This is a genomic window from Embleya sp. AB8, from assembly GCF_049739465.1.
Lineage (GTDB): Bacteria > Actinomycetota > Actinomycetes > Streptomycetales > Streptomycetaceae > Embleya.
Genome location: NZ_JBMHHY010000007.1, coordinates 1 through 57,671, shown reverse-complemented (window position 1 = coordinate 57,671; position 57,671 = coordinate 1). Strand labels below are relative to the sequence as shown.

At 72.2% G+C, this 57,671-nt stretch carries 43 protein-coding genes (1 of these 43 running past the window's edge); 19 read left to right on the top strand and 24 right to left on the bottom strand.

Annotated features, from left to right (window positions below):
• The 4 genes from ABIA38_RS11765 to ABIA38_RS11750 form a co-directional block, all read left to right on the top strand.
• Positions 1-3,540, top strand: partial view of an SDR family NAD(P)-dependent oxidoreductase gene (locus ABIA38_RS11765; RefSeq protein WP_424638483.1) — the 3' portion only. Its footprint begins 219 nt before the window's first position; the window shows 3,540 of its 3,759 coding nt (coding positions 220-3,759); its start codon lies beyond the left edge, outside the window; the stop codon is at positions 3,538-3,540.
• Positions 3,541-3,612: 72 nt separating this feature from the next.
• Complete coding sequence (locus ABIA38_RS11760) at positions 3,613-5,055, top strand: MATE family efflux transporter (RefSeq protein ID WP_424638482.1); 1,443 nt, start codon at positions 3,613-3,615, stop codon at positions 5,053-5,055.
• Positions 5,043-6,518 carry a hypothetical protein gene (locus ABIA38_RS11755; protein ID WP_424638481.1) on the top strand — a complete coding sequence of 492 codons (1,476 nt, stop codon included), beginning with the start codon at positions 5,043-5,045 and terminating at the stop codon, positions 6,516-6,518. The genes ABIA38_RS11760 and ABIA38_RS11755 overlap by 13 nt, the downstream gene beginning before the upstream one ends.
• 187 nt (positions 6,519-6,705) lie before the next feature.
• Complete coding sequence (locus tag ABIA38_RS11750) at positions 6,706-7,131, top strand: hypothetical protein (RefSeq protein WP_424638480.1); 426 nt, start codon at positions 6,706-6,708, stop codon at positions 7,129-7,131.
• Positions 7,132-7,340: 209 nt separating this feature from the next.
• On the opposite strand, the gene ABIA38_RS11745 is transcribed toward ABIA38_RS11750, so the two are convergent.
• On the bottom strand, positions 7,341-8,900 hold the full coding sequence (locus ABIA38_RS11745; protein ID WP_424638479.1) for an MFS transporter: 1,560 nt from the start codon (positions 8,898-8,900) through the stop codon (positions 7,341-7,343).
• Positions 8,901-9,011: 111 nt separating this feature from the next.
• On the opposite strand from ABIA38_RS11745, the gene ABIA38_RS11740 reads away from it, so the two are divergent.
• The 4 genes from ABIA38_RS11740 (at position 9,012) to ABIA38_RS11725 (ending at position 13,034) form a co-directional block, all read left to right on the top strand.
• Positions 9,012-9,653, top strand: a complete 642-nt coding sequence (locus ABIA38_RS11740; protein ID WP_424638478.1) for a TetR/AcrR family transcriptional regulator — start codon at positions 9,012-9,014, stop codon at positions 9,651-9,653.
• A gap of 204 nt (positions 9,654-9,857) precedes the next feature.
• Entirely contained in the window at positions 9,858-10,847 is a 990-nt protein-coding gene (locus ABIA38_RS11735) for a phospholipase (RefSeq protein WP_424638477.1), read from the top strand.
• Between the two features lie 949 nt (positions 10,848-11,796).
• Positions 11,797-12,414 carry a TetR/AcrR family transcriptional regulator gene (locus ABIA38_RS11730; protein WP_424638476.1) on the top strand — a complete coding sequence of 206 codons (618 nt, stop codon included), beginning with the start codon at positions 11,797-11,799 and terminating at the stop codon, positions 12,412-12,414.
• A complete protein-coding gene (locus ABIA38_RS11725) occupies positions 12,411-13,034 on the top strand; it encodes a DUF1707 SHOCT-like domain-containing protein (RefSeq protein WP_424638475.1) in 624 nt (207 codons plus the stop codon). Before ABIA38_RS11730 ends, ABIA38_RS11725 begins: the two co-directional genes overlap by 4 nt.
• A gap of 51 nt (positions 13,035-13,085) precedes the next feature.
• On the opposite strand, the gene ABIA38_RS11720 is transcribed toward ABIA38_RS11725, so the two are convergent.
• From ABIA38_RS11720 to ABIA38_RS11700, 5 genes are all read right to left on the bottom strand, one after another.
• A complete protein-coding gene (locus ABIA38_RS11720) occupies positions 13,086-13,643 on the bottom strand; it encodes a hypothetical protein (protein ID WP_424638474.1) in 558 nt (185 codons plus the stop codon).
• 370 nt (positions 13,644-14,013) lie between these two features.
• Positions 14,014-14,685, bottom strand: coding sequence for a hypothetical protein (locus ABIA38_RS11715; protein ID WP_424638473.1), 672 nt, complete (start codon positions 14,683-14,685; stop codon positions 14,014-14,016).
• Positions 14,686-14,735: 50 nt separating this feature from the next.
• On the bottom strand, positions 14,736-15,278 hold the full coding sequence (locus ABIA38_RS11710; RefSeq protein ID WP_424638472.1) for a SigE family RNA polymerase sigma factor: 543 nt from the start codon (positions 15,276-15,278) through the stop codon (positions 14,736-14,738).
• Between the two features lie 44 nt (positions 15,279-15,322).
• Positions 15,323-15,883, bottom strand: coding sequence for an N-acetyltransferase family protein (locus tag ABIA38_RS11705; RefSeq protein ID WP_424638471.1), 561 nt, complete (start codon positions 15,881-15,883; stop codon positions 15,323-15,325).
• 5 nt (positions 15,884-15,888) lie between these two features.
• On the bottom strand, positions 15,889-17,292 hold the full coding sequence (locus tag ABIA38_RS11700) for a DHA2 family efflux MFS transporter permease subunit (RefSeq protein WP_424638470.1): 1,404 nt from the start codon (positions 17,290-17,292) through the stop codon (positions 15,889-15,891).
• A 155-nt stretch (positions 17,293-17,447) separates the two neighbouring features.
• Here ABIA38_RS11700 and ABIA38_RS11695 point away from each other — a divergent pair, with 155 nt between their 5' ends.
• The gene (locus ABIA38_RS11695) at positions 17,448-17,963 is read left to right on the top strand and encodes a winged helix-turn-helix transcriptional regulator (protein WP_424638469.1); all 516 of its coding nucleotides are present in this window, start codon (positions 17,448-17,450) and stop codon (positions 17,961-17,963) included.
• 280 nt (positions 17,964-18,243) lie between these two features.
• On the top strand, positions 18,244-20,061 hold the full coding sequence (locus ABIA38_RS11690; protein ID WP_424638468.1) for an SMP-30/gluconolactonase/LRE family protein: 1,818 nt from the start codon (positions 18,244-18,246) through the stop codon (positions 20,059-20,061).
• Between the two features lie 127 nt (positions 20,062-20,188).
• Here the strand turns inward: ABIA38_RS11690 and ABIA38_RS11685 are convergent, their stop codons facing one another.
• Both ABIA38_RS11685 and ABIA38_RS11680 read right to left on the bottom strand, forming a co-directional pair.
• Positions 20,189-20,950: an SDR family NAD(P)-dependent oxidoreductase gene (locus ABIA38_RS11685; protein ID WP_424638467.1), complete on the bottom strand. Its 762-nt coding sequence runs from the start codon at positions 20,948-20,950 to the stop codon at positions 20,189-20,191.
• A 90-nt stretch (positions 20,951-21,040) separates the two neighbouring features.
• Positions 21,041-21,472 (bottom strand): Rrf2 family transcriptional regulator, encoded by a 432-nt coding sequence (locus ABIA38_RS11680; protein ID WP_424638466.1) that lies wholly within the window; start codon positions 21,470-21,472, stop codon positions 21,041-21,043.
• A 256-nt stretch (positions 21,473-21,728) separates the two neighbouring features.
• Between ABIA38_RS11680 and ABIA38_RS11675 the strand changes: the two genes are divergently transcribed.
• A complete protein-coding gene (locus ABIA38_RS11675) occupies positions 21,729-30,260 on the top strand; it encodes a type I polyketide synthase (RefSeq protein ID WP_424638465.1) in 8,532 nt (2,843 codons plus the stop codon).
• Positions 30,261-30,488: 228 nt separating this feature from the next.
• Here ABIA38_RS11675 and pth read toward each other — a convergent pair whose 3' ends face one another.
• From pth to ABIA38_RS11660, 3 genes are all read right to left on the bottom strand, one after another.
• Complete coding sequence (gene pth, locus ABIA38_RS11670; protein ID WP_424638464.1) at positions 30,489-31,079, bottom strand: aminoacyl-tRNA hydrolase; 591 nt, start codon at positions 31,077-31,079, stop codon at positions 30,489-30,491.
• 140 nt (positions 31,080-31,219) lie between these two features.
• Entirely contained in the window at positions 31,220-31,402 is a 183-nt protein-coding gene (locus ABIA38_RS11665; protein ID WP_424638463.1) for a hypothetical protein, read from the bottom strand.
• Between the two features lie 242 nt (positions 31,403-31,644).
• Entirely contained in the window at positions 31,645-32,577 is a 933-nt protein-coding gene (locus tag ABIA38_RS11660; RefSeq protein ID WP_424638462.1) for a hypothetical protein, read from the bottom strand.
• Positions 32,578-32,632: 55 nt separating this feature from the next.
• Between ABIA38_RS11660 and ABIA38_RS11655 the strand changes: the two genes are divergently transcribed.
• From ABIA38_RS11655 to ABIA38_RS11645, 3 genes are all read left to right on the top strand, one after another.
• Positions 32,633-34,096 carry a pyridoxal-dependent decarboxylase gene (locus ABIA38_RS11655; RefSeq protein ID WP_424638461.1) on the top strand — a complete coding sequence of 488 codons (1,464 nt, stop codon included), beginning with the start codon at positions 32,633-32,635 and terminating at the stop codon, positions 34,094-34,096.
• Positions 34,097-34,187: 91 nt separating this feature from the next.
• Positions 34,188-34,895 (top strand): sulfotransferase family protein, encoded by a 708-nt coding sequence (locus ABIA38_RS11650; RefSeq protein WP_424638460.1) that lies wholly within the window; start codon positions 34,188-34,190, stop codon positions 34,893-34,895.
• Entirely contained in the window at positions 34,882-36,168 is a 1,287-nt protein-coding gene (locus tag ABIA38_RS11645) for a WS/DGAT domain-containing protein (RefSeq protein WP_424638459.1), read from the top strand. The genes ABIA38_RS11650 and ABIA38_RS11645 overlap by 14 nt, the downstream gene beginning before the upstream one ends.
• Before the next feature lie 145 nt (positions 36,169-36,313).
• On the opposite strand, the gene ABIA38_RS11640 is transcribed toward ABIA38_RS11645, so the two are convergent.
• The 4 genes from ABIA38_RS11640 to ABIA38_RS11625 form a co-directional block, all read right to left on the bottom strand.
• Positions 36,314-37,915, bottom strand: a complete 1,602-nt coding sequence (locus ABIA38_RS11640) for a sensor histidine kinase (RefSeq protein WP_424638458.1) — start codon at positions 37,913-37,915, stop codon at positions 36,314-36,316.
• Between the two features lie 676 nt (positions 37,916-38,591).
• The gene (locus tag ABIA38_RS11635; protein ID WP_424638457.1) at positions 38,592-39,419 is read right to left on the bottom strand and encodes a hypothetical protein; all 828 of its coding nucleotides are present in this window, start codon (positions 39,417-39,419) and stop codon (positions 38,592-38,594) included.
• 102 nt (positions 39,420-39,521) lie between these two features.
• The gene (locus tag ABIA38_RS11630) at positions 39,522-39,782 is read right to left on the bottom strand and encodes a hypothetical protein (protein WP_424638456.1); all 261 of its coding nucleotides are present in this window, start codon (positions 39,780-39,782) and stop codon (positions 39,522-39,524) included.
• The gene (locus ABIA38_RS11625; RefSeq protein WP_424638455.1) at positions 39,779-40,621 is read right to left on the bottom strand and encodes an alpha/beta fold hydrolase; all 843 of its coding nucleotides are present in this window, start codon (positions 40,619-40,621) and stop codon (positions 39,779-39,781) included. Before ABIA38_RS11625 ends, ABIA38_RS11630 begins: the two co-directional genes overlap by 4 nt.
• A gap of 150 nt (positions 40,622-40,771) precedes the next feature.
• On the opposite strand from ABIA38_RS11625, the gene ABIA38_RS11620 reads away from it, so the two are divergent.
• Complete coding sequence (locus ABIA38_RS11620; RefSeq protein ID WP_424638454.1) at positions 40,772-41,575, top strand: 2-keto-4-pentenoate hydratase; 804 nt, start codon at positions 40,772-40,774, stop codon at positions 41,573-41,575.
• Positions 41,576-42,083: 508 nt separating this feature from the next.
• On the opposite strand, the gene dmpG is transcribed toward ABIA38_RS11620, so the two are convergent.
• From dmpG to ABIA38_RS11580, 8 genes are read right to left on the bottom strand one after another with little or no spacing between them, the layout of a single operon-like run.
• Positions 42,084-43,136: a 4-hydroxy-2-oxovalerate aldolase gene (gene dmpG, locus ABIA38_RS11615; RefSeq protein ID WP_424638453.1), complete on the bottom strand. Its 1,053-nt coding sequence runs from the start codon at positions 43,134-43,136 to the stop codon at positions 42,084-42,086.
• Positions 43,133-44,119 (bottom strand): acetaldehyde dehydrogenase (acetylating), encoded by a 987-nt coding sequence (locus ABIA38_RS11610; RefSeq protein ID WP_424638452.1) that lies wholly within the window; start codon positions 44,117-44,119, stop codon positions 43,133-43,135. Before ABIA38_RS11610 ends, dmpG begins: the two co-directional genes overlap by 4 nt.
• Before the next feature lie 51 nt (positions 44,120-44,170).
• Positions 44,171-45,409 (bottom strand): NAD(P)/FAD-dependent oxidoreductase, encoded by a 1,239-nt coding sequence (locus tag ABIA38_RS11605; RefSeq protein ID WP_424638451.1) that lies wholly within the window; start codon positions 45,407-45,409, stop codon positions 44,171-44,173.
• Complete coding sequence (locus ABIA38_RS11600; RefSeq protein ID WP_424638450.1) at positions 45,406-46,515, bottom strand: LLM class F420-dependent oxidoreductase; 1,110 nt, start codon at positions 46,513-46,515, stop codon at positions 45,406-45,408. Before ABIA38_RS11600 ends, ABIA38_RS11605 begins: the two co-directional genes overlap by 4 nt.
• A complete protein-coding gene (gene hcaB, locus ABIA38_RS11595; protein ID WP_424638449.1) occupies positions 46,484-47,434 on the bottom strand; it encodes a 3-(cis-5,6-dihydroxycyclohexa-1,3-dien-1-yl)propanoate dehydrogenase in 951 nt (316 codons plus the stop codon). The genes ABIA38_RS11600 and hcaB overlap by 32 nt, the downstream gene beginning before the upstream one ends.
• 10 nt (positions 47,435-47,444) lie before the next feature.
• A complete protein-coding gene (locus tag ABIA38_RS11590; RefSeq protein WP_424638448.1) occupies positions 47,445-47,951 on the bottom strand; it encodes a 3-phenylpropionate/cinnamic acid dioxygenase subunit beta in 507 nt (168 codons plus the stop codon).
• A complete protein-coding gene (locus ABIA38_RS11585) occupies positions 47,948-49,303 on the bottom strand; it encodes an aromatic ring-hydroxylating oxygenase subunit alpha (RefSeq protein WP_424638447.1) in 1,356 nt (451 codons plus the stop codon). Before ABIA38_RS11585 ends, ABIA38_RS11590 begins: the two co-directional genes overlap by 4 nt.
• On the bottom strand, positions 49,300-49,704 hold the full coding sequence (locus ABIA38_RS11580) for a non-heme iron oxygenase ferredoxin subunit (RefSeq protein WP_424638446.1): 405 nt from the start codon (positions 49,702-49,704) through the stop codon (positions 49,300-49,302). The genes ABIA38_RS11585 and ABIA38_RS11580 overlap by 4 nt, the downstream gene beginning before the upstream one ends.
• Positions 49,705-50,074: 370 nt before the next feature.
• Here ABIA38_RS11580 and ABIA38_RS11575 point away from each other — a divergent pair, with 370 nt between their 5' ends.
• Positions 50,075-51,694 carry a class I adenylate-forming enzyme family protein gene (locus ABIA38_RS11575; protein ID WP_424638445.1) on the top strand — a complete coding sequence of 540 codons (1,620 nt, stop codon included), beginning with the start codon at positions 50,075-50,077 and terminating at the stop codon, positions 51,692-51,694.
• Positions 51,695-51,741: 47 nt separating this feature from the next.
• Complete coding sequence (locus tag ABIA38_RS11570) at positions 51,742-52,419, top strand: TetR/AcrR family transcriptional regulator (RefSeq protein WP_424638444.1); 678 nt, start codon at positions 51,742-51,744, stop codon at positions 52,417-52,419.
• Between the two features lie 46 nt (positions 52,420-52,465).
• Here the strand turns inward: ABIA38_RS11570 and ABIA38_RS11565 are convergent, their stop codons facing one another.
• Positions 52,466-53,455 (bottom strand): AraC family transcriptional regulator, encoded by a 990-nt coding sequence (locus ABIA38_RS11565; protein WP_424638443.1) that lies wholly within the window; start codon positions 53,453-53,455, stop codon positions 52,466-52,468.
• A 164-nt stretch (positions 53,456-53,619) separates the two neighbouring features.
• Between ABIA38_RS11565 and ABIA38_RS11560 the strand changes: the two genes are divergently transcribed.
• Positions 53,620-54,495, top strand: a complete 876-nt coding sequence (locus ABIA38_RS11560) for an NAD(P)H-binding protein (RefSeq protein WP_424638442.1) — start codon at positions 53,620-53,622, stop codon at positions 54,493-54,495.
• Between the two features lie 222 nt (positions 54,496-54,717).
• A partial coding sequence (locus ABIA38_RS11555; protein ID WP_424638441.1) for an RICIN domain-containing protein occupies positions 54,718-57,671 on the top strand: 2,954 nt, incomplete at its 3' end.

Here is a 57,671-nt window from a genome sequence, read left to right as displayed (position 1 = left end):
GTCCTGGACCCGGACATCGACTACCACGCCGGCTGCTACCTCGACCGGGTCGACGCGTTCGACCACGCCGTCTTCGGCATGACCCCCAAGCAGGCCGCCACCACCGACCCGCATCAGCGGCTCGCGCTGCGCATCATGTACCTCGCGTTGGAGGACGCCGGGTACTCCGGCGAACGGGTGCGCGGCAGCCGGACCGGGGTGTTCGTCGGCTTCGCCACCAACCCGGGCTCCACCTACCTCGACTACGTCTGCCGGATCGACCCCGAACTCGCCCAGCTCGCGCTCACCGGCAACATCCCGACCATGATGGCCAACCGACTCTCGCACGTGCTGGACCTGCGCGGGCCCAGCGTCGTCGTGGACACCGCGTGCTCGGCCTCGCTGGTCGCCGTGCACCAGGCCAAGAACGCCCTGCTCGCGCGGGACTGCGACCTCGCCGTGGTCGGCGGCGCCCGGATCGTCTTCGCGCCGGTCAAACACCCGCACACCAGGATCGGCATCGAGTCCGGGGACGGGGTCACCCGCACCTTCGACGAGTCCGCCGACGGCACCGGATTCGGCGAGGGCGCCGGGTCGGTCGTGCTCAAACGCCTCGCCGACGCCATCGCGGACGGCGACCGCATCCACGCCGTCCTCAAGGGCAGCGCGGTCAACCACGACGGCCGGACCGAGGGCATCACCAACCCGGATTCCGACTCCCAGGCGGAACTGCTGAGCGCCGCGTGGCGCGACGCGGGCGTCGATCCACGCACCATCGGCTACGTCGAGGCACACGGCACGGCCACCAGCGTGGGCGACCCGATCGAATACGAGGGACTGCGCCGCGCGTTCGCCCGACACACCGCGGACCGCGGCTTTTGCGCGGTGGGCACGGTCAAGGCCAACATCGGGCACCTCTTCGAGAGTTCCGGCGTGGTCGGGCTGATCAAGGCCGCGCTCACCCTCAAGTACCGCACCATTCCGCCACTGGCCAACTTCAAGGTCGCCAACCCGAGGATCGACTTCGCCTCGGGGCCGCTGTACGTGCCCACCGACGCCCGGCCCTGGGCCGCCCCGGACGGCCCCCGGCGCGCCGGCGTCAGCGCGTTCGGTCTCGGCGGCACCAACGCCCACGTGGTCCTGGAGGAGTACGCCGCCCCGACCCCACCCCCGGACACCGGGACCGGACCGGACCTGTTCACGCTCAGCGCGGCCACCCCGGCGTCGCTGACCCGCCTCGTGGCCGCCCACCTCGCCCACATCGAGCAAGGCGGCCTCGACGGCGTCGAGTTCGCCGACGTGTGCCACACCACCCGGGTCTCGCGGTCCGCGCACCGGCACCGGCTCGCGGTGATCGCCGACGGTATCGCCGACCTGCGGATCGCCCTCGCGGACAGCCTGGCCGGCGACGCGGCGGCCGGCGGCGTGTACCCGCGCCCCGTCGACGGGCAGGGCGAGCCGGCGCGATCGCCCGCCGCGGCCGAGCTCGCCGCGCAGGCGACCGCGTGGGTGGCCGGCGGAGTGCTCCCGCACCGGACCGCGTACCGGGTACGCACGCCGCGGATCGTGGACCTGCCGGGCTACGTGTACGACGACGAGACCCGCTGGATCGACTTCCCCGACCAGACCTGGCGGGCCCGACGCGACGTCGCGCCCCCCGAACGCAACCCGCTCACCCACGACGTGGAGTTCCAGCCCGCACCCGCGCCCACCGCACCGGAGGCGCCGGTCAGGATGCTCGCCCTCGTCGGCCCCGACGGCGCCGCGGAATCCGCGCTCGCCGCCGCCGGCCCGCCCGACCTGCGGGTGTTGCGGCTCGCCGACCCCGGCCCGCCCGGTGCTCTCGACGACGACCGATTCACCGTCGACACCGCCTCGTTCGACCGGATCGCCGACCTCGTCCTGGACCACGACTACACCCACATCGTGCACGCGCTGTCCTTCGAACGTGGCCCAGCCGAGGATGTGGCCGAGGTCGACCGGCGGGTGCGCAAAAACCTGCACAGTCTGTTCCTGCTGGCCAAGTCGCTGATGACGCACGGGACCAAGACGACGCTGGTGGTCCTCACCCGCGAGGCCCTGCCGATCGAGCAGGGCGCGCACTGCGCCACCGAGAACTCCTCGCTCGTCGGCCTCGCCAAGGTGGTCACCCGTGAGTACCCCTACCTCAAGACCATGGTCGTCGACATCGACGACGCGGTGCCCGCGAAGGCACTGGGCGCGCAACTGGTCTCCCCCGACACCGGCGTGTTCGCGCTGCGCGGCCGGGAGCGGCTGCGCGAGGTCTTCGTCGAGCTGGCGGACATCAAGGAGGACGGACCCGCCGAGTACCTCAGGCCCGGCGGGGTCTATCTGATCACCGGCGGCACCGGCGCCCTCGGCCTCGCCGTCGCCCGCTCGTTCGCGCGGATGCGACCCGGCATCACCCTCGTCCTGCTCAGCCGTTCCGGGACGGCGGCGCGCGCGGAACGCCCCGGTGTCCTTGCCGCCACGCAGCCGGACGACGGTCCGGCCGCCCGGGTCGCCGCGGTTCGGGACCTGTCGGCCCTGGGCGTCGCGGTGGACGTGCGACGCGCCGACGCCGGAGACCCGGAAGCCCTCACCGCCGTGGTCGCCGAACTGCTGGACCGATACGGGCGCATCGACGGCATCGTGCACGCCGCCGGGCTGCCCGGGGACAGTACGATCATGTTCCGCGAGCCGGCGGACTTCGAGGCCGTCGTACGGCCGAAGCTGCACGGCGCGTACGTCCTGGATCGGGCGACGCGCGACAACCGCCCCGACTTCATCGTGTACTTCTCGTCCGTCGCGTCCGTCTTCCCCGCCCCCGGCCAGGGCGACTACGCGGCCGCGAACCACTACCTCGACGCCCTGGCCCGGGCCAACGCCGACGAGCACTGCCACGTCCTGGCCCTCGACTGGGTCGCGTGGAAGGAGATCGGCATGGCGGTGGACTACGGCACCAACGCCGACACGATGTTCCGCGGCCTGACCACCGACGGCGCGCTGTCGATCCTGGACGCGGGGCTGCGCTCGCGCCGCTCCAGGATCTTCGCGGGCGAGACCAACTACCGCGGCGAGTTGATCCATCTGCTCGACTCCTACGATGTCGCCCTGTCACCCGACATCGAGTCCAAGGTCCGGGTCGCGATCGCCGCCGCCGAAGGCAGGCTGCGCGAGGCCGCGGGCCGGATCAGGCAGAGCGTGGCCGCCGTCGAGGTGGAACTCACCGGAGGGCCGGGCGGCGACTTCACGCCCGTCGAGCACACGGTGGCGCAGTGCCTGGCGCTGGCGTTCGGCTATCCCGCGCTCGACGTCGACGCCGACTTCCTCGACCTCGGCGGCGACTCCATCATGGCCACGTCGGTCGCGGGCAACATCTCGGCCTGCTTCGACGTGCCGTTCGACGTCGCCGACCTGCTGGCCGACCGCACCATCGCCGAAATCGCCTACCACGTCGAGTCGTTGCGCGGCGACGGGCTCCTCGACGCCGACGAGCCGGAGCCGGGCGGGCCGGACGCCGAGCCACCGGACTCGGAAATCCCGAGCGCCCGTGCCTGAGCGAGTACCCGGGGCCGGATCCCGGCCCCGGGCCGGGTCCGCGCCCGGGCCCGCGTCACCGAGGGAATCCAGATGACGGACATGACGCAGGGCCCCGTGCTCTCCCGAATCGTCGGATTCGCCCTGCCGCTGAGCGTGGCCAATGTGCTGCAACAGGGCTATCTGCTGGTCGACAGCGTCATCGTCGGGCGCTACATCGGCATCGACGGACTCGCCGCGGTCGGCGCGAGCCAGCCGCTGTTCTACCTGATGAACGCCATGTTCATCGGCATCGGCACCGCCTTCACCATCAGGTTGGCCCACCTCAAGGGGGCCCGGAACAGCTCCGACGTCCGCGCCGTCGCCCGCGCACTGACCCTGTTCACCCTCGTGTGGACCGTCGGCAGCATGGTCTGCACCCTCCTGCTTGCCCGATACGCCCTGGGGGTCATCGGCATCCACGGCCAAGTCGCGCACGAGAGCCGACAGTTCCTCGACGCCCTGGTACTCGGCTTCCCCGCGATCTTCGGCGGTGGGGCGATCAGCGCCTTCCTGCGCGGCTTCGGGGCGTCCAGGGCCGCGATGTGGATCCAGGGCCTGGGCAGCGTGCTCAACGTCGGCCTGGTCTGGCTGTTCGTCGCCGTCTTCCACGTGGGCATCGCGGGCGCGGCACTGGCCACGGCCGCCGCCGCGACCGTCGCCTTCGTGGTGGGCGTGGGGTACACCCGCCGTGCCTACCCACCGAGCCCACGCGAGGCCCCGCCCGCCGTACGCGCCGAACTGACCGACGCCATGCGGCTCGGCGCCCCCCTGGCGATCCAACACATCGGACTGGCCCTGGGCATCCTGGTCCTGGTCCGGATCATCGCGGGCTTCGGCTCCGTCTGCCTCGCCGCGTTCACCGTGGTCGGCCGGCTGGAACTGTTCACCTCGCTGATCTTCCTGGACCTGTCCGGTGGCCTGTGTGCCTTCGTCGCGCAAAATCTCGGCGCGAACAACGAGGCGCGCAACCGCGAGGGGCTGCGCCGGACCGTCCTGCTCACCGTCGGCCTCACCGCACTGGTCTGCGCGGTCGTCCTGCTCGCCCGCGACCCGATCGCGAACCTGTTCACCGACGACGCCCGGACCCGGGAGCTGACGGCTCATTACATCCTGATCACCTACCCGTTCTTCGTCCTGTACACGGTCATGGTCGTGGTCCACGGCTACCTCAACGGCGCCCGCCGCACCACCGTGCCACTGGTATGCACCGTCCTTGCCTTCCTGTTGACCCAGGTACCCGCCGCCTATCTGCTGCACGGTCCGCTGGGGATCGACGGCGTGATGTGGGCGGTCGTCGCCGGCTGGACGGTCGGCCTGGTGTACACCCTGCTGTCGGTGCGACGGCTGCTGCCCGCCGCACCGCACGGGAGATCCGGACCGCCCACGTCCGGCACCGGGGAGACCGAGGAGACCGAGGAGAGCGGGGAGAGTGGGGAGAGTGGGGAGATCGAGGAGAGCGGGGAGAGCGGGGAGAGCGTCACATGGGTGAAGTGACGGTCCGCCGGGTCCCCTTCGCCGGCGGGCGCGCCCGCATCGCGCCGCTCGCCTGGGGGCAGCGCACCACCTGGGACGACATGCAGCACTATCTGCCCGAGGTGAAGCCCTTCTTCGTACTGTCCAGACGGCTGCCGATCCCGGCCGGCCTGCGCCTCGACGACGTCATCGGTCGGCTCGGCGTGCTGATGGAGCGGCACGAATCGCTGCGCAGCCGGTATCGCCCGATCACCGGTTTCCCCTCGGTGGGCGCGAACGTCGTCCAGGAGGTACTGCCCCAGGGCAGCGTGCCGCTCACCGTCGTCGACTGGACGCCCGACGATCCGGTGGACTTCGAGACCACCGTGCGCAACGCCCGACGTACCATCGACACCCGACTCGTCGACCACGCACGCGAGTCGCCCATCCGGTCGTGCCTGGTGTCGCGTCGGGGCACCCCGACACTCCTGCTGATCGGCGTCTCCCATGTCGCCGCCGACGCGCGGGCCATCGATCTGCTCGCGGCCGAACTCGCCGGACTGCTCGAGGCGTCGGCGAGCGGCCGGGCCACGCCGCCGCCGTGGACGTCCTGGCACCCCGCCGACCAGGCCGCCTACGAGCAGTCGCCGCAGGGCATGTTGCGGAACGCGACCGCGCTGCGGCGACTGCGCCGGCAACTGGACCTGGCCGTGCCGAGCATGTTCGGTCGGCCGCAGCCGCCGGCAACCGATCCCGGGCACCCGCGGTTCGTCTGCGCCCGCCTGGAGTCGCAGGCCATCCCGCCGGCCCTGCGCGTGTTGTCCCGCCGTTGTCGAACCGGCACCTCGGCCGTCCTGCTCGCCGCGACCGCCGCCCTCACCCACGCACTCGTCGGCACCGAACGCTGCACCTTCGCCCTGGTATTGGCCAACCGCGCGGACCCCGTCGCCCAGTACGCCATCACCAGCCTCAGCCAGACCACATGGGTCACGCTCGACCCGGCCGGGCACACCTTCGCCGAGCTGGCGGCGAGCGCCGGCGCCGCCATCGGGGACGCGACTCGACACGGCCTGCACGACCCCCGCGCAGCCGCCGCGTTGCTGCGCGACGTCGGCGACCGGCGCGGCGTCACCTTCGACCCGAGCTGCCGGTTCAACGACATGTGGGCATGGACCAGGAAGCAGCCCCTGCCCGACCTGCCCGATCTGCGCACGATCCGGGCCACGACGTCGTCCACCACCTTCTCCTGGCCCGCCGGCCAGGCCACGGACAACGACCGGATCACGGTGTCCATCAATATTCACGGCACCGCGGAGCGAATCGTCATCGACATCCTCGCCGACACCTTCCGACTGCCCAAGCCCCGTCTTCGTACGCTGCTCATCGGCTACGAACGACTGCTGGTGGAACTGGTCGCGCGCGACGTCGGCCCGAAGGAGGTCGCCGACCTGATCGCGCCCGATCCGACCGGCGCGCCGGCGGCCACGGGCGGTCGTATCCGGTAACGAACCGGCGTGCACCGCAAGGGCGTTCGGCACTCCCACGACGGCGGCTCGGGTGCCGGCGAGGTCGTCGCCGAAGATTTTCGGCTGACCGGACGGCGATTTGTGGTCATTCCTCGAAATCATCTGCCGATATTTCAGTCGAACGTGGTGTCATAAGCGCGCCATTCCCGATCATCAGGAGGCTGAAATGCTACGCAGACTGTCCTGGCTCTTCGCGCTACCCGTCCTCATATCCGCCCTCGCATTCGGTGCGTTCGTCACGCCGGCGTCCGCCGCGCAAAGCGGACTCCTCGAGGACTCCGCGGTGTTGACACCGCTCGACGGCTCGACCGTTCCGCCGGACCGGTGCGTCGAAAGCGACCGCCGGCTGGATGCCGGTACCTACGCCTGGACCATCCACACGCCGGACGGAACCCCACCCGAGAAGAACCTCTACCTGAGGAGCGACTCGTACAAGTGGACCCTGTGCCTGTCGGCGCAGGCCGGCTTCTACAAGGTGACGACCTCGCTCACGTCCACCACTCCGGGTGGGTCGCGGGCGACCAGGAGCTACGTGCTCGACGTCCCGGTCAAGGACACCTACACCTGGAGTGCCGAGTTCCACTCCGTGTGACCCGGACCGTGAACCATCCGCTCGTTGACCGCGACGCACTCTGGAGAGTCCTGGGCGCCCCAGCCGGATCAGGCCTCGGTCGCAGGTGAACAGCACCGTCTCGTCAGCCGCGCACCCGACCTCCCTCGGGTGCGCGGCCGACCCGCGTCGTCATGGCGAGACCGACGGTTCGCCCGATTCCGGGTACCGGACGGCCCCTCGGCGCGACGTCACAACCGCCCGGCCGGGCCCGGTCGTTCCTTGAGGAACAGCGACAACACGGCCGGCACGACCATGACGCCGGCGGCGACCGCGAAGACCACGTGGGTCGAGGACACGATCGCCTCCAGCGCGGCGTGCTGCCGGGCCGGCGACAGGGCGGCCGGCGCTGTCGCGTCCAGGTGCCCGTGCACGTCGGCGGCACCCGCCGAACCGTGCGTTCTCGTGGCGAGTTCCCGGTTGAACACCGTGCCGAACAGCGCCAGTCCGGCCGAGGCGCCGAGCTGCTGGACGAAGCGCTGGGAGGTGGTGGCGACCCCGAGATCCTCGACACCGACCGCGTGCTGAGTGATCATCAGCCCCACCCCCAGGCACAGACCCAACCCGAGACCGAGCACGAACAGTCCGAGGCTCAACTCCCAGAGCGGGGTGGCGATGCCCAGGGTGCCGAAGATCGACATCGCGCCGACGACCAGGACGTGGCCGGCGAACAGCCGGTACCTGTGCCGGTTCGCCGCCTCGACCAGGACCCTTTCGGAGAGCGGGCCGACGATGGCCATACCGACGGCCATCGGGAAGAACAGCAGGCCGGCCCCGGCGGGCGACAGGCCGCGGGCCTCCTGGAGGTAGCCCGCCAGATAGGACACCGATCCCGCCAGGCCGATTCCGCCGAAGAAGCCGAGCGGCATCATGATGCGGATGACCGGGTTGCGCAGTAGGGCGAGCGTGAAGATCGGCTCCTCGGCCGTCTGTTGCCGCCGGACGAACGCGGCCGACAGGACCACCGCGGCCACCCCCAGCCCCTCGATGGTCGGCGAGGTCCACGCGTAGTCCCTGCCACCCCACTGGGAGATCATCAGCAGCGCGCTCGCGGCGGCGGCGACGAGCGCGGCCCCGGCGAAGTCGATGCGGCGCCGGACCGGATGGAGCGGGAGCCGGAGCAACATCGCCGAGGTGACGAACGCGGCGATCCCCAGCGGGATGTTGATGTAGAAGACCCAGCGCCAGCTCAGGTGCGTGGCCACCAATCCGCCGACCGCCGGGCCCAGGACGATGCCGATCCCCACCATGACGCCGCCGATGCCGGCTGTGCCGGCCTTGCCCCGGCCCTCGGGCTCCCGCTCGTCGGTCGGCCGGACCAGCAGTCCGAGCACCACCAGGGTCACCGACATCAACCCGCCCCCACCGACACCCTGCAGGGCCCGGAAGGCGATCAGCTCGACCATGTTCTGTGCCAGGCCGCACAGCGCCGACCCCACCAGGAAGAGCCCGAGCGAAAGCAGGTAGACCCGCTTGGCGCCGTAGACGTCGGCCAGCTTCCCGTACAGCGGCAGTACGACGCAGTCGGCCAGCGTGTAGGCGGTCAGCAGCCAGGGCAGCAGGGACACCCCGTGCGTCGGGTCCAGCTCCTTGACCATCGTCCAGGACACCGCGCCGACGATGTTCTGGTCGAGCAACCCCAGCAGCAGGGTGGCGAAGCACCCGGTAGCCGCGATCACCACATGCCTGCGGCTCATCGGCGGATCCGTGCCCTGCCCACCGGGCACCCCCGCCGTCGCGATCTCGCTCATTCCACCCCTCCTTCGAAGCAGGTCGGCCCTTCGAGAGGTGTTCTATATCCACTAAAACTCTTGTGTCAATAAAAGTTTGTAGTGGAAAAAGCTTTGAGGTACGATGCCTGCATGAGTGACGGGACCGGCTTGCGCGAGCGGAAGAAGCAGCAGACGCGGCGTGCCATCTCCGAGGCGGCGATCTCCCTGTTCCTGGAGCGCGGCTTCGACAAGGTCTCCGTCGCCGACGTGGCGGCGGCGGCCGACGTCTCGACGGTGACGGTGTTCAACTACTTCCCGACCAAGGAGGATCTGGCCCTGCATCGGTTCGAGGACCACTTCGACGACCTCGTGGCGATCGTCCTCGACCGGGAACCCGGCGAGTCCGCGCTGGGCGCGGTGCGCCGGCACTTCCTCGCCGGACTGGACCGGCACGACGTGGTCACCGGCCTCAACGACAACGAGCACTTCCTCGCTTTCCAGCGCATGGTCCTGGCCGCACCGAGCCTGCGACTGCGCGTACTGGAGCAGACGACCCGCACCGTGGACGTACTCGCCGCCACCCTCGCCGAACAAACCGGCAGCGAGCCGGGCGACCTCACGGCACGCGCGGCGGCAAGCCAGCTGTGCGCCGTGCGGACCGAACTGATCCGGGAGAACGTCCGACGCCTCACCGCCGGCGAAACCGCCGACGCAGTCCACCCGGACGCCAAGCTGGCCGCGCAGCGGGTGTTCACCCTGCTCGAGCACGGCCTGGGCGACTACTGCACCTAGCGCCGGCGCCGGACGAGGCACACGATCTCCGTATCGCCGGTCGGGCCGTGCCGTGCCGTGCCGTGCCGTGCCATAAGCCGACGATCCCAGCCGGACTGCCGGGGGTTCGACATCCATCGAAGTGGGTGGACGGGGTTGCCGCCGATCGGTGCAGTTGGTGAGATCGGCTGTCCGCTTCGGGACACCGACACGAAGGAGCCCTACTTGACCACTCACCCTCGACACCGCGCCGGGCTACGGATGTTACTGGCGCTCATCGCGGCACTGTCCGGGATCGTCGGTGCCACCGCGCTCGGTACGACCGCGGCCGCGGCAGCCGATCAGCGTCAGGCGATCTACGCCATCGCACACCGGGTCGACACCCTGGCCGGCGTGGACGCCGCGCTCGCCCATGGCGCCAACGGCATCGAGATCGATGTCTGTGCCTGGTGGAATCCGAACGAATGGCGCGCCTGGCACGACTGTTCCTCGGCCGGTGAGAATCGGCTGGGCCCCAGCTTCGACAGCATGATCGACCGCATCGTCTCGCACGCCAACGCAGGGCGCCGACTGGCGCTGGTCTGGCTGGACATCAAGGACCCGAACTACTGCGGAGAAGCGCCGAATCGCACCTGTAGCGTCGCCGGCCTGCGGGACAAGGCGCAACGCCTGACGGCCGCCGGGATCCAGGTGCTCTACGGCTTCTACGAGTACCACCCCGGCAACACCCCCGACGTCGGCGGCCGGGGCTGGAAGAGCCTGGAAGGCAGGCTCGGCAGCCTGGAGGGCATCACCACGACCGGGACCCGCGATCAGGTCCGAACCGCCTTCGACCGCTCCGGTTCCGCACTCCCGGTCGGTCATCGGGCGATGGACTACGGCGACAGCGACATCACCAAGGGATTCGGCAACTGCACCGAAGCCACCTGGAACACCTGCGCGGAACTGAAGAAGGGCGCCGCCGAGCGGGCCGCCGGACGGCTCGCGGCCACATTCTCCTGGACGACCACCTACAACGATCCGTGGTACGTCGACAAGCTCCTGGGCGACGCACGAGTGGACGGCATCATCGCGGGCTACGGCGCCTTCACCGGAGTGCGCGAGTACGACGACAGTTGGCAGTGCCGCAACGCCATCAACCTGGTCCGTGACTGGGTGAACCGGCACGGCACCACCCACCGCATGGCCACCGGCGCCGACCGCCTCTTCAGGTAAACGAAACGAACAGCCCCGGGCCGGGGTTCGGACCACCCGAGCCCCATGGACCCCTGGTGCCGTCGGCCGGGATCCCGGCCGACGGCTTCCAGAGCGGACGCCGACCCGCCCGCGGCCCCTCGCCGCAATGCCGGGTATCGCGGAAGTCCCGTGCCGGGCCCGCCACTTCGCGGTCGGGTGGTGGGCCGCCAGGGTCGGACGTACGCCAACGGCACCGGCGTTCCCATGGTGCCGACGAAGCAGGTCGCGTTGAACGGCAACCTGACCAGGTGCTCGCGGTCGAAGCGGCGCTCGTGGGAGCCGAGCATGCCGGTCCGGGACCGGGTGGTCACCGACCGACATCCCACGCCCTCGGCCGAACCCGCGAGCGGCATCGCCCCCGGGTCCGACCAGCGCAGCCGACCAGCGCAACCGGCCGTCGGGAGCCGGCACGGCCCGGGCCCGGTTGGCACTGTCCCGGTGCACGCAGAACGGCACGTCCAAATGGCCCGGGGCGAACGCCTCGACGAGCGTGGCACCCATGTCGTTGCCGAGCGCCGGCGTCGTCGCCGCGAGCATCCGCGCCTCGACTGCCTCGAACACGCGGCCCGACCGGCCGTTTTCAAGGGAAACGCCGACCCGGTACCTCCGCGGCCGGCATCGGATGCCTGCCGCGATTCCCGGTCGCGCGTCGGCGCCTGTGCGGTGGGTGGCGGGTGGTGGGGCGCGGGTGGTGGGGCGCGGGACCCGCTCGGGTTTCGGCGGCGCTCCACCGGCGTTGGTCAGCCGGCGCCGCCGCGCGCGGTTGCCACAGCGGCCCGCACGTCGATTCGGAACGACCAGGCCACCGCGGGGGGTTCGGGTTCGGGGCGGCGGGTGTGATCGACGTTCGGGGGAGTCGGGCGTACCGGGGGAGCATTGTTGTCAAGGTTGCCAATAAGGTATTGTCCACTTTGACAACAGGAGGGTCATGACCGGACGACGAAGGCGCACACCCGAGCAGGCGCGGGAGGAGATCCTGAATGCCGCCACCGATCTGATCGCGCAATACGGGCCCGACGGCGTGGGGTTGCGCCGGGTCGCGGAAGCGGTGGGCGTGACGCACGGCCTCGTGACCCACTACTTCGGCACCTACCGAGCGCTGGTGCGGGCCGTGGTGGAGCGCGAGAACGAGCGCAAACGTGAGTTGGTACGGGAACGGATGCGGGCCGACGGAGGGGTGCCGTTCGCGGAGGGCATGACGCGGGTGCTCTTCGACATCCTCGCCGACGAACGTTATGCCCGGCTGTGGACCTGGTCCCAACTCCACGACTGGGACGTCGAGACCTCCTCGGCCAACCTATCCGCGCTGGTCGACACCATCGAGGAGGGGGTTCGCAGTGTGCTTCCCGAACCCCACGGGCCGGATCGGGCACGGATCGAGACGGTCGTCCTCCTGGCCCTGTCCGGCGCGTACGGCTACGCGATCGGCCGCCGATACTGGCTGGCCGACCTGGGGCACGACCCCGACGATCGGGGCCACGACGACGCCTTCCGCGCCGCGTTGTCCTCGGTACTCGTCGCTCATCTGGAAGGACCCAAGCCATGACGGAAACCTCCGGACACCCCGCCCCCGAGAAGCGACCGGCCGACCTGGCGCAGGTGATCCTGGCCGGCGACGACGACCGACACCGGGCCGAGGAGCGCCTGCGGGCGGCCGTGGGGAACGGGCGACTGGCCCTGGAACAGTTGGGGCCCAGGCTCGACGAGGTGCACGCGGCGCGCACCCGGGCCGAACTGGAGGTCGCCTGCCGCGGCTTGCCCGAGCCGGGCGCCAGGGACGCGCTCGTGGTGGATCGTCCGCCGACCTCGCGACGCTTCGTGCCCGGGATCTTCCGGGGGTTCGAGTTGAAGGGCGAATGGGTCGTACCGCCGAGGATGACCATCTGGTCGATGTGGGGCGGCGGCCGACTGGACCTGTCCGAGGCGCGCTTCAGCAGCCGCGACACCGAGATCAGGGTGGTCGCCCTGTGGGGCGGCACCAGGATCACGGTCCCCGACGACATCGAGGTCGAGGTCGAGGGACTCGGGCTGTTCGGCGTCGTCGACAAACGTGTCGCCCGCAAGATCGGCAGACCCGGCACCGCGCGTGTCAGGATCAGGGGCCTCGCGCTGTTCGGCGCGATCGTGACCAGAACCAAGCGCATCGCCCACCCAACCGAGGATTAGTGCCGCGCCCGGCACCAGGTGTTCCATCCACGGACGGGGGTTGGTGACGGGTCAGGGCACGTGGGTGATCTCCACCGTCAGGGGGCCGCTGACCTCGGTGAGGCCCGCCTCGGTCGCGCATTGGGGCTTCGGCAGCGGGGACAGGGTTCGGGTGGTGACCGTGGTGGCGCCGGCGAAGCGTCCGGAGCTGATCTTCCCCTTGAAGATCGCCGCCCGCCCGCCGCCGACCGGGCTTTCGACGCCGCCGGACTCCTCGAGAGTGCTGCTCCCGCCGTCGTCCCAGGTGATGGTCGTCTTCCGGGTGCGCGTGCCGCCGCTGCAGCTCATCGCCCCCGTCAACGTGGAGGTCACGCGGCCCGAGGCGGGCAGCGAGTCGCCGAACGGCAGGCAGGAGGTCAGCTCGCCCTTGCCTTCGCCGGTGACCTGACGCAGCGTCGAGTTCAATCCCGGGGTGAAGGTCTCGGTCTGGATCCCGGTGCACGTCTGCACCACGGGCGCGGGCAGCGTGTGCCCGGTGGGTCCGGCCGGGCTCGCCGTGCCCGCCGCGGTGAGCACCAACACGGCCGGCAGGCAGGCGAGTCCCATGCCGAGGAATCGTGTGGGGTTCATGGGTCGACCTCGCAGATGAATGTGGCTGTGGGGGCGGGAGGTGGCGGAGACGGGGCGGCGGGCGGCGGGCGCGGGCAGCGCCCGCCGCGACAGTAGGAACGGGATGTGACGGGATGTGGCAGGCGCTGCGATCGTGCAACGACGCGGGTCCGGTGGGGAGTTACGGGTGTTCACCCGAAAGGATGAAGTGGGGTGGGAGCGGCTTCGGGACGCGTCGCAACGTCGCTGCCGTCACCGAATTCCCCCACCGCCACCGGCGCGCATCGGCACGGGTCGCCTGGGACACCGCAGCGGTTTTCCGGATGGTTGCCCGGTCCGGGTGGTCGTGCCGGGCCGTCGCGCGTTACCGCGAACGGCCCGGCAGGACGTGTTACTTCGGTGGGTCGATGCTCCCGAAGGGCGCTCCGTTCGAGTCCAACGGAACCAGGGCGAAGTTCGGCGACCCCGCGTCCGCGGTGATGACGACGGTGAAGGCGTTCTTGTCCTTGGTCATCGGGGCGGCGGTCAGCATGACGGGTTCCTTGGCGCCCTTCCAGGTCACTCGCAGCTGCGCGACCTCGGGTGAGGTGGTCCCCCGCACCTCGTAGGACCAGGTGCCGTCGTGGTTGTTGGTGCTGGAACCGGTCCAGTTGACCTTCATCACGTCGGGTACGACCACACCGTCGCGCGTCGGAGGACTGGCACAACCGCCGCCCTGCTGCGCGTTGGTAACCGGGTCCGCGTCGAAGCTGCACACCCAGCCGTCGGGTCGTACAAATGAGCGGGTACGCCAGACCTTCCCCCGGGTGACGCCCTCGATGACCACGACGCCCGGCTCGGCGCTGGGTACGGGCCGGCCCGCGTCGACCGCGATGATCGCGGACGACTCGCCGTGCTCGTCCAGCACCGAGGACGCGATCACGGTCCCGCCGCCGCCGACCGCCACCAGGAACACGGTGCCGAATGTGCCCAACGTCAGCCGGCGGCGACGCTTGGACCTGGCCCCGCGCACCACCTCGTCGACGCTGGGTGGGGTCATCGTCGTTTCCTCGAACTCCGTCATGAAAGCCTCCTTCAACGCTGCCATCTCGTATGCGGTGTCGTTTTCGTCGGTCACGACCGTGCCTCCGTCGTGCGCTGTGCGGGAGCCGGTCGACGCGTGATCAGATCGGCCATGTTCGGGTCCTCGCGCAGCCGGGCCAGTCCCCGGGCGGCCCGACTGCGCACTGTGCCAAGCGGTTTGCCGAGGATGTGGGCGACCTCGGCGTCCGACCGGTCCTCCCAGTACCGCAGCACCACCACCGTTCGCTGCTCGGTCGGCAGGCGGGCCAGCGCGGCCATCAGCACACTGCGGCCGGCCAGCGCCGCGGTCGAGTCGAGGCCGGCCCGGTCCGGCAGGCGGTCCGTCAGGAACTGCGACACCCGCCGCCTCCGGACACGGGAGTGATGGGTGTTGACGAGTATCCGGCGCACATACCCGTCGGGGTTGTCCACCTCGCTCACCCGACCCCACGCGGTGTAGACCTTGATCAACGTCGCCTGGGTGAGGTCCTCGGCGTCGTCGCGATCGCCGCACAGCAGATAGGCGGTACGCAACAACGCGCCGCGCCGGCCCTCGACGAACTCTCGGAAGTGCGCCTCGTCCTGGGTTCGCAATGGATCCCCCTTTCACCCGACAAGACGCCGCCGGGGGCGAGCGGCTATCCATTGCGTGCGTCCGCGATTTCACCACCTCGGTGTGGCAGCCCGGGCGTCGTTCGGTTCGAGGTCTCCGGCAGGCATACGACGTAGTGCCACTCTCCGTCCTGCGGTCCCAGGTACCGCAGGTCCGGCAACGCCGCGTACAGCGCCTTGCGCGCGGCCTGGTTCCCGACCCGGATCTGGGCGTGCAACACGCGCACCGCGGCCGCCCCGGCGGCCGACGCGACTTCCCTGACCAACCGGGTGCCGAGGCCGTTGCCCCGGTACCGGTCGCAGACCAGTGCGGCGATGTCCGCGTGGCGGGGATCGTCGTCGAGTCCGTACTCCGCCCAGCCCACGATCCGGCCTCCGCGCTCCGCCACCGCCGCGTTCCACGTGCCTCGCGCCCAGGCGTCGGCGATCCGGTCCGCGTACCAGTCGGGGATCGTGGTGCCCGGCCTGCCGAACCGCAGGGCGAGTGCGTCCGGCGAGATGTCGGCGGCGGCCCGGGCGAGCCGGTCGATGTCGTCCGCGCGCCAAGGGCGCAGGCGTACGGCGGTGGACGCGGCCACGGTGGTCACGGTGCTCAGCTCCGGGTGCGGCCGGTGATGCCGAAGGCGGTGGCGGCGGACCCGGCGGCGGTGGCGGCGATGAACCACCAGGCGGGTCGGAAGGTGTGCGCCGGATCGGCTGTGGGGCCGGCCGTGCCGAGGACGGCGACCAGGATGGCGACGCCGAGGACGTAGCCGAGCTGGCGGCCGGCGTTGACCACGGCGCTGCCGGTGGCGGCCTGGCCGGCGGGCAGCTCGGCGGTGGCCCGGGAGAGCATCACGGGCAGGGCCAGGCCGATGCCGGCGCCGATGACGAGCCATCCCGGCAGGATCTGCGTCGCGTACCGGGTATCGGCGGACGCACTCGCGGCCAGCAGCAGGGCGCCGCCGGCGAACAGCAGATTCCCCGCCGCCACCAGGGCTCCGGCCGGAACGCGCGTGGCCGGGCGCCGGCCGACGGCCGCGAACAGCGGCACCATCAGCGGACCCGGGGCGATGGCCAGGCCGGTGCCCAGGGCGGAGTAGCCGGCGGGACCCTGCAGCCACAACACCACGGACGGGAAGACCGCGCCGAAGGCGGTGCAGAACAGCAGTACCGTGACGTTGGCCCAGACGAACGCCGGGGTTCGGAACAGGGCCGGATCCACGACCGGTGCCGGGTGGTTCAGTATCCGCACGACGAACACCGCGATACCGGCGGCGGCGACGGCGAAGGTGGTGACGGTGGCCGCCCCGGTCCAGGTCCAGTCCTGCCCCTTGACCAGGCCGAGCGAGAGCGCGCCGAAGGCGACGACCAGCGCCGCCGTGCCGAGCGGGTCCGGCAGGCGCACGGCGGAGGTGTCACGCAGGTCGGGGAGCACTTGGCGGGCCACCGCGAACGCCGCCACGCCGACCGGGATGTTGATCAGGAACACCCAGCGCCAGGACAGCTCCACCAGGCCGCCGCCGACCACCGGGCCGACCGCGGCGGCGAACGAGCTGGTGGTGGCCCAGATCCGCACCGCTCCGGCCCGGCGCTCCGCCGGCAGCACGGTGAGCAGCAGCCCGAGACTCGCCGGGGTGAGCAGGGCCGCGCCGACCGCCTGTACCCCGCGGAAGAACACCAGCCACCACAACTGGGGCGCCAGGGAACAGGCGGCGCTCGCAACGGTGAACACGGCGAGTCCGGCCAGGAACGCCGGTTTGCGGCCGTACCGGTCGGCGAGGCGCCCGGCCGGGACCAGCAGCGCCGCGTAGACGATGGCATAGGCGTTGAGGACCCAGCTCAAGTCCCCGAGCCGGGCCCCGAATTCGGCGCCGATGTCGGTGAAGGCGACGTTGACCACGAACACGTCGAGCATCGCCATGAACGCCGCGGCGCACACGACGAACGTGATCACCGAGGGTCTGCCGGGGTTCGGCCGCACACCCTCGGCGGATGGCGCGGTCTGTGTGGCCATGGGAATCCCCCTGCGATTCGTACCGGATGTCCGATCCAAGGCAGCGCCGTGCCGCCCACTCCCGGAACAGGGGGGCGGGCGCTGACTATCCGCGACTATAGGTAGATGGAGTCTGGCTATACAAGACTCAAGCTGGAGTGGGTAGCATGGACCCCATGCCATTTGTCATGGAGGGCGTGCTGGCCGACCTCGGCGCGTGGAAGACCGACCACTGCTCACTGGTCAAGGCGCTGGAGGTGGTCGGAACCCGCTCCGCGCTGCTGATCCTGCGCGAGGCCTGTTACGGCACGACCCGGTTCAGCGGCTTCGCCGGCCGGATCGGCATCACCGATCGCGCCGCCGCCCAGCAGTTGCGCCGCCTGACCGAGGCCGGCCTGCTCGCCAAGCGCCCCTACCGGGAGGACGGCGGCCGCACCCGCGACGAATACGTGCTCACCGACATGGGCCGCGACCTGTTCCCGGTGATCGTGGCCCTGATGCAGTGGGGCGACAAGTACCTACAGGAGGGCGCCGCGCCACTGCACTACGTCGAGCACGAAACCGGCGTCCCGGTCCACGTCGAACTGCGCAGCGACACCGGAGACGCGCTCGACCTGGAACAGGTCGGCGTCCGAAGGAATCCCGAATGGCAGGCACCCACGCAGCCGCGGCAACCGAACACGGCCCCCTGACCAACGTCGCCGTCATCCGTATGGCCGGACTCCACGGCCGACTACGATCGGCGCGCAGCGGACCGGGGAAGACGGGGCCGTGGCGTGGACCGGCCCCGACCGATCCGCAGCACGGCCCTCCGCAGCACGGTCCTCCGGAGCACGGCCCTCCGCAGCACGGTCCTCCGGAGCACGGCCCCCCGCAGCACGGTCCTCCGCACCGCGACCTTCCGCAGCACGGCCCTCCGCACCACGACCTTCCGCACCACGGCCCTTCGCACCCGCAGGCAGGGAGGCATCCATGCCCGGCCGTTGTCCGAAAACCGTCTCCGGCTCCTCCGTGCTGCTCTGGCTGCGAACGGACCTGCCGCGCGAGCGCGCCGGCGCCTATTGGGCCGGCCCGCACAGCCGGCTCGTCGCCCGCACCCCGGGCCTCCTGGAATACCGCCGGCACCACTTCGCCGCCGCCGGCCCCGGGCTGTGGCCCGCCCTGGACGGCGTGCAGACCGCCATCCCGGACGAGCGGCGCATCGACGGCATGCCCGAAGCGACCTTCGAACACGCCTGGTCCCCACTGCTGTCCGTCCGCCACAACCGCCTCGTCCGCGCCGACGAGCGCAACGTGTTCCGCCGCACCGTCCGATACGCCACCGCGCCGGGCGGCGGGCGCTGGTTCCACACCGGCGACGGCGAGAGCGTCGGCGCGCGCACCGTGATCCTGCTGCGCCGCCGCCCCGGCGTCCCCGCCTCGGCGTTCCGTCGCCTCGTCGACGACCTCCTCGGCCCCGCCCTGGACGCCGCGGGCGACACACTCGAACTGCGCACCCAGACCTTCCGGTCGTGGACCGGACCCCCGTGCGGCGCGCCCGGCGTCGCGCACGACAACCCGCCGCAGGCTCGGTTCCACGCCTCGATCGTGCTCGGCGCCGCGAACGCCGACGCGCTGCACACGATCCTCGCCTCGCCCTCCGTCGAGGCCATCCGTCGGCCGTTGGCCGCCGGGTGCACGGCCATTCACGCCTACACCGTCGCCGACACCCATGTCCTGCGCCGCGACGGCCGCCCCACGTCGCCCGCGTCGAAGCCCGGGCGCAAGCCGCGCCTCGAGCCCGTGCGGCGCGTCGTGCCACCGGCCCCGGCCCGCGCCCGGCAGGCCCGCGGCACCGAGCCGTTCCCGATCGCCCGCCTGATCCCCCTGGGCGGCCACGGACCCGAGGACGTCGCCGTCGACGCCCAGGGCCGCCTGCTGTGCGGGATCGAAGGCGGGCGAATCCTTCGCGTGGATCCCGCCGACGCCACCGAGGAGACCGTGGGCGACACCGGTGGCCGCCCACTCGGCCTGGAAGTCCTCCCCGACGGACGGCTGTTGGTCTGCGACGCGCACAAGGGACTGCTCCGCGTCGATCCGCGGCGCGGCGAGGTGGAGACACTGACCGCGGACGTGGCCGGGGTGCCGCTGCGGTTCTGCTCCAACGCCACCGCCACGGCCGACGGCACCGTCTACTTCACCGAGTCCACCAGCCGCTACGACTTCGAGCACTACCTCGGTGCGCTGCTCGAACACCGCCCCTCCGGCCGGCTGCTGCGCCGCACACCGGACGGCCGGGTCGATGTCCTGCTGTCCGGCCTGCACTTCGCCAACGGCATCGCGCTCACCCACGACGAGGGCGCCGTGATCTTCGCCGAAACCGGCGCCTACCGGCTCAGTCGCCTGACGCTGACCGGCCCGCACGCCGGCCGGGTCGAGGTTCTCGCGGACAATCTGCCCGGCTTCCCCGACAACCTCTCCCCGCTGCGCGACGGCCGCTTGTGGGTCGCCCTGACCAACCCTCGCGATCGCGTCCTGGACCGACTCGCCACCGCCCCGGGCCTGTTGCGCAAGGCCCTGTGGCGAGTCCCCGACCGGCTCATGCCCAGCGGCAGGCGCACCACGTGGGCCATGGCCTTCGACGTCGACGGCACCGTGCTGGCCGATTTGCAGGACGACCGCGCCGACTTCGACATGGCCACCGGCGCGGCCGAACACGACGGCCACCTCTACCTCGCGAGCCCGCGCCACAACGCCCTGCTCGATCTGGACCTCGCCACCCGTCGCCCGGCCGGGCCGCGCCGCCGCTGAGCCGACCCGTCCCGACACCTGCCTGCGGATCCCGACCCGCCGAAACCCGAGCACGCTCGGACCACTCGCGCCGGCCACCCGGGTCCGGGGTATCGATCGAAGGTCGGCGGGGGCTTGAAGACACACCCTAGAGCTGGGTCAGGCCGCCGTCGACGAACAGTTCCGCGCCGGTGGTGAAGGAGCTCTGACTCCCGGCGAGGTAGAGCGCGGTGGCGGCGACCTCGTCGGGGTGGCCGGCCCGGCCGAGCGGGGTGGGCGCCGGCGCCGCGGATTCGGCTGCCGCAGCCGGCTGATCTCCCTTCGGGAACGCGGCCCGCAGCTCGTCGGCGCCGGGCGTGGTGACGGGTCCCGGGGTGAGGGCGTTGACGCGGATGCCGCGGTCGGCGAGTTCGGCGGCCCAGGTGCGGGCGAGGCTGCGGATCGCGGCCTTGGTGGCCGCATAGACGCCCAGGCCAGGGACGCCGAGCCGGGCCGCGCTGGAGGAGAACAGGATCACCGAGGCGCCGGCCGACAACATGGGCAGTGCCTTCTGGACGGTGAAAACCGTGCCCTTGAGGTTGATGGAGGTGGCGCGCTCGTACCCCTCCTCGGTGATCTCGCCGAGCGGCGCGTAGTCTCCGACGCCGGCGTTGGCCACGACGATGTCGAGACGACCGCTGCGCTCGGTGATCTCGGCGAAGAGCCGGTCGAGGTCTTCGAGTTTCGACACGTCGCCCCGGATGCCGATGGCGCGACTGCCGATCTGTTCGACGGCGGCGTCCAACTCCGCCTGGCGGCGGCCGGTGAGATAGACGGTCGCCCCCTCGGCGGCGAACCGGCGGGCGATGGCCAGGCCGATGCCGGTGGAGGCCCCGGTCACGAGGGCGGTCTTGTCGTCCAGCTGTCCCATGGGATGCTCCCGATTCTTGAGGTAACTGTTCCTGTTACATTTTCGAGCCGCCGAGGCCCGACCGCGCGTCGGGCGGTCGGGCGGTCGGGGCTAGGGGGCGGTCAGTACGTCGTGTAGCAGGTCCTCGAGCGAGGTCCTGGCCAGTTCCTTGCGGAGGGCGGCTTCGATTCCGGCGTAGACGGCGGTCATCGCCGGGGTGATGCCGCGGCCCACGACGCACTCGGGGTCGGGTGTGGCGGGGTGCAGGGCGAAGACCGGCCCGGGCTCCACCGCGTCGTGCACATCGAGGAGGGTGATCGCCGAGAGGTCCCGCGCCAGCGTCCAGCCGGCGCCGGCGCCCCTGCGCGAGTCGGCCAGGCCGGCCCTGCGCAGTTGGCCCAGCAGGCGGCGGATCACCACGGGATTCGTATTGGCACTGGTGGCGATCTGCTCGGAGGTGGCGACCTCGTGGCCGCGCCGCTGATACAGCCCGATCCAGACCAGGGCGTGTGCGGCCACGGTCAGCCTGCTGTTGGCGCTCATACCTCTCATCACCTCTCATCACCTCCCGCCTTGTTGTAACGGTAATAGTTACGACGGTCGCCCGCAATCCCCAAGGCGGCAATTCCCAAGGCGGCAATCCCGAAGAGCGACGCCCACCTCAAGAGCCCGCGAAGGGTCTCCGAGGTCGCGGTGGGGCTCGAAAGGGGTGTCGACGCCGGTTTACCCATCGCCGGCAGGGAACCCGGTGGACCATGCCGTCGTCCTCGACGACGGGTCGTCTCAAGGAGGTCATGCGGTGGGTACGCACGCCGACATCGTCACACCACTGCCGGAACTGCTCGGGCGGCACGCCCGGCGCCTGGGGGACAAGGTCTGTTTCCAGGACCGGCGCACCCGGGTGACCTACCGGGAGTTGGCACTAAGGACCGCACGGCTGGCCGGTCATCTGGCCGGACTGGGCGTGGCGCGTGGTGACCGGGTGGCCGTGCTGCTCGGCAACCGGGTCGAGGCGGTCGAGAGCCTGCTCGCGATCACCCGGGCGAGCGGCGTGGGTGTACCTCTGGACCCCGGGAACTCCGAGCAGGAGCTGACCCGTTTGTTGGACGACAGCGGGGCCCGGGTGCTCATCACCGATGTCGCCTGCCTGACCCGGCGGCGAACGCCGGCGTCGCGACCCGGGCTGACCGTGGTGGTGGCCGAAGGCGGCGCCGAGGATGGTGCCGAGGACGCGGACGGGAACTCGCCTTCGTACGCAGACGGGAACTCGCCTTCGTACGCGGACGTCGAGGGACCCGCGGACGAGGCCGGCGGAGCCGGGGGCCGGCCCGCCGCGCTCGCGGGCGGCGTTTTGCGATACGAGGAATTGGCGGGCACGGAGCCGCGGACGCCGGCCCGGGACGACCTCGCACTGGACGAAGTGGCCTGGCTGCTCTACACCTCGGGCTCCTCCGGCACGCCCAAGGGCGTCCTGTCCACCCAGCGCAACCGCCTCGCGCCGATCGCGACGGGCCTGGTCGGCATCCTGGGCCTGTCCGAACACGACCGCGTGCTCTGGCCGTTACCTCTCCATCACGCGATGAGCCAGGTGGTGTGCTTCCTCGGGGTGACCGCGGTGGGGGCGAGCGCGGAGCTGCTGCCCCGCTTCTCGGTGGCCGGGGTGCTCGGCGAACTGCGGCGTGGGGACGCCGCGTTCACCTTGCTCGGCGGGGTTCCGACCACGTATTCGGCTCTCCTTGACGCGGTCCGGGGCGAGGCGGGCGGCCCGGCCGGCGGCGGTCTCGGTGCGCCCGCGCTGCGGGGTTGCGTCAGTGGTGGCGCTGCGGCGGGGCCCGGCTTCCGCGAGTCCTTCGAGGCGATCTGCCGGGTCCCGTATCTGGAGCACTACGGCAGCACGGAGGCGGGCCCGATCACCATGCCCGCGCCGGGCGAGGCGGCGGCGGCCGGGGCGGGCGGCCGGGTGCTGCCCGATGTCCGGGTCCGGATCGGCGGAGGCCCAGACGGCCGGGACACCGGCGAGGGCGAGTTGTGGGTCAACGGGCCCGGGGTCATGGCCGGCTACCACGGCCGGCCGAAAGCCACCGCGGAGGTCCTGCGCGACGGCTGGTTCCGCACGGGTGACCTGGCCAGGATCGACGCCTCCGGTGGACTCGCCATCACCGGCCGGGCGAGTGACCTGATCGTTCGGGGCGGGGTGAACATCCATCCCGCGGAAGTGGAAGCGGTGTTGCGGCGGTTGCCGGGGGTGGCGGACGCCGCCGTGGCCGGACGCCCGCACGCCGTCTTCGGCGAGGTGCCGGTGGCCTATCTGGTGGCCGAACCCGGCCGCGGCCCGCTCGACAGAGGGCGCATCCTCGCCGCGTGCCGCGCGGAACTGTCCGGTGTCAAAGTACCCGTCGAGCTGTTCGAGGTGGCCGACATTCCCCGTACCGCCTCCGGGAAGACCCTGCGCCGAGACCTCGCCGGCCGGCCGGCGCGGACGCTGGGCGCACCGGCCGCCGGGGAGCCGGCGCAGGACCTGCTGGCCCTGGTGCGCGGCGAGGTGGCGGCCGTGCTCGGCGGTACGGCTCGAACGGTGGAGCCGGACACGGCACTTCGGGACCTGGGCATGGACTCCCTGACCGCGACGGTGCTGCGGGAGCGGTTGTCGGCGGCGACCGGCCTGCCGCTCTCCGAGGCCGTCGCCTTCGACTTCCCCACGGCCGCCGCGCTCGCCGCCCACCTCGGGGCGCAGAACGGCGCCGCGCCGGCCGGTGTCGCGCCCGTGCACCCGAGTGCGGCCCGGTCCGACGACGACCCCGTGGTGATCGTGGGGATGGCCTGCCGCTATCCCGGAGCCGTGACCTCGCCCGAGGAACTGTGGCGGCTGGTGGCCGACGGGAGGGACGCGATCGGTCCCTTCCCCACCGACCGGGGCTGGGACACCGGGGCGCTGTACGACCCGGACCCCGGGCGGGCCGGACACACGTACGTGCGCGAAGGCGGGTTCCTCGTCGGCGCGGACCGCTTCGACCCCGGCTTCTTCGGCATCTCCCGCCGCGAGGCGTTGGCCATGGACCCGCAGCACCGACTGCTGCTCGAAGTGGCGTGGGAGGCCCTCGAGTACGCCGGTCTCGTCCCCGACACCCTGCGCGGCTCGGCGACCGGGGTGTACGTCGGGCTGATGTACAGCGACTACGCCCGCCGACTGACCAGGACGCCCGAGCAGGTCGAGGGATACCTCGGCCTCGGCAACGCCGGAAGTGTCGCCTCGGGGCGGATCGCCTACACCCTCGGCCTCGAAGGCCCGGCCCTGACCGTGGACACGGCGTGTTCCTCGTCCCTGGTGGCCCTGCATCTGGCGGCCCAGGCGCTGCGCCGGGGCGAGTGTGCCTTCGCGTTGGCGGGCGGTGCCACGGTGATGTCGGGACCCTCGTCGTTCGTGGAGTTCAGTCGCCGGCGGGCGCTGGCCCCGGACGGCCGCTGCAAGGCGTTCGGCGCGTCCGCCGACGGCACGGGATGGGCCGAGGGCGCCGGAATGTTGTTGCTGAGCCGACTGTCCCAGGCGCGCCGCGCCGGACTTCCGGTACTGGCCGCGGTACGCGGCTCGGCGGTGAACCAGGACGGGGCCAGCAACGGGCTGACCGCGCCGCACGGACCGGCGCAGCAGCGGGTGATCCGCGCGGCACTCGGGGACGCGGGGCTCGATCCCGGGGACATCGACGCGGTGGAGGCGCACGGCACCGGCACCCGGCTGGGGGACGTCATCGAGGCGGAAGCCTTCCTCGCGACATATGGGCGGCAGGCGCGACCGCGTCCGCTGTGGCTGGGCTCGGTGAAGTCGAACATCGGTCACACCCAGGCCGCCGCCGGAGTGGCCGGCGTGATCAAGATGGTGCAGGCGATGCGGCACGGCGTGTTGCCCCGTACGCTGCACGCCGACGAGCCGACCCCGCGGGTCGACTGGTCGGCGGGGCGGATCGCACTGCTGACCCGGGCGGTGCAGTGGCCTGCGGCGGACCGTCCGCGCCGGGTGGGGGTGTCCTCGTTCGGCATCAGCGGTACCAACGCCCACGTGGTGCTCGAAGAGGCTCCGGTGGATGGTGCGCTCGCCCCGCCGGGTGCCGGGGCGGACGGCGCGACCGCAAACGACCGCGTCCGGCCCGGGGCAGTGCCGGGCGGCGCGGTACGACCCGCGCCGGCCACGGTGTCCTTTCCGGTGTCGTTTCCGATGTCGGCCCGGAGCGGGCCGGGGCTGCGGGCCCAGGCCCGACGGCTCCACGACCAGGTGGCCGCCGCCCCCGACGCGGTCCCGGTGGACATCGGGTACTCCCTCGCCACCACGCGTGCCGCCTTCGAGCACCGGGCCGTGGTGGTGGCCCGCGACCGTGCCGAACTGCTCGGCTCCCTGCGGGCCGTGGCGGCGGGCGGCGGCCGGCCCGGAGTGCACACCGGCACGTCCCGCCGGCCCGGCCCGCGGGCCCTGTTGTTCACCGGGCAGGGCAGCCAGCGCGTCGGCATGGGCCGTGAACTGTACGAGTCGCGCGACCTGCATCCGGCCTTCGCCGGTTCGTTGGACGAGTGTTGTGCCCTGTTCGACCCGCTGCTGCCGGTGCCGCTGCGGGACGTGATGTTCGCCGGGCCTGATACCGGTGCGCTGTTGCAGACGACCCGGTTCGCGCAGCCCGCGCTGTTCGCCCTGGAGACGGCCCTGTTCCGGCAGTTCGAGGCCTGGGGCGTACATCCCGACCTGGTGGCCGGGCACTCGGTGGGCGAGGTGACGGCGGCACACGTCGCCGGGGTGTTGTCCCTCGCGGACGCATGCACGCTGGTGGCGGCCCGGGGCCGGCTGATGGACGCGCTGCCTGCGGGCGGCGCGATGGCCGCGGTGGCCGCCGGCGCGGACGAGATGGCCGCCCGCCTCGCCGAGACCGGGGGAGCGGTGGAGATCGCCGCGATCAACGGGCCCGCCTCGGTGGTCGTCTCCGGCGACGAGGCCGCGGTGCGGGAAGTCGCCGCGTACTTCCGCGAGCAGGGCCGTGCGGTGACGCCGCTGCGGGTCGGCCACGCCTTCCACTCCGCGCGGATGGAGCCCATGTTGGCCGAATTCGCGGACGTGGTCCGGCGGTTGTCCTTCGCCGCGCCGCGGCTGCCCCTGATCGCCGCCTTGCCGGGCCGGGCGGCCACCGACGAGGAGTTGTGCACACCGCGCTTCTGGGTGGACCAGGTCCGCCGTCCGGTGCGCTTCGCCGATTCGGTGGCGCACCTGGCCGAGCGAGGCGCGGCGCACTACGTCGAACTGGGGCCGGACGGGGTGCTCACCGGCCTGGTACGAGACTGCCTCGCCGGGTCCGGACCGGCCCCGGCGGACCCCGACTCCGGCGAAGCGGACGGCGGCGGGCAGGGTCCGGGACCGCTGGTCCTGCCGACGCTGCGCCGGACGCGGCCGGAAGCGGATGCCCTGCTCGACACACTGGGCGCGCTGCACGCCCATGGCGTGCCCGTCGACTGGCGGGCCGCCTTCGCCGGGCGCGGCGGGCGCCGCGTCGCCCTGCCCACGTATGCCTTCCAACGCCGCCGGTACTGGCTGGAGCCCGACCCGGGGCTGTTGCCCGCGTCCGCGACGGCCCAGGCCGGCCATCCGTTCCTGCGGTCGGGCATCCGCACGGCCGACGACCACGGGTTGTTGCTGAGCGGGGTGCTCTCGGTGCGCGACCAGCCGTGGCTTGCCGACCATGTGGTGGCCGGGGAGATCCTGCTGCCGGCCACCGCCTTCGTGGAAATGGCCCTGTACGCCGGTGGGTTGGTGGGCGCGGACACCTTGGACGAACTCGTGCTGACCGCGCCGCTGCCGCTGCCGCCGTCCTCGGACGGTGCCGTCGCCCTGCAGGTGAAGGTGGCGGAGGCGGACGACGCGGGACGGCGGACGGTGCTCTTCCACTCCCGGCCGCACCCTTCGGCGGGGGATCGGCCCTGGCTCCGCAACGCCACCGGCACACTCTCGCCCGCGCAGCCGGCCGCGGACCGCGAAGCGGGCGCCGCCGGGACCGGCGGCGCGCCGCGACCGCACGCGTCCTGGCCGCCCGAGGCGGCGATGCCGCTGCATGGCGACGGCTCGGGGATCGCACCGTACGAGCGGTTGGCCGCCGACGGGCTGCATTACGGCCCCGCCTTCCAGGGCATGCGCGCCGCCTGGCGGCACGGGGACGAACTGTACGCCGATGTCGTACTGCCCGAAGCGGCCCGCGCCCCGCGCCCGGAGGCGGACGACCCGAAGTTCGTCCTGCATCCCGCACTGCTCGACGCGGCACTGCACGCCCTGGCCCTGGACAGTCTGGTCACGAGGGAGAACGGTTCCGGGACAGCCGATCCGGCGGCCGGCGGCTTGTCCCTGCCGTTCGCCTTCGGCGGAGTGCGCGTGTACACCACCCACGTACAGCGACAGCGCTTGCGGGTACGGACGACTCCCGGACCCGACGGGCGGGCTGCCGTGGAGCTGACCGACGAGGCGGGCTCACCGGTGGCGACGATCCGTTCGTTGACCCTCCGACCCCTGCCGCGGACCGGATCGGCGGCGCCGGCCTCGGTCACCGGTGCGCTGTACCGGACCGACTGGGTGCCGTGGACCGAGCCGCCCGCACCCGTGGCGATGCCCCGCTGGGGGGTGCTGGGCACGGCGGGCACTGCGCTGGTGGACGCGCTCGCGCCGCCGGGTTCCGGCGTCCCGGTGTACCCCGGCCCGGCGGCGTGCGACGCGTCGTCGGCTGTCGTCGTGGCACCGTGCCCGCCGGCCGACCCGGGCGGCGATGCGCGGGACCAAGCCGCCGCGATGTTGCGGGTCGCGGACTGGGCGCTGGGCCTGGTGCAGGAGTGGCTCGCCCAACCGCACCTGGCCCACTCCCGTCTCGTCCTCGTGACGTCCGACGCCGTTGCTGTGGCTTCGGCCCACGAGGGTCTTCGTGCGGACGGCGCCGGTCTCGGCGATGACGGCGGATCCTGCGCAACGCCGTCCGTACCGTCGCACGCGCCGGTGTGCGGACTGGTCCGCTCGGCGCTGCGTGAACACCCGGGCCGCTTCGCCCTGATCGACGTGGACGAACACCCCGACTCGCACAGTGCCCTGCCCGCCCTCCTGGCCGGCTCGGTGCCGGAGGCTGCCGTACGCCGAGGCACGGCGTACGTGCCGAAGCTGGTGCCACTGGCCGAGGCGACACCGAGGCTGGTGCCATCGGCCGAGGTGGCGCCGAAGCCGCGCAAGCGAGTGTCACTCGACCCGGAGGGCACCGTCCTGGTCACCGGCGGCACCGGTTCGCTGGGCATGTTGGTGGCGCGGCACCTGGTCACCGCCCACGGCGTCCGGCATCTGCTGCTCGCCGGCCGCCGCGGGCCGAACGCGCCGGGGGTCGGGGAACTCGTCGCGGAACTGCGCGAGGCGGGCGCCCGGGTGGCCGTTCACGCCTGTGACGTGGGGGACCGGACGGCGCTGGCCGGCCTGCTCGACGCGGTACCGGCGGCCCACCCGTTGACCGGCGTCGTGCACACCGCGGGGGTGCTGGACGACGGCGTCGTCACGGCGCTCACCACCGACCGGCTGCGGCGGGTGTTGCACCCCAAGGCGGATGCCGCGCTGGCGCTGCACGAACTGACCCGAGGACACGACCTGGCCGTGTTCGCCCTGTTCTCCTCGATCGCGGGCACCTTCGGCTCCGCCGGCCAGGCCAACTACGCCGCGGCCAACTGCGCGCTGGACGCCCTGGCCCGACACCGCGAACGGCTCGGACTGCCCGGTACGTCGATCGCCTGGGGCCCCTGGCGGCAGCACGACGGCATGATGGCGCACCTCGGCGACGCGGATCGGCAGCGGATGGCCCGCTCCGGGTTCGTCCCGCTCGGGCCGGAGGAGGGCCTGGCCCTCTTCGACGCCGCCGTGGCCGGTGACGAACCCGTCGTCGTGGCGGCCCGCCCCGCCCCGACCACTGTGCGCGGCGGCGACCCGGCGGCCGACCGGCTGCGTATCGCCACCGCGGAGCCGGGCCACCGGGGCGTGGACCGACTCGCCCGGGCGTGGGCGGCCGTTCTCCCCGGCGAACGGGGCGAGGTGCTGCTTACCCGGGTCCGGACCCTGGCCGCCCGCGTGCTGGGCCATCGCGACCAGGCAGGCGAGGTCGACGCGGACACCCGGCTGGCGGACCTGGGACTGGATTCCCTGGCGGCGGTCGAGCTGCGCAACGAACTCGCGGCGTGGACGGGGCTGGCCCTGCCGTCCACGCTGCTGTTCGACTTTCCGACGCCCCGCGCGCTCGCCGCCGAGCTGACCCGGCGGTACGCCGCCGAGGCACCACCTGCCGGCGCCGAACCCGACCACCCGGCCGGGCCCGAGGCCGCCGGCCCCGCCGGCCCCGCCGACCCCGCCGACCCCGCCGACCCCGCCGACCCCGCTGACCCTGCCAGTTCCCCGGAGCGACCGGCGCACGACGGCGCGGGAGGCGGTCCGCAGGCCGACGCCCAGGCGGAGGACCCCGACACACCGCCCGCCGGGGGAGCTTCGGACTCCCTGGGCACGCTCTTTCGTACCGCATGCGCCCGGGGACAGAACTGGGACGGTATGGCGCTCCTGACCATGGCCGCGCGCCTGCGCCCGGACTTCGACAGCGCAGAGGCGCCCGGCGCTATGCACGAACCCGTCATCCTCGCGGCGGGTGGCGGGCAGGCCCCGCTGGTCTGTTCCCCGGCGCTCAGCGCGTTGTCCGGACCGCACGAGTACGCGCGCCTCGGTGTCGCGCTGCGCGGGCTGCGACCACTTTCCGCGCTGCGCCACCCGGGATTCGACCCCCGGGAGGGGCTGCCCGCCACACTGGACGCCCTCGTCACCGCCCAAGCCGGCGCCGTCCGCGCGGCTGCGGCCGAAGGCCCCCCGGTACTCCTGGGGTGGTCGGCCGGTGGCTGGGTGGCCCATGCCGTAGCGGAGCGTCTGGAGTCCGAGGGTGCCGCCCCGATGGCCGTCGTCCTGGTGGACACCTATCCCGCCGTGCACGGCGACCGCGGTCGGGCCCTCTCCGCGATGACCTCGGCCATGCTGCGCCGGGCGGCGGAATTCGCCTCCGCCGATCCTGCTCGACTCACCGCCATGGCCCGATACTTCGAGCTCTTCAACGACTGGAAACCGACGCCGCTCGCCTGCCCCACCCTGTACGTACGAGCCCGACTTCCACTGCCCGACACCGAACCCGCCCCGGACTGGAGCCTGCCGCACGCCGAACTCACCGCACCCGGTGACCACTTCACCATGCTGGAGGAACACGCCCGGACCACCGCACTCGCCATCCACCGGTGGCTGGCCGGCCGGACCTGAGGACTGCCCCGGTGCGGGCCCGGGATCTCGTCGCCACAGGTGGTGCGGTGGCCGACGCGGATCCCGGGTTCGCCGGCGGCCTGCCGGCGCGCCGGCAACGGCTCGAGCAGTCGCGCCCGGTCGGTGCTACCGGTAGGTACCCGGCGACCGCGACGAGCACGGCCCACATCCGGCTCGGCGCCGGCGCGACCTTCGGCATCATCACCCGAATCACTCGAATCACTCGAATCACCCGATGTGCAGGCCGTTCTGCGCCTTGTCCAGGCCCGCGGTGATCAGGGCCTCGATCGTGTCCGCGCAACGGTTGAGGTGCGTGGGCAGCGTCTTGCGTTCGGCCTCGGTGAACTTCTGCACCACGAACGTGTCGACCTTCACGCCCTTCGGCGGACGGCCGACGCCGAAGCGGAGCCGGATGTAGTCGGGAGTGCCGAGCACTTGGGTGACGTTGCGCGGGCCGTTGTGTCCACCGGCCCCGCCGCCGCGTTTGAGGCGGATCACGCCGTAGGGGAAGTCCAGGTCGTCTTGGACCACGACAAGCCGTTCGCGCGGGACGCCATGGCGCCGCATCGTCGCCGCGATCGGTCGGCCGGCGCGGTTGACCGTCCACCACGGCTTGACCACCACCACGCGCCGCCCCGCGATCTCGACCTCGGCGACGGGGCCGTGGCCGCTCCGCACTCCGAACCGCGCGCCGTGCCGTTCGGCCAGGCGATCCGCGACCAGGAACCCGGCGTTGTGTCGCGTGCCGGCAAACCACCGGGTGGGATTGCCCAGTCCGGCGATCAACCAGGGCTGTTCGGGCCGCATTTCGACATCCATCGGGTCACCCTAAGCCGTGGCCCGGGCGACGATCGCGGCACCGTCCCGAGGTGATGCGCGCCGCGCGGGTGGGTCGACGACTGCACCGGTCGACCTGTTGCCAGGTCTCGTCCGGCGGGTGGCGGGCGACCGGTGCGCGCTCAGCCGGGTATCGGCGAAGAGTGCGCCGCCGTCGGTGGTGCCGGCGGCGCCGTGATCGCCCCGGATAGTTCGTACTCCGTGGCCGGGTACACCTCGGTCGCGCCCGCCGATGCCGCGCCGACCAGTACGAGCAGGGGAGCGGCGGCCAGGGCCAGGGAAATGGCGATTCGGGGTGACTTCACGAGTATTCGATTCCTTTCCGAGCGGAGAACGGGCGAAAGCACGAGGGGTGTCGACCGAGATCGGGGTGACATGTACGGTTCCGGACGAATGATGGCGAAGCGTTGGCGGATGGTGATGATTCCGATGCGCCAAGAGTGCCGGCCGTCGGCACGCGGGCGTAACCCGCGAAAGTTGGGGACGGCGAGCCGAAGGTTGCCAAAGCCGCCCGGAGGGATCGACTCGGTCCCGGTCCCGGTCCCGGTCACGATCCGGGGCGGAGCAGGGCGGGGATGGCGTCCCGGGCCTCTCGCGGTCGGGCCGGCTGGGTGGTTGCGGGTGGGGCGTCCAGGTCGGCGCGGCGCCTACGACACAGGCGTTCCAGCACCCGTACCCCCGGTTCCGCGCCGCGCAGCAGGGAGGGCCCGGAGCCGACGAAGCGCGAGCAGACGCCCACATGGGCGTGGTGGACGTCGGTCAGCACCTCGATCAGACGCCGGTGAGCGGGGCGCAGTGTGGCGGACCTCGTCGGCGCGACCCGACCCCACTCGCGCAGACCCCGCACCAGGACGCGGTGATCGGCCGACCACAGGCCGGAGAATCCGGCTCGGGGCACATGCGGTGGGGTTATCGAGGGCCGGACGATGTCGTGGTAGTCGGCGGGCCCGAAGGAAGCGGTGACGCGCAGGGCCGCCGCGCTCGCGCGCAGGAAGTGCGCGGCGCTCTCCAGGCCCAGGGCGGACTCGGCGGACGAGGAAGCGTGGAGCGCGTGTCGCAGGGCGACGACGGTGGCCTGGGTGAGGGCGAAGAACAGTCGGTGTCCCTGGATCCAACGCTCGTGCACCGTGGCCTGGTTGCCGAACCCGGCGGAGTCGGCTCGGGGCGTCGGTCCGACCGCGTGCGTGACGAGTTCGAGGTCGGGCTCCAGCGGAGTTCCGTCCGCGTACCGGGAGAACGCCCGCACTCGGGCGAGAGTTTCGTTCAGGGCGTCGACCAACAGGAGCGCCGGGGCGCAGGCACAACGCGCGACCGCGAAGTAGTCGTCGAACGCGGCTTCGTGTGCCTCGCGTTCGCGGATGCGTCGGTGCTCGGCGGGCGGGTGATGGCGATCGGGTCGGCTCGCGGCCGCACGCAGGACCGCGAGGTCGCGGGGCAGGCGGTCCGGGGGAGCGAGCCACAGTACGGAATCGCTTGTCATATGCGCCATTTCGGTAGATTGGTAAGGTATGTTACCCGGCATGTCGGGAATTCCCATGGATGATTCGTTTCGCGGCGCGATCGGCGTGGTGGCCGAGATTCTCGAGGACTATTGGGAGGACCTACGCGAGGAACGCCTGCCGGTGACACCCGACCTCCGGCCCGGGGACGTGCGCGCGATGTTGCCCGACCACGTGCCCGCGCACGGCGAACCGATCCGGGACGTGCTGGCCGACGTACGGCGTCTGGTGATGCCCGGGCTCGTGCACTGGCAACACCCGTCGTTCCTGGGCTACTACCCCACCCAGACCAGCCCCGCATCGGTGATCGGCGAACTCCTGGCCTCGGGCCTGGCGGTCCAGCACATGATGTGGTCGACGGGTCCGGCCGCCACCGAACTCGAGGAGGCGGTCCTGGACCAACTCGCGGTCGCGCTGGGCCTGCCGAAGCGGTTCCTCAGCGGCGGGGACGGCGGCGGAGTGCTGCAGGACTCGGCGTCCTCGGCGGTCCTGGTGGCCGTGGTCGCCGCGCTGTACCGGGCCTCGGACGGGCGCTGGCGCGAGCACGGCACCGAAGGACGTTACCGCCTGTACTGCACCGACCAGGCCAACTCCTGCGTCCCCAAGGCATCCCGCATCGCGGGCCTGGGGGAGCCGACCCTGATCGCCACCCGGGCGGGAAGCTGCGAGATGGACCCGCACGCCCTGCGCCGCAGACTGACGGCCGACCGCGCCGCGGGCGTCGTCCCCGCGATCGTGGTCGCCTCCGTCGGCACCACGGGCACCTGCGCCGTCGACCCCGTCGCCGCCATCGCCGAGGTGTGCCGCGAATTCGGAGCCTGGCTGCATGTGGACGCCGCCTACGCCGGATCGGCCGCCGTCTGCCCGGAGAACCGGTGGATCAACGACGGCGTCGAACATGCCGACTCCTACGCCGTGAACTGCCACAAGTGGCTGCTGACGGGACCGCCCTGCGACGCCATGTGGGTGGCCGACCGACGCAGCCTCACCGCGGCCATGGACATCCGCCCGGACTTCCTGCGCAACCGGGCCAGCGACTCGGGCGACGTCACCGACTTCCGGGACTGGCAGGTGCCGCTCATGCACCCCTTCCGTGCCCTGAAACTGTGGTTCGTCCTGCGCACCCACGGCCTCGAGGGGCTGCGCGCGCACATCCGCGAACAGCTCTCCCTCGCCGAACTGTTCGCCGACCTGGTCCGGGACAGCCCCGGCTTCGAACTGGTCTCGCACACGCTCGGGCTGGTGTGCTTCCGCCTCACCGGCGACAACGCGCGCACCGAACGCCTGCGCGGCGACCTGGACGCCACCCACCGAATCCTGGTCACCCCCACCACCGTCGACGGCCGCTACGTCCTGCGCGCCGCGCTTGGCTCACGCCTGGCCTCGCAGACCTCCGTCCGCAACGCCTGGGCCCTGGTACGCGAGGTCGCCGCCGCGATCCCGGACGACCGACCCACACCCTCCCAGGGGCCGGCGACGGCCTCGGCGGGCGCTCGGTGACCCCGCACGTGCACCCACCGCCCCGCCCCCGATGGCGAAGGGCGGACGCCGGCCCACGGCCAAACCCGTACGAAAGAGGAGGCCCGGGATCGTGGACGTGATCGGAGTGGGGTTCGGCCGCACCGGCACGCTGTCGTTGCGGATCGCGCTGGAGCGGCTGGGATTCGGACCGTGCTACCACTGGACGACGCTGTTCGAGGAGCCCGAGCGGGTCGCGCACTGGGAGCAGGTCCTGGCGCACCACGAACGTGGCGAAACCCCGCCGTGGGAGCGGGTGTACGCCGGGTACCGTGCGGCGGTCGACTGGCCCACGGCCGCGTTCTGGCGCGAAGTGGTCGACGCCTACCCGCTCGCGAAGGTGGTGTTGACCGTACGCGACGAACACGACTGGTACGAAAGCATGTCCCGGACGATCGCCCGCCACGTGCACACCGGCCGTGACGCGCCCGACGCGCGGCCCGACGAGGTCGCGCTCGCCGACCGGATCATCGGCCGGCGCGTCTTCGACAACCGCCTGCACGAGCGCGACCACGCCATCGGCCGCCACCGGGCGCACGTCCGCGCCGTCCGCGCTCACCTCGCGCCCGAACGCCTGTTGGTCCTGGACGTCCGCGAGGGCTGGGCGCCACTGTGCGACCACCTCGGGATGGCCGTACCCGGGACGCCGTTCCCGCACGTGAATCGGAGCGCGGAGTTCGAGGACATGATGCGACCGGTGTACCGCCGCCCACGAACCCCGGCCCCCGCCACGCCGACGACGCCGACGACGCCGGAGGGAGAACACCGTGCCCAGGCATGACGACGCGGCCGTGACCGGCGAACGCTGGTTCGACTACGCGGCGGCGCACCCCCACTCGAACATGGAGATCGGCGGGGCGGCCGTGATCGCCGGCCCCGTGCCCTCGACCGACGAATTGCGTGCGGTGATCGAGATGGCCCGCGCGGCCCACCCGCCACTGCGCGACCGCGCCCGCCCGCCCGGCGCGAACGCGCGCGGTCCGGCCGCGCCCGCCGATCACCTCGAGGAGTGCGCGCTGCCCGCCCACGGCGGTGAGGTCGCGCTGCATACGGCGATCGATCGTGTGTGCGCCCGGCCGCTCACGGACGTCACCTGGGGCATCACGGTGCTCCACGGCCATCGTGACAACGAGTTCGTCCTGCTCCTTCGCGCCCACCACGGCCTCCTCGACGGCATGTCCCTGATCGGAGTCATGCTTGCCGCGCTGGGCGAACCCGGCCTCCCACGCCGCCGTACACCCCCCAAGCCGGCACCCTCGTGGACACCCCGCCGGGTGCGCGCCCTGCTGCGTGCCGCCGCCGACATCGCGCTGCCCGCACACGCGGTCCGCCTCGGACCCGCGGGCGTTCCGGCCCCGACCGGTCCGCCGCAACGCCGCTGGGCGCACACCCCGCTGGCCCGGATGAAGGCCATCGCGCGGGCGAGCGGTACCAGTGTCAACGACGTCTATCTCGCCGCGCTGGCCGGGGCCCTGCGACCGTGGTTGCCCGACGCCGCCAAGGACACCGTGAACGTGCTGGTCCCCCTCGACACCCGACGTCGCCATACGAGCAACGAGGTGGGCAACTTCCACCGCGGCGTCCGGGTCGTCCTGCCCTGCCGACTGCCCACCGCCGCCGAGCGACTGGCCGCCACACACCTGGCCACCGCGAACATTCGCACCGGCCGCCTGGACCCGGACGCGGACGTGCTGCTGGAGACACTGCCCACACGCTGGCACGGTCGCGCCATCGCACGCCTCCTGCGCCCGCAGCGCACCACCCTGGTGGCCACCCGTGTGCCCGGCCCCGCCCGGCCCCTCGAACTCCACGGCCGCAATATCCACACCCTGCTGCCGCTGATGTTCCTGCCCGCCGGACACCACCTGTCGATCTGCCTGGCCGAATACGCCGGAACCGCGCACCTGGCCGTGGTCGCCGACCCCAGCCTGCCCGCCATCGACGAACTCCCCACCCGATGGCTCGCCGAACTCGGCGCACTGGAGAGCACCCCCACGCAGCGTGGGCCAACCACCGCTTCCGCAGACACACCCGACGCAGTCGTGAACCCGTAACCGGGCGACCCGAGGCGGCCACCGCTCGGGCACGGGTCGGGCCACCCGCCGGGCACCGAGGGCGAACCGTGCGTGCCGCCGGGCCTGGTCGACACGCGCAAGGCCCGTGTCGGACCCTTCAGTTCGGTCACTCCGGTCGATCCGGTCACTCCGGCGTCACCGGGAAGGTCCGCTTCTCGACGAGGTGGCCGTCGACGAAACAGAAGCGGAACGCGGTCTCCGACGGGGAGCCGGCCGCGGTGGGCCCGTTGGAGACGAAGTACGAGCACGTTGCCTTCGGTGGTTCCGGCGGGGCCTGGCTTCGCGCGTTCCGGGTCATGAGCTCGCTGCCCTCGGGCAGCAGACTGCGCACATCCTCCTCCGCCCGGCCGACCTCGACGGCGTCGTACGTTTCGGGACGCAGTTGGCCCCGGTCGAGTTCCCGAAGCAGGGTCACTGTCCCCCACGCGAGCAGAGCGGCGCCGGCGACCACGAACACGGGTGCCGCGACGAGGAGTCCGATGCCGAACCGGCGCTTCGCCCGGGCCGCCGCCAGGACCTCGGCGGCCTCGCCGGAAGGGTCGTCGGCGAGGGACGTCGTCGCCTTCCCCTGCGCCCGCGCGGCTCGCGCACGGGGGATCGCCCCGGACTCCGCGCCGGGCTCCAGGTAGGGGAGGGCGAGGGTGAGCCGGAAGCCGCCGTCGGTGGTCGGTCCCGAGTCCGCCCGGCCGCCCACCATGCGGGCGCGTTCGCCGAGTCCGACCAGTCCGCGCCCGCCGCTGATCGCGTCGGCGCCGGCGTCCGGGGTCGGCGCGGGGCCGTTGCGGACCTCGATCGCCAGGTGGTCCGGTTCGTAGCGAAGGCTCACGCGCGCGCTTGCTCCGGGCGCGTGCTTGAGGATGTTGGTCAGGCCCTCCTGGACGACCCGGTACGCGGTGTGCTCGGCGGCCGGAGCCAGGGGCCGTTCCCGGCCCGAACGCTCCAGGACGACGTCGATGCCCGCGGTGGATGCCGCGACGAGGTCCGCGATCCCGGCGACGGACCCCGCGGCGTCGGGCGCGTCCTCGCCTTCGTCCTCGCGCAGGATCCCCACCACCTCGCGCAGTTCGCGCATCGCCTCGGTGGACGCCTGGCGCAGCACTTCGGCCGCCGTCCGTTGGCCGTCCGTCAGTGTCGGGTCCGCGCCGAGGCCGGCGGCGTGTACCGAGATCAGCACCAGGCGGTGGCCCAGGCTGTCGTGCATGTCCTGCGCGATACGGGTGCGTTCGCGGTGCCGGGTCTCGCGTGCGATCAGGTCGCGTTCCCGGGTCAGGCGTGCGGCGCGTTCGTACAACGCGCCGGACAGCGCACGACTTTGCGCGTGATACCGCCCGGCCAGGCCCGGCACCCCCACGAACACCACGAAGGCGATCACACACAGGACCACGACGATGTAGCCCAATGGCGGCGTGAGGTCGCCCTCGTGGAAGAGGGAGCCGAGCACCTGCGGCAGGCCGACCATCGCCACCAAGGCACCGCCGAACGCCAACGTCGTACGCCCGAGACCCACGACGCGGCGTCCGGCCGACCAGGCCGCGCAGACCGTCACGGGCAGCCCCACGGCCGGCCAGTACAGGAGCAGCGGCGCGACCGCCGCGACACTCGCGGGGAAGCGAAGACGCAACAGCAGCACGAGTACGCCGAGCAGCGAACTCCCCACGGCCGGCCACACGCCATCCCCGGCAAGCCAGTCCAGGAACGGGCTCATCGTCAAGACGATGCCCGCCATCGCGATCTCCACCGCGACCCGCACACCGCTCCACGGCCCGGGACCCGCCGACCAACGCGCCGCCGACACGAGCAACGAACACCATCGGCCCCGACGATCCTCGTCGCCTGCTCCCGTTCCGGCCCCTACTCCTGCTCCCGCAGCCGCAGTACCGGACTCCCGCGACCGCCCTCCCGGCGCCGTCGGATGGCCGATCCCGGTGCCCGCCATATGCACATCTCTCCTCGACGCCCCGCGTACCTGATGCCATGCGATCGAAACGATCACCGCCACACACTAAGGGGCCACCCGAAACCATCGCTTCGGCTGGTTGTCGGGCCGGAGGCACGAGGCGAGCAAGTCCCGTCCGTGGAACGGCAAAGGCCGGATCTTCGTCAAGGGCAGGGTCGTCAAGACCGTCCCCGAATCCAAAAATCGGGCACCCACTGATCGAGGAAGTTCCCAAACCCGCCGCGGGAGGGGACCGAGATCCAAAGCCGGCCGAGTCAGGTGCCGTAACAGGGGAGGACGCCGGTGTCGATCGGGGACGGCAGCGGGGCGGGCAGGTCGACCGCCTCCCCGTACACACCGTCGAGAACCGCGCTCTCGCGGCGTGTGCACCGTGTGGTCGGGCCCGGCCGGCGCGGAAGAAGTGGTGTGGTCCGCGCCGGTCGGCGGTGGTGGCGGCTGCCGGGGTTCAGGGGTGTGCCGTCAGGGCTGCGAAGCCGAGGCCGGTGATCCATTCCGGGACGGCCTCGTAGCCCAGGATCTCGCCTCGGCACGGGCCCACGGCGGCCATGGCGGCGGCGAAGTTGCGGATCTCCTGTGCTCCGTTGCCGCCTTCCGCGCGGACCGTCGCGTCGTCGAGCGCGCACAGGCCGGCCAGGTCGCCGCGGGCCACCAGGTCGAGCACGGTGCGGTCGAACTCGGCGTTCACCCGGCCCATTTCCGGCGTGCCGACCCAGTGGCTGATGCCGCCGCTGCCGAGCACGGCGACCCGGACGTCGCGGTCGTAGGCCTCGACGGCGGCGCGGATCGCCGCGCCCACCTCGGCCGCGCGCGTCATCGACAGCAGCGGCTCGACGCCCGAGGCGAGGTATACGGGCACGACCCGGGCGTTCGAGGCGCGGACCACCAGGTCGTAGGGAATCACGATGGAGTGGTCCGCGGTGAGGACCGGCGCCACCGCCCAGTCCACCCGGTTGCGGTGGCCGTGCTCGGCGATGTGCCGGGCGAGTTCGCGGTTGTCGGGCAGCGGCGCGCGCGCGAGTCCGGGCAGCCGTTCGACCGGGCCGCTCACATCGCCGGTGCCGATCAGGTACCGGGGCAGGCAGCCGGGGCCGAACAGCACGTAGTGGTCGGCGCCGATGATCACGACGTCGGTGGGGTCGAGCGCGGCGAGTCGCTCGGCGACGGCGCGGTAGGCGGCGGTCACCCGGTCGCGTACGTCGGCCGGCGGGGCTTGCGGCGCGGTGTGGATCAGCGGGTCATGAGGCAGCAGGAAGCCGCCGACGACGGTGCCCATGGCAGAAGCACTCCGATGGTTGCCGAGGAAGAGGTAACGGAAGACATGGCGGTCGGCGACGAGCGGCGCGACGGCGAACGTGGGGTACGCGCGCCGACGTCGCTAGCGGGCTTCGGCATCGCGCAGCCGGGCCAGGTATTCGCCCGGCCGGCCCCCCGTGGTGAGCCAGAAGCCCCACACCAGCATCGGGTTCACCCCGAGCTGTAGCAGGCCCCGGACGTCCCGGTCGCGCAGGAGGGACGCCTCGTGGTCCGTGAGGCGGTAGCGCGCGCGAAGCGCGTCGGGGTCGGCCGCGAAGCGTTCGCGCACGCTCCGGTCGCAGCTCACCTCGTACAGCGTCAGTTCGAGCGACTCCCGAGTCATCGCACCCGCCGCGCGAGGAAGTCGTCGACCAGTGCCACGAACGCGTCGCGGCGCTCGGACTGGACCCAGTGCCCGCATTCGCCGAACAGGTGGAGTTCGGCGTCCGGGATCGCGTGCGCGGCGCGCATGCCCAGTTCGGCGGGGATCACCCGGTCCTCGCGCCCGTGCAGGACCAGGGTCGGGGCGGTGATCGTGGCCAGTCGGTCCTCGGGCACGCCCTTGACCGGGGTGCCGGCGCCGCGCGGTTCCGGGATCAGTCGGCGGTACGCCTGCTGTGCGCCGGGGCGAGCGCTCGCCTCGTACCGCGCTCGCACCATCTCGGGCGTGACCAGCGACGGGTCGTACGGGAAGAGTCGCAGGACACGTTCCATCGCGCCGGGGTCGGGTTCGTAGTGCCAACCCGCGGCGAGGCCCTCGGTCATCGGGAAGGTGCCGCAGGGGGTGCCGAGGAGTACGAGGCCGTCGACGCGCTCCGGGGCGCGCAGTGCCGCGGCGAGGGCCAGTCCGCCGCCGAAGCTGTTGCCGACCAGGGTGGCGGACGGGATCTCCAGCGCGTCCATGAGGCCGAACAGCTGGGCGACCCACAGTTTGATGCCGTATTCGAAGCCCTCGTGGAACCCGGACCCGCCGAAGCCGGCCGCGTCCGGGGCGACCACCCGGTGGCGGCCGGCCAACTCCGGCAGGACGCCCGACCAGTTCGACCAGGCCGACACACCGGGCCCCGACCCGTGCAGCAGCAGGACGGGCCGCCCGGTGCCGGCCTCGTGGAAGTGCGTCGGATGGCCCGCGGCCGTCACCGTCCGACTCGTCGTGTGTTCGTCGATGGTCGACGGGAGCATGTCAGAACCTTTCGATTGGTCGATTGATTGATCTCTGTGAAACGCTAGTACCAGGGCTATCTTCAGTAAACAATGAATCGATCGTTCAATCGATCGATCATTTCGGTTGAAGGCAGGCGCGGAAGGCGCGCAGGCGCGAAGGAGAGTGTTGTGGCCATCGACCGCACCGCAGTGGAACAACTGGCGGGCATGCTCGCCGACCGGGAAGGCCGGCGGCGTCCGGGTCCCCGGCCGAGCGCCGACCATCCCGGGATGGACGTCGCGGACGCCTACCGCGTTCAGCAGGAGCTGATCGCGCGGCGTGTCGCCCGCACCGGCGAACGTGTCGTCGGCCACAAGATCGGCGCGACCAACCCCGTCGTCCAGCGGCAATTCGGAGTGGACACCCCGGACTTCGGCCACCTGCTCAGCGGGATGATGGTCGCGGACGGCGGCACGATCGACGTCGGCGAGTTGATCGCGCCGCGCGTCGAGGCGGAGATCGCGTTCGTGTTGGGGGCGACGCTGGCCGGGCCGGACGTCGGTGTCGCCGACGTGATGGCCGCGACCACGGCGATCGCTCCCGCGCTGGAGATCATCGACACCCGGATCGACGGGTGGGACCTCACCTTCGTGGACACCGTCGCGGACAACGGCAGCAGTGCCCGGGCCGTCGTCGGCGATCGGTTCGTCGCCCCGACGGCGGTGGACCTGCGTACGGTCGGGGTGGTCCTGGAGATCGACGGGCAGGTCCGCGACACGGGCGCGGGGGCCGCTTCGCTGGGACACCCGGCGCGGGCCGTCGCCTGGCTGGCGCGGGCACTCTCGGAGTACGGACAGCCCCTGCGGGCGGGCCACATCGTGCTGTCCGGCTCGCTCACCGCGACCCCGGCCGTGGCGGCCGGCAACACGGTACGGGCACACTTCGGCGGCCTGGGCAGCGTCGGCTGCGCGTTCTACGACGGCGCGGCGTGACCGGGGGCGCCGGGCTCCGGGACACCCCCGCGAGCCCGGCGCCGTTCCCGGCCGGGGCGCGGCCGGGGCGGGGCCGTCGGCGGCGGCCCCGGCCGGAACCCGGGAACGCGCCGGGCCTTTCGGTGCTCTCGCGCGAGCACACCGACGCGCTGCGCCCTGCGGTGGCCCCGGCCGGATCCCGCGAAGGGTGCGGGACCTGTCGGCCGCCCCCGCGTGATCGCACCGACGTGCCACGCCCTGCGGCGGCCGGCCGGAGCCGCGAACGTGCCGAGCCCTTCGCGCCCCGCACGGGTCCGCCAACGTGCCGGGCTCGGCGCCGCGCGCGGGGGCACCAACGCGCCGCGCCCTGCGGCGGCTCCGGCCGGAACCCGCCAACGTGCCGGGCCCTTCGGCGTCCCGCGCGAGCGGGCCAACGCGCTGGGGCCGCAGGCGGATCCGGCACCAGCACACCGACGCGCCGCGGCCTCCGGGCGACCCCCGCCCGAGCCTACGAACCGGCCCCCCGGGCCTACGAACCGGCCCCCGCCCGGTCCCCCTCCACCGATCCCGTGCCCCGGCCCTGGACGAAGTCCAGTGCGATGTCCACGATCATGTCCTCCTGACCGCCCACCAGCCTGCGCCGGCCCACCTCGGCCAGCAGTCGGCGTGCGTCCACGCCGTAACGCGCCGCGGCCGACTCGGCATGGCGCAGGAAGCTGGAGTAGACGCCGCTGTGCCCGAGTGTCAGCGTCTCGCGATCCACCCGCACCGGGCGGTCCTGCAACGGGCGCACCAGGTCGTCCGCCGCGTCCATCAGCCCATACAGGTCGCAGCCGTGCGGCCACCCCATCAGGTCGGCCACCGCGACGAACGCCTCCAGCGGGCAGTTGCCGGCCCCCGCGCCCTGACCGGCCAGCGACGCGTCGATCCGGACTGCCCCGTGCTCGGCCGCGACCACGGAGTTGGCCACGCCCAGCCCCAGATTGTGGTGCGCGTGCATGCCCATCTCGGTCGCCGGATCGAGCATGTCCCGGTACGCCCGGAACCGCTCCGCAACCTGATCCATCGTCAACCGCCCGCCGGAATCCGTGACATACACGCACTGTGCGCCGTAGGACTCCATCAGCTTGGCCTGCCGGGCGAGTTCGGCCGGCTCGGCCATGTGCGCCATCATCAGGAACCCCGCGACGTCCATGCCCAGTTCGCGTGCTGCGGCGATGTGCTGGGCCGCGACGTCGGCCTCCGTGCAGTGCGTCGCGACGCGCACCGAACGCACCCCGAGCGCGTGCGCTCGGCGCAGATCCTTGATGGTGGCGATGCCCGGGAGCAGCAGGGTGGTGGGAATCGCGGTGGTCAGGACGTCGACGACGGCCTCGATCCATTCCCAGTCGGTGTGGGCGCCGATGCCGTAGTTGATGCTGGACCCCGCCAGGCCGTCCCCGTGGGCGACTTCGACGGCGGCCACCCCCGCGGTGTCCAGGGCCGCGGCGATCGCGCGGGCCTGCGCGACCGTGTAGCGGTGGCGGATGGCATGCATGCCGTCGCGCAGGGTGACGTCCTGGATGTACAGACGGGGGGTCATATGGCGGCCTCCGGGGTGTCGGCGGCGGCGATGCGTTCCGCGGTGCGCAGGGCGGCCGAGGTCATGATGTCGAGGTTTCCGGCGTACGCGGGCAAGTAGTGGGCCGATCCCTCGACTTCGAGGAAGACCGAGACCTTGACGACCGCGTCGGAGCCGGCCGGTGCGAGCCGCGTGAGCGGGTCGTCCGCGGCCGGCGTTTCGAACTGGACCTGTTGCTTGAGTCGATATCCGGGGACGTACGCGCACACTTCCGCGACCATGCGTTCGATCGAGGCGCGTACCGCGTCCTCGTCGCAGGGTCCGCACAGGCAGTACACGGTGTCGCGCATGACCAGCGGCGGTTCGGCCGGATTGAGGATGATGATCGCCTTGCCGCGGGCGGCGCCGCCGATCTCCTCGATGGCCCGGGTGGTCGTCTCGGTGAACTCGTCGATGTTGGCCCGCGTGCCGGGACCGGCGGACTTCGAGGCGATGGACGCGACGATCTCCGCGTAGTGCACCGGTGTCACCGCCGCGACCGCGGCGACGATCGGGATCGTGGCCTGGCCACCGCACGTGACCATGTTGACGTTGGGTGCGTCCAGGTGCGCGTCGAGGTTGACCGGCGGCACGACGAACGGCCCCACGGCCGCCGGGGTCAGATCGACCACGCGCCGGCCGGCGGCCCGCAGCACGGCGTCGTGGCCGGCGTGGGCGCCGGCGCTGGTCGCGTCGAACACCAGCCGCACATCCGCGAATTCGGGGAGCGCGAGCAGGCCGTCGACGCCGTCGGAGGTGGTGGCCACGCCCAGGCGCCGGGCGAACGCGAGGCCGTCGGAGGCCGGATCGATGCCGGCCATCGCGGTGATCTCCAGCGTCTGCGACAGGCGCAGGATCTTGATCAGCAGATCGGTGCCGATGTTGCCGGATCCGATGATGGCCACTTTGGTGCGTGGTCGGTCCGCCGATTCGGGGTCCGGCGCCGGCTTCGTGGTCGGAGGCAAGGTCGTTCTCCTTCGTGGGGTCGGGGGATTGGTCGAGGTCGGGGCACGGGGTCAGGGGAGCCGCGTGGGCGCGGCGGGGCCGAACTCCGGCTCCGTGCCCTCGCGCAGCGCGTGCAGTGCCCGTCGGGCACCGCGTGGGTCGTCGATCGTGAGCACGGCACGCAGGCGAGCGTCGCGCCGCCAGGTCACGCTCCACGGGCCCGCGCCCGGGGTGCCGTGGACCGACAGGTCGTCGTCTCGGGTGTGATGCCCGACGTACTGGATCCGGTGGCCGAGCTGGTCGGACCAGAAGTACGGCACCGGGTCGTAGGGTTGGGCCGCGCCGAGGATGGTGCGGGCGACGGCGCGACCCGATGCCGCCGCGTGGTCCCAGTGCGCCGGGCACAGCCGGGCGCCGAACCGGGCGGAGGGCCACTCGGCGACATCGCCCGCCGCGTACACGGCCGGGTCCGAGGTGGTCAGATACGCGTCGGTCGGGATGTGGCCGGTGGGGGACAGCGCCACCGCGGACCCCCGCAGCCAGTCCGTCGCGGGTTCCGCGCCGATGCCCACCAGCACGATGTCGGCCGGAACCCGTACGCCGCCCGCGAGTTCCACGTCCTGGTCGCCGATGTGCACGATGGACGTGCCCAGGCGCAGGTCGATGCCCGCGTCCTCGTACCAGCGGCGCAGCGGGTCGCCGAGTTCGGCCGGAAGCAGCCCGGCCAGCAACGTCGGCGCGGTGTCGACGACGGTGACCCGACACCCCGCGCCGGCCGCGGTGCCCGCGACCTCGGCGCCCACCCAGCCCGCTCCGATGATCGCGAGCCGCGGTGTGCCGCGGAGCGCCTCGCGCAGCGCGACGGCGTCCTCGTGCGTCCGCAGCGTGCAGGTGTTCGGCCGCACCTCGTCGCCGGGCAGCCGGCGTGCCGTCAGACCCGGGGCCAACACCGCCGCGTCGTAGGGGTGTTCGTGCGTCGAGCCGTCGGGTCCGCGGCTGAGCACCAGGCCCGGTTCGAGCCGGACGGCGCGGTGTCCGGTGCGCATCCGCACGTCGCCCGGGTCCGGCAGCGCGGTGCCCTCGATGGTCCCGTGCAGGAACTCCTTGGACAGCGGCGGGCGGTCGTACGGCGCCCGCGATTCCGCGCCGAGCACCGTGATCTCGCCGTCGTGGCCGCCCGCGCGCAACTGCGCCGCGCATGCGTGTGCGGCGAGCCCGCCGCCGACGATGACGACGCGGCGCGGCACCGGAGCACCCGCGCGGCGGTCGGTGCCCGGGAGCGGGCCGGGTCGGGTGGACGCGCCGGTCACGATGCCTCCTCGGCGGGCGGGAGCGGGGCGGCTGCCGACGCCTGTTCGGCGACCGTGCGCAACGTGTGCTCACCCGCGGGGTCCGCGTCGGTGGTGCAGGGCAGGAGCACCACCTCGTCGACGGCGGCCCGATATTCGGCGAGCCGCGTGGCCCAGTCGCCCGGTCCGGCGAACACCCCTATGTGGTAGGCGAGTTCGTCGGGGATCCGGTCGAGGAGGACGCGTGGATGGGGACGGGTGGCGGCGAAGGCGACCAGGTCGCCGTGACCCGCCTCGGCGAACATGTCGGCGTATCCGGGGGCGGCCAGATAGCCGACCAGCATGCGCCGCACCTGGTCGACGGCCGACCGCAGGTTGGCGGCGGGCCCGATCGCGGTCGGCACCCACACGGCCACCCTCGGGTGCGGGCGCCCGGCCCGATCGGCCTCGGTCCGTACCCGATCGGCCAGGCGCGCGGCGGCGCCCGGGGACACCAGGGCGAGCACCAGACGGTCCGCGTGCCGGGCCGCCACGCGCAGCGCCGACGGGCCGAACCCGGCGATCGTCAGCCCTCCGCGCGGTCGGGGCAGCCGCAGGTGATAGCCGCGGGTACGGACCACCTCGCCGTCGGTGTCGGCCCGGCCGTGGTCGAGGAACGCCCGTACCGCAGCCGCGGATTCGGCGAGTGCGGTGGCCCCGCGCGCGGTCGCGCGGCCGTGCCAGTCGCGCACCACGACCGCACTCGACGTGCCGAGCGCGACGCCGGTGTCCCGCCCGGTCAGCGCCTGGACGGACGCGGCGGCCAGCGCCACCATCATCGGATCGCGGACGGCGACCGCGAAGGGGCCCACGGTCAGGCCGATGCGCCGGGTCGTCAGCCCCACGGCGGTGGCGAGGGCGCATGCGTCGTATGTCGCCATCTCGCCGATCCACAGGCCGCCGAAGCCGAGTTCGTCGGCGAGCCGGGCGGTGACCAGGGCCTCCTCCGGTGCACGGTCCTGCCACAGCCCGAGGGAGACGCCGAGCTCCGCCGGCGCCGGCGGTCGGCGGTACGGCTTACCCGCCTCCCGGCCGCGTGGCCCGGGTGCCGTGGGTTCAGCCCTGTGTGGCTGCGGTGGGTGTGTCATCGGATGCTCCTCCCTGCGCGGATTCGGCGGCCGGGCCGCCGGACGCGCCTCGTTCGGGCCGGCGCTCGTCGGGCGTGGCCGTCGACGGCCGGGGCCCGCGTACCTCCAGACCGCCGTCACTGGGCAGGACGGCGCCCGTGACGAAGCCGGACTCGCCCGGGTCGGCGAGCAACACGTAGAGGCCGGTGTGCTGTTCGGGGGCGCTGACGAAGCCCAGCGGAATATGGCGCGCGGCGGTCTGCTCGAAGGACCGGGACCGGTCCAGGCGCCGGTCCGACTGGCCGAGTGCGCCCACGCCCGCAAGCGCGGTGCGGGTGGCGCCCGGGGCCACCGCGTTGACCCGCACGTCGGGGGCGAGTTCGTGGGCGAGTTGGCGCACCACGCCCACGACGGCGTGCTTGGACGCCACGTACAACACTCCGCCGCCGCCCGCGTAGGAGCCGCTGGACGACGCGGTCAGGATGACCGAACCCCGCGCGGCCCGCAGATGCGGAAGCACCGCGCGTACGCCCAGCAGGTAGCCCAGCACGTTGGTCTCGAACAACTCGGTGAAACCCGACACCAGGCGCGCCGGATCCAGGGTGTCGAACGGCGCCGAGTAGTCGTACAGCCCGGCGTTGCCGACATAGATGTCGACGCGCCCGAACGACTCCACCGCCACCTCGGCGACCCGCTCGTGGTCGGCCTCGCACCGCACGTCCCCGACGACGACCCGGACCCGGGACGGGTCGTGCCCGGACGCCAGCTGCGCGGCGCGCTCCGGGTCCCGCTCCAGGACCGCGACGCGGGCACCCTCGGCGACATACCGATCGACCACGGCGCGTCCGATGCCGCTGCCGCCGCCGGTGACGATCGCAACCCGGCCGTCGAGGCGACCCGGGGGGCGCGCCGGGCCCCGGGAAGGCGAGATTGTGCTCACGCTTGCCCCCTCACAGGAAGGTGTTGATGTTCTTGGCGGGCAACGTGGAATGCCGCAGCAGGACCAGGCGCCGCGCGATGCGCAGTGCGCCGTCCACCCGTCGCAGTACGTCCTCGCGGCGGCCGTAGAGCACCGACGCGTCGATGTCCCACTGGCTGCGGTAACTCACCACCACCGAGCGGACGACGAGTTCGTCCGGCTGCTCCGCCGCGGTCACCTCGATGTTGGAGACCACGTGCAGGTGGCGGGTCGGCGGGTCCTCGGCCCACGCGGTGGGCGCCTGGAACCGGGCGACGCGCAGCGCCAGATCGCTCTTGGTGTCGTCGAAGTACGCCATCCGCTCCGGCGACCACGCCCCCTCGGGGTCGCGCCGGCCGCGCGCGGCGATGCCCGGCATCAGGTAATGGGCGTCGTCGGTGAACAGGTCGAGCCAGTCGCCGTAGCGCTCCTCGTCCAACAGCCGAGCCTCGCGGGCGAGGAAGCCGTGGACCTCCAGGAGGGTCTCGGGGTCGGTCACGGTTGCTCCCCGTCCGGGTCCGGCGGGACGTCGGCCCAGCTCTCGGCGGTCAGCAGCTGCGACCAACGCCGGTACATGGCCCGCTGGTTCGCGTCGTTGACCTGGCCGCGAAAGACGTTGCCCGGCAGTTCGCCCGGCGGCAGTTCGTCCCGGGGGACCCGGCTGCCCAGGCCCAGTGCGTAGTGCAGGGGCTGCTGTCGGGTGACGAAGCCCGCCGCCGAACGGGTGGACAGCTCCCAGTTCTCGCCGTCGTCCATCTCGAAGACCCCGGACGGCGAGAACGTCATCATGGCGCCCTTGCGCCAGGCGTCCTTGACCTCCTGCGGGGCCGCGCGGTTGACCAGCACCCAGGTGTGCAACTCGGTGCGGTCCGGCCCCTTCGGGACCCACGTGCGGAAGGTGTTCTGCCCGGGCAGGAAGGAGAAGTTCGGGAAGACGTTGACCGAGCTGATCGACCCCACCATGCGCGAGCGCACGTCGCCGAGCCGGTCGCGGAAACGCTCCCGGTTGGCCCGCAGGTACTCCAGCACCCGCGGCTCGTGCAGCGTCGCCGCGTTGCCGACCGCGTCGAGGTTGAACTCCCAGCAGTGGCCGTTGACATTGGCCTGGTAGCTCTCGGTGCCCTCGGCGGACAGATCCGGGACCGCGCGGCCGAGCGTGGCCTGCGCGCCAGAGGCGTGCGTCCACCCGGCGTGCAGGGCGTCGCCCGCGAAGTTCTCCGCGGCGATCTTCCAGTTGCACGAGAGCACCGAGCGGATCGACCCGCCGACGAACTCGGTGCCGTCGGGGTCGTTGTCGAGGATCACGTCCAGGTAGTACGTGAACGCGCCCAGATACTCGGCCAGCGGCGGCGCGGCGGCGTCGAAGGTCGCGAAGACCAGGCCCTTGTACGTGTCCAATTGGGCGACCGGCGTCAGGCCGAGGCGGGCGCGGTCGAAGTCGGGGGTACGCGCGTACGCCTGCGCCTCGTGCATCCCGGTGAGCGCGCCGTCCAGGCCGAACGACCAGCCGTGGTAGTTGCAGACGAACCCGCGCGCGGTGCCCGCCTCGGTCGTGCAGACCCGGTTGCCGCGGTGCGGGCAACTGTTGAGGTAGGCGCCGATGCCACCGTCGCGCCGACGCACGACGAGCACCTGGTCCTCGCCCATCCAGGTGGTCAGGAAGGAGCCGGGCCGCGGCAGTTGCGACTCGTGGCCGAGGAAGAGCCAGCAGCGGGCGAACACACGCTCCAGCTCCAGCTCGTACACCGCACGATCGCGGAAGACGCTGCGGTCCAGGCGCCCTTGGTCGAGGTCGCAGCGGGCCAGGATGGCCGCCACCTCGTCCGGCACCCGGGATTCGGTCGTACTCACGAGTCCTCCCCGGAGTGGGCCGGCGAATCCGGGTAGACGACGACGTCGCCGGACTCGACGGCGGCGCGGTAGACGGTGAGCGCGCGGGTCGCCGGGAAGCACTGCGGCAGGCCGGTCGGCACGTGGAACCCGGCCCAGTGCACGGGGCACACCACCACGTCGCCTTCCAATTCGCCGTCGGTCAGCGAGGCGAGCGCGTGCGTGCAGGTGTCGGCGGTGACGTGCACGGTCCCGTCGATGTTGTAGACGGCCAGGGGCTCCAGGCCGGGCGGCTCGACGCGCACCATCCGGCCGACCGGGACGGTGTCGACCGGGCACAGGACGACCCGGCGGTCCGGGCACAGGGTCGCCGTGCCCGGCGGGGGCTCCGGGTCGACGGGGTCGAAGGCTGCACCGCGCATGATCTCGTCCTTCTCTCGGGTTGCTCGGGTTGCTCGGGTTGCTCGGGTTGCTTGGGTGGCTGGAGTTGCACGAGGTGCCGGGGTTGTTCCGGTTGGGGATCCGCGGGCCTCGGGGCGGGCGCCGACCGTGGCCGCCGGCCGGGCGCCGCACCGCGCGATCGCCTCGGAAGAGCTGTTCGATTGATCGATCGAACGAATCTCAACGTAGCACCACCGGGCGCCGTCGTGCACCGGTGGATCCGAGGATCTTCGACATACCCCTGGTCACCGGGTTCGGCTCGACGTCGTCCGGGCGACGGATGTGACTCGATCCCTTGTCAATCGATCAGCCGATCGATAAAACGGGCTTAGGATGATCGAGGGAGGATCCATGAGCGAGGAATCCGTGTCGTCGAAGTACGACACGATGCCGCCGGGCCGGGGCAGACGCGCCCACGACACGGTGGTGCACGCCTTCCGGGACGCGGTGGCCCGGGCGCCCGAACGCGTCGCGCTGCGCTGCGGGGACCGCACCCTCACGTACCGCGAGTACGGCCGCTGCGTCGAGGCCCTGGCGATCCGGCTCCGGACCGCGGGCGCCGCCGGCGGGCGGGTCGCGATCGTGTTGCCGAACTCGCCCGAGTACGCGGTCGCCGTCCTCGCGGCACTGGCCTCCGGTGCCCAGGCGGCGCTGTTCAACCCCGGCTACCCGGCCGCGGAACTGCGCCCCCTCCTGGCGGACGCGGACCCGACGCTGCTCGTCACCGGCGCGGCGGCCGGCCGCACCGCCCGCGAACTGGGCCGCGAACTGGGCATCGACGTACTGGACTTCGCCCCCGATGGGCTCGACCTCGACACCTGGCGGCAGACCGAACCGCCGCCCGGCGACCACCGGTTGGCGCCGCACCCGGACGACCTCGCCACCTTGATGTACACCGGCGGCACCACCGGCATCCCCAAGGGCGTCGACCACACCCACCGCAATCTGCTGCTCACCGTCCAGGCCATGGAAGCGTGCTGGCCGACCGAACCGGACACCGAGACCTGGCTCAACGTGGCACCGATGTTCCACATCTGGGGCCTGCTCATGGGCCTGCTCAACCCCATGTACGGCCGCGCCGAACTCGTCATGGCCGCCCCCCGCTTCGACCCCGCCGCGCTGGCCCGCGCCCTGGTGGAGCACCGGGTCACGGTGTTCGGCGGCGGCCCCGCCGCGATCTACGCCGGACTCCTGGCCGCCGAACTCGACGCCGGGCAACTGGCGTCCCTGCGCGTGTGCCCCGGCGGCGGCGCACCGTTCCCGCGCGAACTGCTGGCCCGCTGGCAGGCGGCCACCGGTGTCCCGGTGCGGGAGGCTTTCGGCATGACCGAACTCGCGCCCATCGCCTGCAATCCCTCGTCCCGACCACCGCGACCGGGCTCGGTGGGACTGCCCGCGCCGCTGGTCGAGATCGCCGTCGTCGCCGGTGCGGGCGGCCGCGAGCCGCTCCCGCCGGGACAGGTCGGCGAGATTGTCGCCCGGGCACCGCACATGCTGATCCGCTACCGCAACCGTCCGGCGGAAACCGCCGACGCCCTCGCCGACGGCCTACTGCACACCGGCGACCTCGGATACCTCGACGACGACGGCTACCTCTACATCGTCGACCGCAAGAAGGACATGATCCTGGTCGGCGGATTCAACGTCTTCCCCCGCGAGATCGACGAAATCCTCGCCGCGCATCCGTCCGTGCTGCGTGCGGTGACCCTGGGCTTCGCCGACGAACGTAAGGGCGAGCGCCCGGTGTCCTTCGTGGTGGCCACCCCCGACAGCACCCTCGACGTCGACGAACTGCACCGCTGGTGTGCCGCCCGACTGGTCGCCTACAAACGACCCGCCGACATCCGGGAGGTGGGCGACATCCCGCACACCGCGGCCAACAAGGTGGACCGTGTCGCGCTGCGCAGGCGACATGCGGAGTCGATCGAGCCGCGCCCTAGAATGACGGGCCCGGACGAAACCCGGACCTGAGCCGCCGGACCACGACCGGCTCGACACAACCACAAGGGGTGCGGAACTTGCCGGCCAAGCGTGAACCAGCCGCACGGCGCAGCCGCGAGTCCGGCGCCGACCGCCCGACCGAGGAATGGCTGCGCAAGCGCCGGGAGATCCTCGACGTCGCCGCCGACGTCTTCTTCACCCACGGCTTCGAACGCGGTACGACCAAGGAGATCGCCGCCCGCGTCGGGATGAGCCAGCCGAGCCTGTACCACTACGTCGGTTCCAAGGAAGTCCTGCTCAGCGAGATCGCCCGCCAGGTCGACCGCGACTTCACCCTCGCCCTCGACGCCGCGCTGGCCGTCGAGGGCGAGCCGGCGGACCAACTGCGCAGGATCATCGACGCGTTCGTCTCGTCGCTGGTCATCAACCAGCGCACGTTCGCGGTCTACTGGAAGGAATACCGCTCCCTCCCCGAGCAGGTGGCCCGCGAGGCACACCTCCACGAGATCGAGTTCACCCGCCGCGTCGAAGACGTCGTCGCCCGCGCCCAGGCGGCCGGCGTGCTCCCCGCCCGACACACCACCCGCATCCTGAGCGAGGGCATCCTCGGCATGATGAGCTGGATGCACTGGTGGTACCGGCCGGACGTGAGCACCGCCGCCGAGGTCGCGGCCGCGTTCAAGGACCTCATCGGCCTGGGCACCGGCGAACTGCCGGGCGCCGTCCCGGAATCGGGACCGGCTCCGGAACGTTGACGGATCAGCGGCGGCGTCGACCCCGGGTGTGGCGGCCGGGGCCGGGTCAGGTCGGCTCGTCCCATGGGGTCGGGCGCGACCCCGGGATGATCTGCTCCGGCGGGATGTGTGCCGTCTGTCGGCGATACCGGCCGGGGGCGGTGTCGAACTCGCGTTTGAACGCATTGGCGAACGCGTACTCCGAGGTGTAGCCGACCCGGCGGGCCACCTCCCCCAGCGGCGCGTCGCTCTCGCGCAGCGTTCGGGCCGCGACGGTCAGGCGCCACCAGGTGAGGTAGGTGCCCGGAGACCGACCGACCAGGGCGGTGAAGCGCCGGGAGAAGGCCGCCCGGGACAGGCCCGCCCGGCGGCCCAGCGTCTCGATCGACCAGGACTGTCCGGGGGCGCGATGAATGGCGTCCAACGCGGCGCTGATGGCCGGATCGGCCAGCGCCGCGGCCCAACCCGTGGCCGGGCCGCGCTCCGGTCGTTCCTCGAACCAGGCACGCAGGATGTACAGCAGCAACATGTCCAGGAGGGCGGGGACGAGGGTGTCCGCGCCGAGGCGGGGGACGGCGAGTTCGCGGCCGAGCAGGTCGACGGCCGCCTGCAGGTCGGTGTGTGCGCCGGCGCGGGCAGGCAGGTGGATCAGGTTCGGCAGGTCGTCCAGGAGCGGGTGGGCGCGGCCGGGGTCGAGTTGGTAGCCACCGCAGAGCGTCACCGTGACGGCGCCGTGCCCGGGTCGGCCGACGGTCGCGCAGGCGCGCGGATCCGAATCGTCGAGCGGGTCGCACGCGGGCTCGGCCAGTGGGGTGGTGGGACTGTCCGCCAGGCCGTAGCCGTGCCCGTGGGGAAGGAAGACCACATCGCCGACGCCGAGTGCGACGGGCGCGCCGCTCGGCGGGACGAGCCGGCACGTGCCCTGGAGGATCACCTGGAATCCCGCGGATCCGATCGACGCGGGAAAGCGCTGCCCCCAGGGCCCGTGCCACCGCACATACGCGCAGCGGGGCCGGCCGGCGCGCATGGTGGCGATGACGTCGCTGAGCACGTCCATGAGGTGAGGTTATCCGCAGTCGCATGGCAAAGACGAAGGCGTATGAATACGAGTTGATTGATTATTGGGCGTCTCGGCTGCCCTACCTATGGTGAACATCGACGAGATGATCGACCCCCGGTGGCCTCGGCGTCACGAAGGGGAACCGTGGAGAGGCAGCGGCCATGTCCGAGCAGCGCACAATTTTGGTGACCGGGGCGACCGGAACGGTCGGACGGCAGGTCGTGGCGCAGTTGTTGGAGGCGGGAACCCCGGTCCGGGCGCTGACCCGTGATCCCGACGCGGCCGAGTTGCCGGCCGGCGTCGAGGTGGTGCGGGGCGACCTGTGCGATCGGCCGGCGCCCGAGGTGACGGATGGGATCGCGGGGGTGTTCCTGGTCTGGCCGTTCGCCATGGTCGACGGGCTCTCGACGTTCCTGGACTCGGCCGCCCGGTACGCGCGCCGCATCGTCTATCTGTCCTCCGTGGCCGTGCGCGACCACGAGCGGCAGGCCGAAGGGCTGATCGCCCGATCCGGCCCGGAGTGGACGGTGCTGCGGCCGAACGTGTTCGCGGCCAACACCCTCCATTGGGCCGAGCAGATCCGCGCCGACGCGGTCGTGCGCGGGCTGTACGGGGCGTCGGCCGCGCCGGTGGTGGATGAGAAGGACATCGCCGCGGTCGCGGTCCGCGCGCTCACGGGCGAGGGCCACGCCGGGAAGGTCCACGAACCGACCGGGCCCACCCTGCTGACCCAGGCCGAACAGGCGCGGATCATCGGTGAGGTGACCGGTCGCCCCGTGCACTGGGAGGAGGACACTGCGCAGGCCGCGCGGCAGCGGATGCTCGGTCTGGGTTGGCCGGCCGAGGCCGTCGACGACGTGCTGCGCGCGCAGGCCCGGACGGTCACCGATCCGCTGCCGCCGACCTCCACCGTGGAGGAGGTCACCGGGAGGCCGGCGCGCACGTTTCGGGAATGGGTGGCCGACCACGCGGACGCCTTCCGCGCCGACCCGAGGCCGGCGCGCGAACTCGAGCACGGCGCGACCGACGCCGGCTGACGAAGCGGGCGCCCTCGCCGCGGCGTTGCTCGGGCCGGCGGGAAATCGTGGTCGAGTAGCGGGTGTTCAGTACCCGAGCAGAAGACGTTGAACACGATCCCCTAATCTCCTTCGGTCATCGATTCACCGAGGAGAGGCAAAGGAATGGTTAGGGTTCGTTTGGGCGAGCGCCTACGCGCGTCGACCTTACTGCGACGTCATCGCGGGAAACGCTCGCGACTGGTGGCCGTCGGCGCGCTCGGCGCGCTGTTGTTGGGACCGCAGACGGTGTCGCCGGCGACGGCGGCGCCGACCGCGCAGATCGGGGCCGCCCCGCAGGCCGCCGCCGTCGACCCCACCGAGCGGCTCGTCACCTGGAACATGCAGGGTCGTTCCGGTAGCGGCCCGAACACGTCCAAATGGTCCAGAGTCGACAAACTGAAATGGAGCGCAGACGTCGTCGCCCTGCAGGAGGCCGGCACCGAATCGCCGATCCCTGGGCTGGGTCTGCGCACCGCCCGGAACTACCGGCCCGAGGAACTGGGCGGTGCCGTCGACGTCCCCGAGGAGGACGAGGACGGGAACGAGAACGCCGGTCCCGATGCGCTGCCGCCGCTCAGATACGACCTGACCGAGTATCAGGTGAGCCCTCGCAACGAGGCTCGTGGCTACCTGTACTTCCTGCAGATCCACCCGCTGCAGAAGCGGCTGCCGGGCGGCGTCGGCTTCGACCCGATCAACCCACGGGGCGTCCGGACCTCGATGGCGATGTGGTCGAGACAAAAGGCCAACGAATTCGCCGTCGTTGCCGACCCGGTCCGCAACCGCGCCCGGCCCGCACTCGGTCTGCGCTTCGACACCGGCTGGGTGTACAACGTGCACACCGCGTCCATTCGCAGCGGAGACCGGCCCAACCCGCATGCCCGGGGCCTGCTCGGAGCCATCCGCAACCACGCCGGAGATGCCGGGTGGGTCGCCCTCGGCGACTTCAACAGTCAGGCGGGCACCTTCCCGGCGGATTACGGCACGCCACTCTTCGCCCGCGTGAACGGCAGAGCCGACAATCCGCCGGCGCGGACCCACATCGGGGAGGGCGAACCCGCACTGGACTTCCTGGTGACGCCCTCGCAGTTGAGGGAGGTGACAGTGTCCGTGGGCAACCAGAGCCAATCGGACCATCTCCCGGTCCGCATCGCGCCGAGGGCCGCGCGGTCGTGCGGTGAATGGAACCACACCACGCTCTACGCTGCCCCCGCTGCCCGCGCCACGGCCCGCGACGCCGAAGCGGGCGCCGCCGACACCGGGGAACCGTCCTGCCCGAGCGACGACGACCGGCCCACCGCGGCGGTTTCCCTCGGGGACAGCTACATCTCCGGTGAGGCCGGTCGCTGGGCCGGCAACGCGGACACCGCCGACGCCGGCTACTGGGGCACCGACCGGGGCGACTCCGTGTACGGCAACACCAAGTACGCCGGCGGCAACGGCTGCGAGCGCTCCGACGTGGCCGAGATCAACAGCGCGAATCTGGCCGTGGACCGCCGGATCAACCTGGCGTGTTCCGGGGCCGAGACCAAACATGTGATCTCCGAGGGCTTCAAGGAGGGCGAGCGGCCACAGGTGGACCAACTCGCCGATGTGGCCAAGGACAACCAGGTCAAGCTGATCGTGGTTTCGGTCGGCGGCAACGACCTGAAATTCGCCGACATCCTGAGCAGTTGCGCCAAGGCGTTCTTCACCTGGGACCCGGCCTGCGAGAATCGGGACACCGGCCGGGAGAGGTCGTTCGCCAACGCGCTGCCCGCCACGCAGGACAAGGTGACCGCGACGCTGGAGGCGATTCGCGCCACGATGCGCCGAGCCGGACAGGCGGATGGCTCGTATCGTCTGGTGCTCCAGTCCTATCCGACGCCGCTGGCCCGGGCCGCCGACAACCGGTACGAGAACAAGATCAAGCCCCGCTACACGCAGGGTGGTTGCCCGTTCACCGATGCCGCCTCCGATTGGGCGGTCGAGTCGGTGATACCGCGCATCACCTCGATGTTGCGCTCGGCCGCAGCCGCCAAGGATGCCGAATTCCTGGACCTGAGCCAGGCGTTCGCCGGCCACGAATTGTGTGCCAAGAACGCCCGCCAGGCCGACGCCAAGGACGCCAACGGCATGCCGGGTGCCGAGGCGGAGTGGGTGCGCTGGGTGCCGTACCTGCCCAACGTGCCCGTCCCGGAGCCGCACCAGCAGGGCGACTACCGCGAGGCGGTGCACCCGAACAGCTTCGGCCAGCAGGCCATCGGGACCTGTCTGACCGCGCTGGCCAACTCGGCGTCCGACCCGAACAAGCGCGAATTCCGCTGCTCCAACACACCGGGCAAGGGATCGGACGGCATGACCGGCGAACCGGTCTCGCCGAGTTACGTGCAGGAGGGCTGGGTCCGGCTGCGCAACGCCGAGACCGGCGAGTATCTGCGCCCGTACGAGCCCGGCTCCAAGTGGGTGGTCACCGGTCCGGCCGGTGAGGCCGGCCAGGAGTGGTTCATGGCCAATGGCCAGCCCGGCACAATAACGCTGCGCAGCAACCTGAACAACCATCTGCGTGGCGACGGCGGTGCGGCCTGGCAGTGGGCCGCGCTCGGCGACCCGGTGGAGTTTGTGATCCCGGACAACGCGGTCGGCGGTGCCCGACAACTGATGTACTTCGAGATCATGCAAGGGCTGCCCGCCACGTTCTGCCTGGCGCACAGCAGCTCGCTGCCCACCCACTGGGTCAGTGGGGATCCGTGCAGCAACGGTGCGAAGAACCAGCGCTGGTGGATCGAGCGGGTGGGCACTTCCCCACCGCCACCACCTCCGCCGCTGGAACGTGCCACCACGTGGACCCGGGTCGTCGACCGCGGCCTGGTCACCAACCGGGTCAGCACCAAGTGCATCGACGTGGACACCCGCGACGCCGACGGTCGGCGCGACGGTGGCCGGATCCACCAGTGGGGCTGTCTCGGAACCGCCAACCAGCAGTGGGACCTGAAGCCGCGACACGGCGACGGCTCGATGGAAATCGTCAGCCGCTACAGCGGTAAGTGTCTGGATCTGGACGTCGGTTCCGGGCGCGTGCAGCAGTGGGGTTGCGGTGGCAGCAACAACCAGCAGTGGTTCCCCGACGGTGCGCAGTTCCGCAACAAGCACTCCAACACGTGCCTTGCCGCCCG

Coding starts and splice junctions, on each gene's coding strand:
- ABIA38_RS11660 (WP_424638462.1), bottom strand. CDS start 32,577: ATGACAAGCGATTCCGTACTGTGGCTCGCTCCCCCGGACCGCCTGCCC.
- ABIA38_RS11625 (WP_424638455.1), bottom strand. CDS start 40,621: ATGCTCCCGTCGACCATCGACGAACACACGACGAGTCGGACGGTGACG.
- ABIA38_RS11725 (WP_424638475.1), top strand. CDS start 12,411: ATGACGGAAACCTCCGGACACCCCGCCCCCGAGAAGCGACCGGCCGAC.
- ABIA38_RS11730 (WP_424638476.1), top strand. CDS start 11,797: ATGACCGGACGACGAAGGCGCACACCCGAGCAGGCGCGGGAGGAGATC.
- ABIA38_RS11700 (WP_424638470.1), bottom strand. CDS start 17,292: ATGGCCACACAGACCGCGCCATCCGCCGAGGGTGTGCGGCCGAACCCC.
- ABIA38_RS11760 (WP_424638482.1), top strand. CDS start 3,613: ATGACGGACATGACGCAGGGCCCCGTGCTCTCCCGAATCGTCGGATTC.
- ABIA38_RS11560 (WP_424638442.1), top strand. CDS start 53,620: ATGTCCGAGCAGCGCACAATTTTGGTGACCGGGGCGACCGGAACGGTC.
- ABIA38_RS11695 (WP_424638469.1), top strand. CDS start 17,448: ATGCCATTTGTCATGGAGGGCGTGCTGGCCGACCTCGGCGCGTGGAAG.
- ABIA38_RS11755 (WP_424638481.1), top strand. CDS start 5,043: ATGGGTGAAGTGACGGTCCGCCGGGTCCCCTTCGCCGGCGGGCGCGCC.
- ABIA38_RS11715 (WP_424638473.1), bottom strand. CDS start 14,685: ATGACGGAGTTCGAGGAAACGACGATGACCCCACCCAGCGTCGACGAG.
- ABIA38_RS11680 (WP_424638466.1), bottom strand. CDS start 21,472: ATGAGCGCCAACAGCAGGCTGACCGTGGCCGCACACGCCCTGGTCTGG.
- ABIA38_RS11600 (WP_424638450.1), bottom strand. CDS start 46,515: ATGACACACCCACCGCAGCCACACAGGGCTGAACCCACGGCACCCGGG.
- ABIA38_RS11575 (WP_424638445.1), top strand. CDS start 50,075: ATGAGCGAGGAATCCGTGTCGTCGAAGTACGACACGATGCCGCCGGGC.
- ABIA38_RS11745 (WP_424638479.1), bottom strand. CDS start 8,900: ATGAGCGAGATCGCGACGGCGGGGGTGCCCGGTGGGCAGGGCACGGAT.
- ABIA38_RS11565 (WP_424638443.1), bottom strand. CDS start 53,455: ATGGACGTGCTCAGCGACGTCATCGCCACCATGCGCGCCGGCCGGCCC.
- ABIA38_RS11740 (WP_424638478.1), top strand. CDS start 9,012: ATGAGTGACGGGACCGGCTTGCGCGAGCGGAAGAAGCAGCAGACGCGG.
- ABIA38_RS11630 (WP_424638456.1), bottom strand. CDS start 39,782: ATGACTCGGGAGTCGCTCGAACTGACGCTGTACGAGGTGAGCTGCGAC.
- ABIA38_RS11635 (WP_424638457.1), bottom strand. CDS start 39,419: ATGGGCACCGTCGTCGGCGGCTTCCTGCTGCCTCATGACCCGCTGATC.
- dmpG (WP_424638453.1), bottom strand. CDS start 43,136: ATGACCCCCCGTCTGTACATCCAGGACGTCACCCTGCGCGACGGCATG.
- ABIA38_RS11750 (WP_424638480.1), top strand. CDS start 6,706: ATGCTACGCAGACTGTCCTGGCTCTTCGCGCTACCCGTCCTCATATCC.
- ABIA38_RS11640 (WP_424638458.1), bottom strand. CDS start 37,915: ATGGCGGGCATCGTCTTGACGATGAGCCCGTTCCTGGACTGGCTTGCC.
- ABIA38_RS11655 (WP_424638461.1), top strand. CDS start 32,633: ATGGATGATTCGTTTCGCGGCGCGATCGGCGTGGTGGCCGAGATTCTC.
- ABIA38_RS11580 (WP_424638446.1), bottom strand. CDS start 49,704: ATGCGCGGTGCAGCCTTCGACCCCGTCGACCCGGAGCCCCCGCCGGGC.
- ABIA38_RS11720 (WP_424638474.1), bottom strand. CDS start 13,643: ATGAACCCCACACGATTCCTCGGCATGGGACTCGCCTGCCTGCCGGCC.
- ABIA38_RS11690 (WP_424638468.1), top strand. CDS start 18,244: ATGCCCGGCCGTTGTCCGAAAACCGTCTCCGGCTCCTCCGTGCTGCTC.
- pth (WP_424638464.1), bottom strand. CDS start 31,079: ATGGATGTCGAAATGCGGCCCGAACAGCCCTGGTTGATCGCCGGACTG.
- ABIA38_RS11685 (WP_424638467.1), bottom strand. CDS start 20,950: ATGGGACAGCTGGACGACAAGACCGCCCTCGTGACCGGGGCCTCCACC.